Genomic DNA, 54103 nt, shown 5'->3' with positions numbered 1-54103 from the left:
CTGCGTCTTCCGGCGGCGGCACCGCCGATGCCTGCGGGTACCGCCAAGATCACGTTTACGTCAGGCACCACCGGCACGCCCAAGGGCGTGTGCCTGGACGCCGACGTCATGCGCAAGGTGGCCCAGGGGCTGGTGCAGGCGATGGAGCCCCTGGACATTCGCCGCCATCTGTGTGCGCTGCCTTTCGCGGTGCTGCTCGAGAACATCGCGGGCTTGATGGCGCCGCTGCTGCGGGGAGCGACCTGCGTGACGCTGCCGCTTCAGCAGTTGGGCCTGGGTGGCTCGTCGAGCTTCGATGCGGCCCGCTTCCATGCGGTGGTCGTGGCGCAGCGGCCGCACAGCGTCATTCTGCTGCCGCAGATGCTGCGGGTCTGGGCCGGCTACCTGATGCAGAGCGGCCAGCGTGCGCCCGATTCTCTGAAGCTGGTGGCCGTGGGGGGCGCGGCGGTCGGCGTCAAGCTGATCCAGGCTGCGCGGGCGCTTGGCATCCCGGCATACGAAGGCTATGGCCTGTCCGAAGGGGCCTCGGTGCAGACCCTCAACCTGCCGGGCGCCGACCGCCCGGGCAGCGCCGGACGGCGCCCTCCCGCATGCCGAGCTGCGGGTTGCCGCCGACGGCGAGATCGAGGTCCGGGGGAGCCTGTTCGGCGGCTATCTCGGCGACCGCACCGCACCGCCCGCATGGTGGCCCACGGGCGACCTCGGCGAGTTGGATGCCGAGGGCTTCCTGCACATCGGCGGCCGCAAGAAGAACCTGCTGATCACGGCCTTCGGCCGCAATGTCTCGCCCGAGTGGGTCGAGACCGCGCTGCGCAGCGAGAGCGCCGTGGCGCAGGCGGTTGTCTTCGGCGACGCGCAGCCGGCGCTGGGTGCGGTGCTCTGGCCGGTGCGGAGCGACGCCCCCGACGCGGACTTGCAGGCCGCGGTGGATGCGGCCAACGCCACGCTGCCCGACTACGCCCGCGTGCTGTGCTGGGTGCGTGCGCGGGCTGACTTCAACGCCGAGGCCGGCATGGCAACGGCCAACGGCCGGCCGCAGCGCGCAGCCATCCTGCAACGTCACCCCGACGCCCTGGGCGCGACCGCAGCCTGACCCCACAGACACCCGGAGCCCCCATGAGTTTCCATGCCCGACTGATCGAACAGACCGCCGATGCCCGCATGGGCTTGCTCGGCACTCCCATCATCCAGGGCTGCCTGCGCGGAGAAGTGTCGCTGCCGAGCTACCTGGCCTTCCTGCGCGAGGCCTACCATCATGTGCGCCACACGGTGCCTCTGCTGCGTGCCTGCAAGGCGGCGCTGCCGCCGCGCAATGACTGGCTGCGTGGCCCGCTCGACGAGTACATCGAAGAAGAGCAGGGCCACGACGAGTGGATCCTCGACGACATCCGGGCCTGCGGCGGCGATGCCGAGGCGGTGCGTCAAGGCACCCCGGGCCATGCCACGGAGGTCATGGTGGCCTATGCCTATGACACCATCGCGCGCCGCAACCCGCTCGGCTTTTTCGGCATGGTCCATGTGCTCGAAGGCACCAGCGTATCGCTGGCCCTGCTGGCCGCCGACCAGATCCAGAAGCCCTTGCAGCTGCCCGACGCGGCCTTCAGCTATCTGCGCTCGCATGGCACGCTCGACCAGGAGCACACGGCGCATTTCGCGCTGTTGATGGATCAGGTCGAGAACCCTGACGATCAGGCCGACATCGTGCACGCGGCGCGCGCCTTCTTCCGGCTCTACGGCGATGTGTTTCGAAGCCTGCCGTTGCCGCAGTCGAACCTCGGCCCGGTGACTTCCGCCGCGGCGGCCAAGGGAGTCAACGCGTGAAGCACAGCGAAGCGCGTGTCCTGCTGACGGGTGCCAGCGGCGGGATCGGCCAGGCCGCCGCGATGCGGTTGATGACGAACGGCGCGTCGGTGATGCTGGTCGGCCGTTCGCCTGCGCGGCTCGCAGCGCAGGCCCGGACGCTGGTTCGCGAGTGCAACGTGCCGCGGCTGCAGGTCGAGTGGTATGCGGCCGACCTGACACGCACCGCGAGCCTCGCCGGCATTGCCGAAGTGGCGGCCAGCTGGGGTTGCAACGTGGTCGTGCACGGCGCCGGTGTGCCGGCGTTCGGGCGACTCGAGTCGATCGGCGCGACCGACATGGCGCAGGTCCTGCATCTCAACCTGCTGGTGCCCATGCTGCTGACCCAGGCCTTGCTGCCGCATCTTCGAAGCCTTCCCCAGGCACAGGTCATCTGTCTCGGCTCGGTGCTCGGGCGGCTCGGCCTTCCGGGCTTCAGCGTGTACAGCGCGAGCAAGTTCGGCTTGCGTGGCTTCGCCGAATCGCTGCGCCGGGAACTGGGCGACACCCGCGTCCGCGTGCAGTACCTGGGGGCGCGCAGCACGCGCACGGCGTTCAACAGCGGTGCGGTCGAAGCCTACAACGAAGCCACCGGCACGGTGATGGACCGGCCGGATGTCGTCGCCGAAGCGCTGCTGGAACTGCTCGTGAGCGGCGCTCCGGAGCGCTTCCTGGGTTTCCCCGAGAAGTTCGCGGTGGGGCTCAACGGCTTGGCGCCGGGCCTGCTGGATGGCGCATTCGCCAAGCACCGCCGCAGCTTGCCGCCGCCCGCTCTGCCGGCGCCGCCAAGCCTCGAATGCCCTGAAGTCGTGGGGCCGACCGCCATCAACGACTCCCATTCGCTGCAACACAGCACCCTCTAGAAAACCAAGGACGACAGATGACCCGTACTGCATTTGCTTGCGCTGCCCACTCGTCGAGCACGCCGATGCCGCGGCGCCAATGGCTGACAGGCCTGGCTGTCGCCGCTTCGCTCGTTGTGCTGATGCCGAAGGCGGCGCATGCCGCCGGCGTCGATGAGTCCGTCGCCGAACTCCAGCACGAGTGGGAGGTGATCCGCTACCAGACGCCGCAGGCCGAGCGGGAGAAGCGTTTCGAGACCTTGGCCGCCAAGGCCCGCAAGGTCAGCGAGACCTATCCCGATCGCGCCGAGCCGCTGGTCTGGGAAGGCATCATCGTGAGCTCCTGGGCTGGCGAGAAGGGCGGGCTCGGCGCGCTCGGGCTCGTGAAACAGGCCAAGGGACTCTATGAACAGGCGATCGCAATCAACGGCAAGGTGCTCGACGGCTCGGCCTACAACAGCCTGGGCGTCCTCTACTACAAGGTGCCGGGATGGCCGGTGGGCTTCGGCGACAAGGCCAAGGCGAAAGAGCTGCTGCAGACCGCGCTGGCGCTCAATCCCAAGGGCATCGATCCGAACTTCTTCTACGCCGACTACCTGTTCGAGACCAAGCAGCCCGAGCAGCCCTTGCCCTATCTCGAACGTGCACTGCAGGCGCCACCCCGGCCTGGCCGCCAGGTGGCGGACGCCGGACGGCGCGAGGAGATCCGCGCGCTGATGGAGAAGGTCAAGGCCAGGTAGCCGCGCAAGGGCGATCCGGACTCAGCGGTGGGCGGCGTCGAACTGCAGCGTCACCCTGACGCCCTGGCCGTTCGAGCCGGTGCCGAAGATCAGTTCGAGCCCATGCAGTTCTGCGATGCGTCGGACGATCGACACGCCAAGCCCGCTGCCGCCTTCTTTCTGTCCAGCAGGCCGATAGAAGCGCTCGCCCAGGCGTGCCAGCTGCTCGGGCGAGAGCGGCGGCCCATCGTTGTCGAGTTCGAGGTGCTCGCCGCCGAAGCGCAGCAGCACGGTCGTGCCCGTGGGCGCATAGCGAACCGCGTTGTCCAGCAGGTTGCGCAACATCACCGTGAGCAGGTGCTCGTCGCCGAGCAGCGGCAGGGGGTGGGTCTCGCGCGGGGGCCATTCGCAGGCCAGTTCGATGCGGCGGCGCTCGGCCAGCGAGAGGCAGTCGCTCATGGCCTGCTCGACGATCTGCGGCCACCGGACTTCGGTCGCGAGCGCAGGCTGCACGCCCGATTCGACGCGCGACAGCGAGAGCATCTGCGTCACCAACCGGCCCATTCGATCGAGACCGTCGCCCAGCTTGGCCTCGGCCTCCGCGCGCTCGGCCGCGCTGCCGGAGCGGCGCACCACATCCCACTGGGCGCGCAGCACCGCCAGCGGGGTGCGCATCTCGTGTGCGGCATCGGCCGTGAAGCGTCGTTCGCGCACCAGCAGCTGTTCGATGCGCGCGAAGAGCCCGTTCATGGCCCCCAGCAGCGGCTTCAGCTCGGCAGGCGCCCGGTCGCCAGGCACCGGTCGCAGGTCTTCGGCGCTGCGGCCCGCGAGCTCGGTCGTGAGCTGGTGCATCGGCGACAGCGCGCGTCGAACCGCCCAGGCCGTCACGGCCAGCAGGATCGGCAGCAGCAGCAGCCACGGCACCACCTGGGTGAGCGTGAGGCCGTACACCAGCTCATCGCGCTCGTAGGTGCCCTGGCCGGCCGCCACCAGCCATTTGCCGTCGAAGGACTGCAGGTAGTACACGCGCCAGGTCCGGCCGTTGATCTCCTGGTCGATGAAGCCGCTGGCGTCGGCGCGGTGCGGCAGTTCGGCGCCTTCGCGGTCGGCGATCATCAGGCGGCCCTGCGTATCCCAGACCGCCACCGCAAGGTCGCGCACATCGGATTCGCCGGCGTCCTTGCTGCCCTCTGCGGGGGCCGGCGGCAGCGGCGACACGGTGCCAGGATAGGTCGGGCCCAGTGTCGACTGCACCTGCCTCGCGAGCCGGATCAGTTCGGTGTCGAAGAGCTCGTTGACTTCATGCCGTGCGCGGCTGATGGAGAAGTAAAGCCCCACGAACCACACCAGCGGCGCACAGACCAGCAGATAGACGAGAAGGCGGCGTTGCAGGCTCACGGCGCTTCGCCCGAGCCGAGGGCATAGCCGACGCCTCGAACGGTCCGAATGATGCCCGGATCGATCTTGCGGCGCAGGTGATGGATGTGCACCTCGAGCGAATTGCTCTCCGGTTCGGCCCCGCTCCAGTCGTAGAGCTTCTCGCGCAGGTACGCCTTCGAAAGCACGCGCTGGGACTGGTTGAGGAACGCTTCCAGCACCGCGAGCTCGCGTCCGGTGAGTTCGACCGCTTCTCCTTTCCAACGCACGACCTTGGTGGCCGGGTCGTATTCGAGCGCCCCCTGATGCCACACGGCCTGGGCCTGCCCGGCAGCACGCCGAACCAGTGCGCGCAGGCGTGCGGCGAGTTCGTCGATGGTGATCGGCTTCACGAGGTAGTCGTCCGCGCCGGCATCGAGTCCGGCGATGCGCTGCTCGATCGCATCGCGGGCCGTGAGGATCAGGATCGGCAGCTTGACGCCGCGCTCGCGCCAGCGGCCCAGCCAATGCATGCCATCGCCGCCCGGCAGGCCGAGGTCCAGCACCACGGCATCGAAGGCTGCGTCGGCGAGTGCCACGTCCGCCTCGCTGCCGTTGCCGAACCAGTCGACCGCGTGGCCGAGCTGGCGCATGCCGGTGGCCAGCGCATCACCGAGCAGGGTGTCGTCTTCGACGATCAACAGGCGCATGTGCAGCAACTCCGGGCCGCGGAAGACGGCCTGGCGCTGATCATTATGCGAGGGTGCGGCATCAGGCCACTGCGCCGAACAGATGCCCCGATGACCGGCCATTGAATGCGGTCAAGGCGACAGCAGGGCGCCTGTTCGAACGAGTGGACGCTGAGGGCAGGTCCTGTCTACCCGGCCCGGGAATCGGTCTTTGCCTTCGATTCGGCCGCGCGCACCAGCAGCACCGGCACGGTGGCGTAGCGCAGGATGTTCTCGGCGCTGCTGCCCATCACCACTCGGCCGACCCCGCGCCGCCCATGGGTGCCGAGCACGATCAGGTCGGCGGGCCAGGTGCCGGCTTCGGCCGTGACCTGTTCGTGCACCGATCCCGCAAAGGTGTCGCGCAAGACGACCTCGGCCTCGACACCAGCGGCCTGCGCAGTGGCCTTGCAACCTTCGAGGAGTGTCCGGCCCTGATCGCGCAGGGTGTCGAGCCAGCCGCCGGCGTAGCCCGCATAGGCATCCATGGAAAGGGCGAAGGACAGTTCGTCGATCACGTGGAGCAGCCGCAACTGCCCGTGAGTGAGCTTGGCGATGCGGATGGCCTCGTCCAGCCCGCGCGCCGATGTCGGACTGCCATCCACGGGCACAAGAATTCGTTGGTACATGTCAGGCCCTTCCGAAAGCGTTGCTGAGGCCATTCAGTATCCGCACGCCGCGGCACGGAACCTTGATCTGGCGCAAACAAGCCTGCGCGCGGGCGACGACCATTGTCGAATCCAGACTTCCCCCGGAGGGCACCATGAAGATTCTTCTTGCCGTCGACGGCAGCGACTACACGAAGCGGATGATTTCGTACCTCGGAGCGCACAGGGACTTGTGGGTGAAGGGGCATGCGTTCACGGTGCTGCACGTCGTCCTTCCCGTTCCGCACCGGGCGGCGGCGTTCGCCGGGCTGGAGATCGTGCGTGCGTACTACGAGGACGATGCCGGTGTGGTTCTGGACCCGGTCACGGCGCAACTGGCCGAGCAGGGCATCAAGGCGGAGTTCGTCCACAAGGTGGGCCATCCAGCGGACGAGATCGCGTCCTGTGCGGAATCAGGCAGGTTCGACCTGCTGGTCATGGGATCGCACGGAGTGGGCGCGCTGAAGAACCTGGTGCTGGGCTCGGTCGCTACCAAGGTGTTGGCGAAATGCGCGGTTCCGGTGCTGCTGGTGCGTTGAAATGAAAGGGCTTTGATCTGTCAAGCGATCCATGTCACGGCCGGTCGGGCGAGCTTCACCCCCGACGACGCGCCGCTCCCAGCCGCACCTATACTGCGCCGGTTCCAATCCCCCGATGGGCCGCCACCATGCAGATCCGGATCCTCGCGTCGCTTCGGAACTATCGGGTCGAGTGGCTGTCGCGCGACTTGGTTGCCGGCCTGATGCTGGCGGCGATCGCCATTCCGGGGCAGTTGGCCACTGCTCGCCTGGCAGGCATGCCGCCCGAGACCGGCATCTATGCCTTCGCGGCCGGATCGATCGCCTTCGCCGTCTTCGGCGCCAACCGCTTCATGTCGGTCGGAGCGGACTCGACCATCGCCCCGATCTTTGCGGGCGGCCTGGCATCGATCGCCGTCGCCGGCGGCCATGCGCACGCCCAGTTGGCGCCCTTGTTCGCGCTGCTGGTCGGCGCCTTGCTCATCGTGATCGGGCTGCTGCGCGCCGGCTGGCTGTCGACGCTGCTGTCGGTCCCGGTCACCACCGGCTTCCTGGCCGGCATCGCGGTCCATATCGCGGTCGGCGAACTTCCCACGCTGCTGGGGGTTCCCGACGAGAAAGGGCACCTGCTCCCCAGGCTCGTGCATGTCATCGGGCAGCTGCCGCAGGCCAACCCCTTGGCGCTTGCGCTGGGCGTCGGCGTCCTCGGCGTCACGCTGGCCGCGTCGCGCCTCGGTCCGCGGATTCCCGGCGCGCTGATCGGGCTGGTCGGGGCAGGCGTGGTCACGGCATCCTTCCATCTCGAGACCCGCGGCGTCAGCGTGCTGGGCCCGCTCGCCGTGACGCTGCCGCAGCTCGCGTTGCCGGCGCTTCCCGGCATCGAGGAGTTCGGCCGCATGGTGCAGCTGGCGCTGGTGGTCGCCATGGTCTGCGTCATGCAGACCGCGGCGGTGGCCAACACCTTCCCGGCCGACGACGGCAAGACCGAGGATGTGAGCCGTGATTTCGGTGCCGTCGGCGCAGGCAGCGTCATGGCCGCGCTGGTCGGCGCCTTCCCTGTCAATGCCAGTCCGCCCCGGACGGCCATCGTGCGCGAATCCGGAGGGCAGAGCCAGCTGGCGGCACTGGCGGCGGTGGCGCTGGTGGTCGGGCTGGCGATCGTGGCCTCGGGACTGACCGCCTACGTGCCCCATGCCGCGCTGTCCGGCATCCTGCTGTACGTCGCCTGGCGCATCTTCCGCATCGGCGAGATGCGCGAGATCTACCGCCGCGGCGGACCCGAGATCCTGCTGGTGGCGGCCAGCGCCGCGCTCGTGGTGGCGTTGCCGATCGAGACCGGCATGCTGCTGGCCATCCTGATGTCCTTCGTTCACAGCCTGTACACGGTGGCGAGGCCGTACTGCGTCGAACTGGCGCGCGTGTCCGGCAGCACCGTGTGGTGGCCGCCGGCGCCGGATGCGCCCTTCGAGCACGTGCCCGGCGTGCTCGTCTTCGCGCCGAGCGCACCGATCAACTTCACCAACTGCGAGCGCATCTGCGCCGAGATGCGGTCGGCCATCGCGAGGCAGCCTGTGGCCGTGAAGGTGCTGGTCGTCGAGGCCAACGGCATCATCGGCATCGACTACACGGGCTCGCAGATCCTGCGCCGCGCCATCACCGACCTCCAAGGTGCCGGCATCGCCGTGGCGCTGGCCAGGCTGGCGGCCGGGGGTGCGCAGGAGCAGGCCCGGCGCACCGGCCTGATCGACACGATCGGCCGGGAGCGGGTGTTCATGTCGGTCGAGGAGGCGGTACGAGAGCTTTCGCCGCGCGTTGCTTGATCTGACTCAACACGGCCGCGGCCAAACGGAGCGATGCTGGTCGCTCTGCGAAAGGGCCCTGCCATGAAGAAGATGAAAGCCGCGATCTTTGTCGAGAAGGGCCGCATCGTTCTCGACGAGAAGCCGATCCCCGATGTCGGGCCGCTCGATGCGCTGCTGCGCGTGACGACCACCACGATCTGCGGCACCGATGTCCATATCCTGAAGGGCGAGTATCCGGTCGAACGCGGCCTGACCATCGGCCACGAGCCGGTGGGCGTGATCGAGAAGCTGGGCTCCGCGGTCGACGGCTTCCACGAGGGCCAGCGCGTGATCGCCGGGGCCATCACCCCCAGCGGCCACAGCTACGCCTGCCTCTGCGGCTGCGGTTCGCAGGACGGTCCCGGCACCAGGCACGGCTTCAAGGCCATGGGCGGCTGGAAGTTCGGCAACACCATCGACGGCTGCCAGGCCGAGTACGTGCTGGTCAGGGACGCGATGGCCAACCTCAGCCCGATCCCCGATGGCCTCACGGACGAGCAGGTGCTGATGTGCCCGGACATCATGTCCACCGGCTTCTCGGGTGCCGAGAGCGGCCAGGTCAGGATCGGCGACACCGTGGTGGTCTTCGCGCTGGGGCCGATCGGCCTGTGCGCGGTCGCCGGCGCGAAGCTGATGGGTGCGACCACGATCATCGGCGTCGACACGGTGCGCGAGCGGCTCGACGTCGCGCGTGCGCTCGGCGCCGACCACGTGGTCGACTTCAAGCTCGGCGACCCGGTCGAGCAGATCCTGGCGTTGACCGAGGGGCGCGGCGCCGATGTCGCGATCGAGGCGCTCGGCACGCAGGGCACCTTCGAGTCGTCGCTGCGGGTGCTTCGGCCGGGCGGAACGCTGTCCAGCCTGGGCGTCTATTCGAGCGACCTGCGGATTCCGCTCGGCGCCTTCGCCGCCGGCCTCGGCGACCTGAAGATCGTGAGCACGCTGTGCCCGGGCGGCAAGGAGCGCATGCGCCGGCTCATGAACGTGGTCGGCTCGGGGCGGGTCGACCTCAAGCCGCTGGTGACGCATCGCTTCGCCCTCGACGACATCGAGGCGGCCTACGAACTGTTCGCCAACCAGCGCGACGGGGTGCTCAAGGTGGCGATCACCCCCTGAGCCGGCGTTCACCCGGCGCGCGCCTTCTCATGGTGCGCCGCCAGGTGGGCGCGGTCGTCGAGCGTCGAGAAGAGCAGCGCGAAGGCGATGCCCACCAGCGCGCCGAGCACGGTGTCCAGGACCCGCGCCATCGGCATGCCGGCGGTTGCGTGCGGCGCCGCGAGCGAGGTCATGAGCAGCGCCATCGGCGTGACGCAGATCAGGCCGAAGACATAGTTGAAGCCGATCACCAGTTCGGTCGCGAACTGCAGCAGCACCACGGCCAGCAACACCCACCAGAAGGTCGGATGGTGGGCGAGGAACAGCCAGGCCAGCCCGGCGCCGAGGACGGTGCCGACGGTGCGCTGGACCGCGCGGTGCATGGTGATGTGCAGCTGCGTGCCTTGCATCACGGCCGTCGCGCCGATCGCTGCCCACGCCGGGTGGGCCCAGCCGGCGGCCAGCGCCAGCAGCGCTGCGGTGGCCGCACAGAGCGCGATGCGCGCGGCTGCGATCCCTGCGTGCAGCGCGGGTCGGGCGCCGTCGGCGGCGGTGGCGACGGGCAACGCCGGGTCGGCGCGCAGGCTGTCGCTGGCGCGGCAGATCCACCACGCGACGGCAGCCCCGGCCGCCGTGAAGGCGGTGCGTTCGACCACGGTGCGCCAAGAGTCCACGGGGCCGACCCCGGCGCAGGCCGCGAAGACGAAGATCACCACGCCCGGCGCACCGATGCGCCAGCGGTTCACGAGCACGCTCAGCACGCCGGCGAGCAGCGCCAGGCACAGCAGCATCGTCGCCGGCGCGGCGCCTGCCATCGAGACCGCGGACAGCAGGCCGAGGGGCGCCGTCAGCAGCAGGCCTGCCAGCGCGACGATCGGCATGCGTCGCTCGGCCGGGGCGAAGCGGCCGAACAAGGCGGCCAGCGCGCCCAGGGCGGGGTAGCCCTCGAGGTGCGCCCAGGGCGACAGATGGGTGGCCGCGACCACGATCAGCACCGCGAGCGATGTCTGCAGGCCGGCCACCGCGGCGTTGCGCAGCGAGGGCGGGGCGGCGACCGCGAAGCTCTCGCGGATGCGCGCCGGTGCCAGCAAGGGGCGGATCGCGGCCCGGCGGCTCATTGGGCAACCTCCGTGCTTTGCACTGCGGTGCGAGCGCCTTCGGGCGGCCGTGCGGCGCTCATGCCGTGCCCCCGGTCATGGCGGCGATCCGGGCCTCGATGCATTCGAAGGCCTGCAGCATGGCGGCTGCGGCCTTGTCGTCGATGTCGGCCAGCAGCTCGGATTCGACGACCTGCAGCCGCTTGCGGATCGACGCCACGGTGCGGCGGCCGGCCGGGGTCAGGTGCACCTGCTTCACGCGACGGTCGGCCGGATGGGGGCGGCGTTCGATCAGATCCTGTTCGACCAGGATGTCGAGCAGCCGGACCAGGCTGGAGCCGTCGAGGCCGACCGAGGCGGCGAGTTCGCTCTGCGAGACGCCGCTGCCCAGTTCGTGCAGGTGCATCAGGGGCGCCCAGGTGGCATCGCTCAGGCCGGCCGAGGAAAGGCGGGCATCGAGCGCCTGGCGCCAGCGGCGGGCCAGGCCGACCAGCCGGATGCCGATGCGCTGCTGGAGTTCTGAGTTTTCGTTTGTCACACAAAGGATTCTATAACAATCATTTGAATTCAAACTAATTGACATAGAACGCCCGGGGTTGATGCGCGACGCGGCGCGACGAGCGGACGGACATGAAAAAGCCCGCGCGAGGCGGGCTTCGGGAATATGGCCGTGGGCACTTACGCGGCCCACGTTACGGCAAATGTTCACTTGCGGAAGTCACCTGTAGTTTTTCTCGTCGTGGTGGCTTCGACGCGCCGGCGTGAGATGCGGCTTGCCTGCGCAGGCAACCGAAAGAGGCCAGGGCATTTCGGGGAGGACGGATTATATCAGAGTCCTTCGGGTTACCCTCGGTGCTCGATCATGTCGGAGGACACGCGTGCAAGATGGCAGAAAGGCGAGCAGGGACCGGCATCCGGATCGCCCTCGAGAAGAATCCGGGCGGCTGCTCAAGGCGCTGTGGCTGGCCGCCGGCGCGCTGAGCCTGCTGCTTGGGCTGATCGGTGTCTTCCTGCCGCTGCTGCCGACCGTGCCTTTCGTGCTGCTGGCGGCCTTCTGCTTCTCGCGCGGCAGCGCGCGCTGGGAGCGCTGGCTGGTCGAGCACCCGCGCTTCGGGCCGTGGATCCTGGACTGGCGCCAGCACCGCGCCGTGCCGCTGCGCGCCAAGCAGCTGGCCACCGTGATGATGGCCCTGAGCTCGGCCGTGGCCGCGTTCCACCTGCCCCTGGCCTGGTGCTGGGTTCCGGCCGCCGCCTGCACGGCGGCCGCGGTCTGGCTTTGGCGACTGCCGACCAAGCGCGCCTAGGGTCCGTCCGGCGGCATGGTCCGCGCGACCTGCTTGAGCGCATCCGAGAACGCCCTGGCCGCCGGCGTCAGCGAAGCGCGGTCCTGCATCAGCAGCGAGACATGCACCTGCGGCAGCCGGTCCGCGAGGCGCAGCCCGACCAGGCCCCTGGAAGCGGCCGAGCGGGCGAGGGACGTGGCGGCCAGCGTCAGCGCGTCCGCCTTGTGCACCAGCGTCACGCCCAGCTGCCACGAATGGCAGATCACCATGTCGCGCGGTGCCGCCATGCCGAAGCCCTCGAAGCTGCGCCGCAGCAGTTCGGCGCCATAGGAGGGAACCACCCACAGGGCCTCCTGCAGCCGGGCCATCGAGCGCATCCGTGACAGCGGGTGTCCCGTCCTTGCGAAGACGCCGAGCGGGAAGGCCAGCAGTCCCTCCCGGTCGAGGCCGTCGTCCACGGCCGGGTCGAGTTCGCCGAGGATCGCGAAGTCGAAGTCGCCGCCGTCCCAGAGCCCCTTGACGTCGATGCCGCTGAACTCCTGCAGTTCGAGCGCCACGCCGGGCCAGTGGCGCCGGAAATCGAGCAGTGCATCCGGCAGCAGCTGTCCCACCGCGAACGAGCTGAAGGCCACGCGCAGCAGCCCGCCGGCGCCGTCGCGCAGCTGCGCGATCTCTTCCTCGGCCCGCCGGACCTCGTTCGACAGGCGTCGGGCGCGTCGCAGCAGGGCTTCGCCGATTGCGGTCAGCACCACGCCCTTGGCGCTGCGCACCAGCAAGGGCGCGCCGACGCTTTGCTCCAGTTCGCGGATGGCATAGCTCATGGCGGGCTGGGTCAGGGCCGCATTGCGCGCCGCGCCGCGGATGCTGCCGGCCTGTGCCACCGCTTCGAAGATCTTCAGGTGCCGGAGATTCATGGGTCGGTTCGTGTGAACAGCTATTTTTATCGCGTTGGAATTCTCGTGGTCTTTTTCTTTCGCCGCTGCTTGGCTAACCTCCGCCGTTCGAACGCCGCGCGCACGCGTGGACGCCCCTGCGACCTGAACTTCCATCCCCATGAACCTTCGTTCCCCACTCGCCGCGCTGCTGCTTTGCGCCGGCTTCCTGAATGCCACCGCTTCGGCCCAGGCGCCGGCCGAGGGCCAATCGGCGCTGGCTTCGCGGGCGCTGGCTCTCGCGGACGCCGCCGAGCCGCAGGTGATCGCCTGGCGCCGCCATATCCATCAGAACCCCGAGCTGTCCTACCAGGAGCAGCAGACCGCGGCCTATGTCGCCGCCGCGCTGGCCAGGATGCCGGGCATCGAGGTGCAGACGGGCATCGCCAGGACCGGCATCAAGGCGGTGCTGCGCGGCGGCAAGCCCGGGCCCGTGGTGGCGCTGCGCGCGGACATGGACGCACTGCCGGTCGCCGAGCGCAACGACCTGCCGTTCAGGTCGCAGGCCAAGGGCGAGTGGCTCGGCAAGGAGGTCCCGGTCTCGCATGCCTGCGGCCATGACACGCACGTCGCGATGCTGCTGGGCGCCGCGCAGGCGCTGTCGCAGGTGCGGGCCGACCTGCCGGGCACGGTGGTGTTCCTGTTCCAGCCGGCCGAGGAGCAGGGGCCGGGTCCGGTGGCCAGCGGCGCGCCCGCCATGGTCGCGGCAGGCGTCCTCGAGAACCCGAAGGTCGACGTCGTCATGGGGCAGCACATCAACGCGCGGGGTCCCAGCGGCACCATCAGCTACCGCCGGGGCGGCTTCATGGCCAGCGGCGATGCCTTCAAGATCGTCCTGAAGGGCAAGGGCGGACATGGCTCCTCGCCCTGGACCGCCAAGGATCCGACACTCGCGGCGGCCGAGATCACGCTGGCGTTGCAGAACATCGTGAGCCACCAGGTCGATCCGCTCGACGGCACCACGGTGGTCACGGTCGGCCTGCTGCAGAGCGGCAACCGGGTCAACATCCTTCCCGACACGGCGGAGATCGGCGGCACGGTGCGCTCGCTGTCGAAGAAGAACCAGAAGGTCGCGCACGACAGCATCCGGCTCAAGGCGCAGAAGATCGCCGAGAGCCACGGACTGATCGCCGAAGTCACGATCGATACCGGCTACGAGGTGCTGGTGAGCGACCCGGTGGCCACCCAGGCCGTGGCCCGCGCGCTGGTGGCCGCTGCCGGCCCCGGGAAGGCGGCCGAGGCGCCGCCGAGCATGGGGTCCGAGGATTTCGGCTCCTTCGGCAAGAACATCCCCGTGGTCTTCTGGCATCTCAATGCCTCGCCCTTCGGGGATCGCCATGGTGCGCCCAACCATTCGGCGGAGTTCGCGATCGACGAGTCCAGCCTGCGGGTGGGCGTGCGGGCGCTGGTGGGCAGCACGCTGTCCTACATGGACCGCCCTGCGGACGCGGCGAAAATGCCCTGAACGCGACAAAAACACGGGTAAACGCGACTAGTCCATTTGGAGGGGTTGTAACCAAAAGTGTTATTAGTCATAATGCCTTACATGCAACCTACACGCTCCCCTCAACTGCAATGGTCCACCAAGGGACTGCTGGGCATTCTCCGGGCGGCTCGCGCCACCGAGGCGACACGCCCGGTCCGCACGGCGAATGATCCGCCGGCACCCCTGAGCGTCGAGGAACTGAGCGAGGTCGCCAAGAACTGGCGCAGCCGCGCGGGCGAGGACGAGGGCCGTGCCGACACCGTGGCCCAGGCGCTCGAATCGGTGGTGGAGCATCGCCGGGCCGCGGCCTCGCGCAGCCGGGCCCGCATCGTCGGCGACCGGATCTCGCAGTTCATGCGCATCTAGATCGCAGCGACGGCGGCGCGTCGGCGCCCCGCACTCATTGACGCAAGCCGCTGCCGGTCGTGGACCCGCAGCGGCTTTCTCATTGCGGGCCGAAGTCGACGGGTGTCGGGTCGTCAGCCAGAAAGCCCTGATTCGCATTGCTGATCGGGACCCTTCCCGCAGACGGACGTGCCCGGTCTTCCTAGACTGCCCGGCGCATGAAAAAGACGACTCAGGGATTCACGGGAAGAAGTTTGGCCGGATGTCTGCTGCTTGCCGCCGCCATGGCGGCGAGTGGCTGCAGTTCGCTGCTCGCCGAGAGCGCCTCGGCCGGCGCCGGCATGGCGGGCGCGGCGTTGGCGAATGCGGTCACCGACAACGCCGGCGTCGCCACCGGCATCGGCATCGGGCTGCAGTCGGCGGCGCGTGCGGGCGTGCAGTACTACGAGCGCAAGATCCACGGCGAGGCGCAACAGCAGATCGCGCAGGTCGCCGGGCCGCTCAAGGTCGGGCAGGTCAGGCCTTGGAAGACCGTGCTCTCGCTGCCGCTGGAGCGTGAGGAAGCCGGCAGGGTGGCGGTCAGCCGGTTGATCAGCACCGGTGAACTCGACTGCAAGGAGATCATCGTTCGGTCGAACAGGTCGCCAGCGACCCCTTGCCGGCGAGCGAGTTCTACGTCGCTGCAATCTGCCGCAACGGCAGCCGGTGGGCCTGGGCCCAGGCCGAGCCGGCGACCGAACGCTGGGGATCATTGCAATGAGAATTTGCGGCCTGGCTGCCGCCGTTCGCGCGGGCGCTGCGCTCGGGTCCGCGCTGCTGCTCTCGGCCTGCGCCTCGGTCGGCGGCATCACGGGCGCAGTCGCCGGCATCGCGTCGGGCTCTGCCTCCGGCAACCCGGCCGTGGGCGTGGCGGTCGGCATCGGTGTTCAGGCCGGCATCGATGCCACGATCAAGACCGTGCTGCGGCGCTGGAGCCAGGAAGAGCAGGCGCGCATCGCGGCCTTGGTCGGCAGCTTGGAGACCGGTCAGCAAGGGCCATGGGAAGTCCGCCACGCCGTGCCTTATGCCGACGAGCAGGGCGAAGTCAGGGTGGTCCGGGCGTTCACGACGCCGCTGGCCGATTGCAAGGAGGCCCTGTTCTCGGTCGACGACGTCGCCGTCAGGCTCGCCGGCCAGCCACGGCCCTACTACGTCACCACGGTGTGCCGAGGCACGCAGGGATGGAAGTGGGCAGTGGCAGAGCCGGCGGTGGCGCGTTGGGGCGTGCTGCACTGAGCGTGCGCCCCCAGGGCGAAGCCAGAGCTTCGCCGCACTGCAGATTTCCCTGCATCTGCCGATATCCACTTGCAGCCCGCTTCATCGAGCGCCGACCCGTCGTGCGCTCCCCGGGCTGTGCGAAGTGGCAGCTTTCCACCTCGCCGAACCGTGCTACGAGGAAGAGAAAGATGCGCTGCAGATCACGAGTGGAATGGCCTTGGGGCGTTTCGGCCATGTTGGCGGTCGCCCTGTCCCTGTCGGCCTGTGGCGGTGGTGGCGGCGGCGGCGGCGGGGGCATGGCCGTGCCCGCGGCGGCACCGCCCGCCGAAGTGAAGCCGGCGGGCGCGGCGGCCACGACCTCCTGCAGCGCCTGCGGCGGGCTCGAGGTCAGCAGCTACTCGGGCTCGGGCACCGCCGTCTGGCAAGGCATCAACAAGTCGCAGATTTCCGCCGATGTCCCGCTGACGGTGACCGGCCTCGACGGCCAGACCGTGACGCTGGTGCTCACGAACGAGAGCGCGCAGGACCAGGCGATGGCCGGCATCGTGCTGCGTTCGAATGTCGAGCGCAGCGCGACGGCCAGCAAGGCGATGCTGCAGAGCGCCGAGGGGGTCGTCGACAGTGTCGAGGCGCAGCGGCGCGCGATCGGCGAATTCAATCGCGCCGGCTTCGGCCTGTTGATCGATCCGCTGTCGAAGGCCCAGCCGGCGGTGTCCAAATCGATGGCGCCCTCGGCGGCGCAGGTCGTCAACGACCAGCGCCAGATCTACCTGTACGACCACTCCCAGCGGACCGTGAAGCTGGCGGCGCAGCGGGCCGCCAGCGACGGCACCGTGGTCAACGTGTGGGTCGAGACCAGCGAGCTGGCGCCGACGCGGATCAGCACCGAACTCGCCGCCCGCATGCGGGACAAGTTCGCCGCACCCGGCGGCATCTACGACATGCTGGTGCGCACCGGCGGCCCGCTGTGGGGCGAACACGCCTTCAGCAGCCAGATGGTTCCGGGCAGCGGCCAGCCGGTGGACATCTTCTTCGTCAACTTCGAGGCCAACAGCAAGCCCTACGGGCTGATCGGCTACTTCTGGGGACTGAACAACTTCAAGACCGGCAGCGGCGAACTGGCCTACAGCAACGAATCGCTGAGCCTCTACCTCGATTCGGAGTCGCTCTACCTCGACGGCGAGACCGGCGTGAAGCAGATCGCGACCGCCATGGCGCACGAAGGCCTGCACATGCAGAACTTCTATCGCCGCGGCGTGAAGATGGGCTCGCAATACACCTACGACACCTGGCTGGAGGAAATGTCGGCGCTGATGATGGAGGACTGGGCCAGCTTCAACATCGATCCGAGCCACAACGCGATCCGCGACACGCGCTTCCCCTACTACCTGGCCTACAACGGCTCGGGCAGCTACAACTGCACGCTGTCCGAGTGGACGCCGATGGGCGCGAGCTGCGAAAGCTATGCGCTGACCGGTTCGTTCGGCGGCTTCCTGAACCGGCAGTTCGGCCTCGAGTTCTACAAGGCGCTGTTGAACAGCACCGGCATCCAGGACTCGACCGCGATCCTCGACGGCGCCATCAAGGCGAGCCGGCCGGGCTCCAGCCTGGGACAGGAGCTGCGCCGCTTCTCGGCCACCGCCGCCGGCGTGATCCCGCTGGGGGCCGGCATCGCCGAGTACAGCATGCCGGCGCGCGACGAAGGCGGCTTCAGCCTGCCCGCGATCGACCCGTCGAGCCTGGGCCGCAGCCAGCGTGCGCTGCCGCAGGCGGTGCCGGAACTGCTGCACAAGCTGGGCAGCTTTCCGGTGGTGCGTCCCGGCCTGAAGGGCAGCTACACGGAAACCGTCCGCGTGCCGGCCGGCACCACCCTGTCGGTGATCGTCAACTGACCGGCGCGCGCCGGGCGGCCCCAGCCCGGCGGCAGCGCATGCAGCACCGCCTGGGCATCCAGCGAGCGGATCGCCACCTGCGTGTCGGCCGGGATCCGGCCCTGGGCCAGCAGCGCCTCGTAGCGCAGCGCGCACACGCGCAGGAAAGACGCGAAGTTGCCGACCTCGCCGCGCGCCGCGACCAGTTCGTCGTAGAGCTTCTCGATCAGCTGCACCACGCTCATGTCGTCGCGCCGGGCAATCTCCTCGAGCACCTGCCAGAACAGGTTCTCGAGCCGGATGCTGGTGACCACGCCATGCAGGCGGATCGAGCGGGTCCGGCTGTCGTAGCTCTGCGGGTCGGCGCTGATGAAGACTTCACACATGTGGATCTCCTTGAGGGGGCGGGGCGGATGGCGCGACTGTAGCGCCCGCGGCCCGCGGCCCGCGTTCAGCTCTCGATGCGGGTGCCGAGCACCTTCAGGAACTGGGAGATCCAGGCCGGGTGCGCGGGCCAGGCCGGCGCGCTGACCAGGTTGCGATCGGTCACGGCCTGGTCGACCGGGATGTTCATGTACTCGGCGCCGGCCAGCTCGACCTCCGGCTGGCAGGCCGGATAGGCCGACACCTTGCGGCCCTTCAGCAGGCCGGTGACCGCCAGCAGCTGTGCGCCGTGGCACACCGAGGCGACCGGCTTGTCGGTGGCCAGGAAGTGGCGCGCGATCTCGACCACCCGGCTGTTCAGGCGCAGGTACTCGGGCGCGCGCCCGCCCGGAATCACCAGCGCGTCGTAGGCCTCGGGACGGACGTCGGAGAAGTTCGCGTTCAGCGTGAAGCGATGGCCCGGCTTCTCGCTGTAGGTCTGGGCGCCCTCGAAATCGTGGATGGCCGTGTGGACCCAGTCGCCGGCGCTCTTGTCGGGTGCCACGGCGTGAACCGTGTGGCCCACCGCCTGCAGCGCCTGGAAGGGCACCATGGTTTCGTAGTCCTCGGCGTAGTCGCCGCAGAGCATCAGGATCTTGCGCGTCATCGTTGTCTCCATGAGAAGTTCTGGAGACGCCATTGTTGGGAAGGCGCGGCCGGCGGTGGTAGCAGGCGGCTGTGATCCTGCGCCGGCCGGCCGCCTGCCTTTTCTCGCTCAACGCCGGGTGACGACGATCTCCAGATAGTCGCTTGGCACCACCAGCGAATCCGGGCCGGCGCGGTTGAGGTGGTTCAGCAGCTCCGTGAGGTCGCGCTCCAGCGCGGCCGCGCCTTCGGGCGGCAGGCTCGCGAAGGCCTTGTGCACCGGTCCGTACCAGGTGCGGAAGACCTCGATGAAATGGGCCGCCGAGCGATAGCGGAAGTTGAACTGCCTGGGCGTCGCCTCGATGGCGGCCGCGCGGTCGCCGAACAGCGTCTTCAGGTGCGATTCGACCCCCCAGAGCGACGGCGGCTGCACGCCGGCGGGCGGCGGCACGTGCTTGCCGAGGGTCTTGAACAGCTGGCCGATGAAGCCCTCGGGCGTCCAGTTGGCGAGGCCGATGCGGCCTCCCGGGCGGCACACCCGCGCCATCTCGGCCGCGGACTTGGCGTGGTCGGGCGCGAACATCACGCCGAAGGTCGACAGCACGGCATCGAAGCTGGCGTCCGCAAAGGGCAGGGCCTCGACGTCGGCGGGCAGGAAGCTCACCTGCAGGCGCTCGGCATGGGCGCGCTCGGCCCCGCGCTCGAGCAGCGCGGCGACGTAGTCGGTCGAGGTCACGGCGCAGCCGCGGCGCGCGGCCGCCAGCGTGGCGTTGCCGTTGCCGGCGGCGACGTCGAGCACGCGCTCGTCGCAGCGCAGGTCGCAGGCCTCGGCCAACTGCTCGCCGACCAGTTGCAGGGTGGTGCCGATCACGGCGTAGTCGCCGCTGGCCCAGGCGGTCATCTGGCGGGCCTTGATGGCGCTGAAATCGACGGGTGCATTCATGGGGCTTGGCTCCTTGGGACGGTGGTTGAAAGGCGGTTGCCGAACTGTCGCGCCGGCGCCCGGGCGCCGTCCTGCCCGACCATCCGGGATCGCTGACCATTCATCCGCGGGCCATCCGCCATGAGGCATAGCCCATCCCGCCCATGGCCGCGACCGGTCGCGGCGGTCAGAATGCGCTTCCCTGCATCCGACAAGGAGGATCGACCATGGCGGCTGAGGAGATCGCTGCGGCCTGGCGGCGTGCCGAATCGGTGTTGCAGCGCCGGCCCGAGAGCGGATTGCACGACGACTCCACCGCCACCGCGCGCTGGGACGGCGGACTCCGGATCGCGGCCAGCCACGCCAATGGCGCCCAGATGCTGACCGACATGCCGGTCGAACTGGGCGGCACCGGCGACCGGGTCACGCCCGGCTGGCTGCTGCGCGCCGGCGTGGCCTCCTGCACCGCCACCCGCATCGCGATGTCGGCCGCGGCGCAGGGGATCGCGCTGCGCTCGCTCGAGGTCAGCACCAGCAGCCGCTCCGACCTGCGGGGTCTTCTGGGCATGGCGGACGCCGATGGCGCGCCGGTCGGCGCGGGTCCGCGCGATGTCGAGATGCGGGTGCGGATCGCCGCCCCGGGGGTGTCCGACGAGCGCCTGCGCGCACTGGTCGAAGAGAGCTGCCGCTGCTCGCCGATGGCCTGCGCGCTGCAGGACGCGGTGCCGCTGGCGCTGCACATCGAGTTGGAACCCTGAAGGAGGTGCGCCGATGGATGCCTTGTCGGAAACCCTGCGCGTGGTGCGCCTGGTCGGCGCCATCTTCATCAACGCCCGCTTCACCGCGCCCTGGTGCTACCAGTCGCCGCGCGCCGACACGGTGGCGCCGCTGCTGGAGCCCGGCGCCGAGCGGGTCGTGATCTTCCACCTCATCACCGAGGGCGAATGCCATGTCGAGCTGGCGGGCCAGCCGCCGGTGCGGCTGGTCGCGGGCGACGCGGTGATCTTTCCCCAAGGCGATGCCCACCGCATGTGCTCCGAGCCCGGGCTGCCCCCGGCCACCGGCGGGCGCCTCGACGCCGTGCTGGCGCGGCGGCCGCGCCAGTTGTCCTACGGCGGCGGCGGCGCCGTGACCAGGCTGGTCTGCGGCTACCTCGCCTGCGATGCGCGGCTGGCCGGCATCCTGCTGGCGGGCCTGCCGGCGCTGGTGCGCGTGAACGTGCGGGGATCGAACGCCGGCGAGTGGCTGGAGGCCTCGGTGCGCTATGCGCTGGCGGAGGCGCGATCGCCGCGCCCGGGCGGCGCCGGCGTGCTCTCCAAGCTGTCCGAGGTGCTGTTCATCGAGGTGCTGCGGCTCTACATGAACGAGCAGGGCGAGGGCAGCACCGGCTGGCTCGCGGGGGTCGGCGACCGCGTCGTGGGCGCCGCGCTGAAGGCGCTGCACAAGAACCCGGCGCATGCCTGGACGCTGGACGAGCTGGCGCGCACCGCGGGCAGTTCGCGCTCGGTGCTGGCCGAGCGCTTCCAGCAGCTGGTGGGCAGCTCGCCGATGCAATACCTGACGCAGTGGCGCATGCTGCTGGCCGCCAACCTGCTGGCGCGCAGCAATGCGCCGCTGGCGAGCATCGCGGAGGACGTCGGCTACCAGACCGATACGGCCTTCAGCCGCGCTTTCCGGCGCGAATACGGGGCGCCGCCGGCGGCCTGGCGGCGCAGCCGGCTGGCGCGCGCCGAGGCGGTGGCCGTCGCGTAGCCGCAGCGCGGCGGCCGGACCGGCCTCAGCGGCTTCCCGCCTGGACGACCTCTAGCGCCATCACGGCGGTGGCCGTGTTGGAGATCGGCAGGTGGTAGTTGCGGTGCAGCTTGCGCACCCGGGGCCCGGCGCCGGCGAGCGCGCCGCGCATGGCCAGCCACATCAGAAGCTCCACGCCCTGCGTCCCGGCCTTCTCGACCAGTTCGTGGATGCTGAACTGCGTGGCCCACTCGGGGTTCGATTCCATGCTGTCGAGGAACTGCAGGTCGAAGGCCTTGTTGATGAAGCCGGCACGCTCGCCGTCGAGCTGGTGCGACAGGCCGCCGGAGGCGACCACCGCCACCTTCTTGCTGCTGTCCCATGTGCGGATCGCCTCGCCCACCGCCTTGCCCAGCGCATGCACCCGGCGCGCCTTGGGCAGCGGGAACTGCACGGTGTTGATGCACACCGGCACCACGGCCACCGGGCAGTCGCCTTCGGGGTAGAGCAGTTTCAGCGGCAGGGAGCAGGCGTGATCGACCTGCATCTCCTGGCAGCTCACGATGTCGAACTCCTGCTCCACCAGCGCGTTGACGAGGTGCCACGACAGCTCGGGCTCGCCCCGCAGCGGCGCCAGGGTCGGGATGCCCCAGCCTTCGTCGGCGTTGCGGTACTCGGGGGCCGCGCCGATGGCGAAGGTCGGCATCTTGTCGAGGAAGAAGTTCAGGCCGTGGTCGTTGTAGAAGACGACCATGACGTCGGGCCGCGTGGTCGCGAGCCAGTCGCGGATCGGCGGGAAGCCGTCGAAGAAGGGTTTCCAGTAGGGCTCCTGCTGCTGGCCCCTGGCGATCGCGCCGCCAATGGCCGGGATGTGGGAAGTGCCGATGCCGCCGATGAGTGTGGCCATGATGTTCCTTGTCCTTTCGGGTCGAGTCAGACGTGGTCGGCGGCCCGCAGCCTGGCCTGGAATTGATCCTTGGTCAGTCCGGTCTGCTGGGCGCCGATGTCCTGCATGTCGAGCTTGAAGATGCCGGCGAACTTGGCCAGGTAATAGACATTGCCGCCGGCGGCCATCAGCTGCAGCACGTCGCGGGCACGGATCGCGTCCGCCTGTTCCTCGTTCAGGCCGTACCGGCGCATGTAGCCTTCCTCGTCGGCGACGAAGGCCTGGCGGTTGGCTTCCTCGTTGAACGAAAAGCACATCCTGTTGAGGGCGTAGCCCTTCCTGGCCTGTTCGCCGTCGAAGAGGGTGGTGCCGGGAATCCCGGTGTGGGGTCTGCTGTCCATGGACTGTCTCCTGGGGGGTGAGGCGTCCAGTATTCCGGCTTCGTTGCCAAAGATAAATCGATGCTTCATCATGCAATGCATGAGTGATTTCGATTGGTTGGACCTGGACGCCCGGCTGCTGCGGCTGCTGGTGACGGTGGTCGAGGCGGGTTCCATCACGGGGGCCGCGCAGCGCCTGGGCGTGACGCAGTCCGCCGTGAGCCATCTGCTAGACAAGCTGCGCGCCATCACGGGCGAGGCCCTGTTCGTGAAGTCGGGCCGCGGCATCGTCGCCACCGCGCGGGCCGGCGAGCTGGCCCTGCGGGCGCGCGAACTGCTCGGCGACCTGGAGCGTTTCGCGCGCCCCGATGTGTTCGAGCCCGGGCGATGGCAGACCACCTTCACCATCGCGGCCAATGATTTCCAGCGCGACCTGCTGTTGCCGGCGCTGGCGAAGCGGCTGCGTGCCGAGGCCCCGGGCGTGGCCTTGCGCGTGATTCCCTCCGACGTGCCGGGCCTTGAGATGCTGCGCGGCGAGCACTGCCAGCTGATCGTCAGTCCGCGTCCGCCCGAGGGCGGCGACATCGTTCAGAAGCGCCTGTTCGAAGACCGCTACCGCGTGTTCTACGACCCGGCCGTGCGCGCCGCCCCGCGCACGCGGCGCGACTACCTGGCGGCCGACCACGTGACGGTGGTCTATGCGCCGCGACGCTCGCTCGAGCTCGACCAGCACTTCGAGCGCCAGGGCCTGCACCGGCGCTTCGCGGTCATGGTGCCGGGCTTCGCCGCGCTGCCGTCCTTCATTCGAGGCAGCAACCTGCTGGCCACGGTGCCGGGGCTGCTGCGGGTCCATGCCCTGCACGGGCTGGCGAATGCACCGGTGCCGGTCGCCTGTCCGGCCATGCCGATGTACATGGTCTGGCACCTGCGCCACCAGAATGACGCAGCGCATCGCTGGCTGCGGCGCATGCTGGAGGATGTGACCCGGGCCGCGATCGCCTCGGCCCCGAAATCAGCGGCCGGATAGGCGCCAGACGGTCCAGCCGGCGGCGACTCCGGCCGCCAGGCTTGCCACCAGCTTCATGCGATCTCGCACGGCGTGGTCGCGGCCGTCAGGTTCGACAGCGCGATCAGCGCCTCCTCGCGCCACCAGGCGACGGCTTCGAAGTAGCCCTCCCAGACGCAGCCGTTGCAGCCCCGGCCGCAGCAGGTGGCGGGTTCGGGCGGCGGATCGCGAAAGCGCTCGAGGCCCGCGGCGCCAAGGCGCGACGCGAGCTGATGGATCGCGGCACGCGCGGAGGAGGCATCGATGACGGCAGGAAGGTCCACCGCGCGATGTTAGCCCGGCGCCCCCGCGCCCCGGTCCGCTGCCCGATGGGGTGCCGGCTGCTGCCCTTTGGTGCATTGACAGTTCTGAATGAACCGTCAAGAATCGTTTCGACCTTGTTGCTTCCGGCCCGGCTCCCCTGCCGAGGCCCGCCATGAAGGAGAGCTGTGGAACGTCCTGGCGAAGTCTTCACGAAGGCACAGGAGCTGCGCAGCTTCCTGTTTCTTTCCGTGGTCACGGCACCGGTGCTGGCGGTCGGCATCGTCGCGGGCTATGGCTTCCTGGTCTGGATCTACCAGATGTTCGCCGGGCCTCCAGGCAGCTGAGGCTGCCCGCCACGCGCAGCGCTGAGCCACCTGTCACAAGGAAGCCAAAGTGCCCGACGAAGTGCATATCAGCAGCCTGGTGGTCCATGCCACGCCCAAGCGCCTGGAGCGCATCGAGGCTGTCATTGCCCTGATGCCCGGTGCGCGGGTGTACGGCAGCTCTCCCAACGGCAAGCTGGTCGTCACGCTCGACGCCGACAGCGCCGACCAGATGCTGGCCCGGGTGAGCGCGATCCAGCGCACCGACGGCGTCCTTTCCGCCGCGCTGGTCTACCAGTACGCGGACACCGTGGAAGCGATGAACGAGGAGATTCCCGATGCCGATTGACAGACGGGACTTCATCCGCCAAACCGCCGCCGCGACCGCGGGCGCGGTGGCCGGCATTCCGCTGACCGGCGTCGCGCAGGCGGTGGCGCCGGACGCCGCCGGCCTGAAATGGTCCAAAGCGCCGTGCCGCTTCTGCGGCACCGGCTGCGGCGTCACGGTGGCGGTCAAGGACAACCGCGTGGTCGCCACGCACGGAGACCCGGAGGCGGAGGTCAATCGCGGCCTCAATTGCGTCAAGGGCTACTTCCTGTCGAAGATCATGTATGGCGAGGACCGGCTGCTGACGCCCTTGCTGCGCAAGAAGAACGGCCAGTACGCCAAGGACGGCGAGTTCACGCGGGTCTCGTGGGACGAGGCCTTCGACGTCATGGCCGCGCAGTTCAAGCGCGTGCTCAAGGACAAGGGCCCGACCGCGGTGGGCATGTTCGGCTCGGGCCAGTGGACCGTCTGGGAGGGCTATGCCGCGCTCAAGCTCATGAAGGGAGGCTTCCGTTCGAACAACCTGGACCCCAATGCGCGCCACTGCATGGCGTCGGCGGCCGTGGGCTTCATGCGGACCTTCGGCGCCGACGAGCCCATGGGCGTCTACGACGACATCGAGGCCGCGGACGCGTTCGTGCTGTGGGGTTCCAACATGGCCGAGATGCACCCGATCCTGTGGACCCGGGTGACCGACCGGCGCCTGAGCGGGCGCAACGTGAAGGTGGCGGTGCTGTCGACCTTCGAGCACCGCTCGTACGAGCTGGCCGACATCGAACTCACCTTCACGCCGCAGACCGACCTGGCGATCCTCAACTACATCGCCAACCACATCATCACGACCAACCGCGTGAACCGCGAGTTCGTCGACCGCCACACCTCGTTCCGGCTCGGCAACGCCGACATCGGCTACGGACTGCGGCCGGAGCATCCGCTGCAGAAGGCGGCCAAGAACGCGGCCGATGCCGGCGGCTCCAAGCCGATGACCTTCGACGAGTTCGCCAAGTTCGTCGCCACCTACGACCTCGACTACACCGCCAGGCTCAGCGGCGTGCCGCGCAACCGCCTGCTGGCGCTGGCCGAGATGTACGCCGATCCGAAGGTCAAGGTGATGTCGTTCTGGACCATGGGTTTCAACCAGCACACGCGCGGTGTGTGGTGCAACAACATGGTCTACAACATCCACCTGCTGACCGGCAAGATCTCGACGCCGGGCAACAGCCCGTTCTCGCTGACCGGCCAGCCCTCGGCCTGCGGCACCGCGCGCGAGGTCGGCACCTTCTCGCACCGGCTGCCGGCCGACATGGTGGTGACCAACCCCAAGCACCGGGCCCACACGGAGGAGACCTGGAAGCTGCCCGAGGGCACGATCCCCGGCATCCCCGGCTATCACGCGGTGCTGCAGAACCGCATGCTCAAGGACGGCAAGCTGAACGCCTACTGGGTGATGGTCAACAACAACATGCAGGCCGCCGCCAACCTGGTGCAGGAAGGCTACCCGGGCTACCGCAATCCCGACAACTTCGTCGTCGTCTCGGATGTCTACCCGACGGTGACGGCCTTGAGCGCCGACCTGATCCTGCCGGCGGCGATGTGGGTCGAGAAGGAAGGTGCCTATGGCAATGCCGAGCGCCGCACGCAGTTCTGGCACCAGCTGGTCGGCGCACCCGCCGAGGCCCGCTCCGACCTCTGGCAATTGATGGAGTTCTCCAAGCGCTTCAAGGTCGAGGAAGTGTGGCCCGAGGAGCTGATTGCCAAGAAGCCCGAGTTGCGCGGCAAGAGCCTGTTCGAAGTTCTGTTCCGCAACGGGCAGGTCGACAAGTTCCCGAATTCGGACATCGAGGCCGGCTACGCCAACGACGAGGCCAAGGCCTTCGGCTTCTACGTGCAGAAGGGGCTGTTCGAGGAGTATGCCAGCTTCGGCCGCGGCCACGGCCATGACCTGGCGCCGTTCGCCACCTACCACCAGGTGCGCGGCTTGCGCTGGCCGGTCGTGAACGGCAAGGAGACCCTGTGGCGCTACCGCGAGGGCTCCGACCCCTACGTCAAGGCCGGCAGCGGCTTCCAGTTCTATGGCTATCCGGACGGCAAGGCGCTGATCTTCGCGCTGCCCTACGAGCCGCCGCCGGAGGTACCCGACAAGGAATACCCGTTCTGGCTGTCCACCGGCCGCGTGCTCGAGCATTGGCATTCGGGCTCGATGACGCGCCGCGTGCCCGAGCTGCACAAGGCGGTGCCCAATGCCGTGTGCTTCATGCATCCCGAGGACGCCCGGGCCATGGGCGTGCGGCGCGGCACCGAGGTCGAGGTCAGCTCGCGGCGCGGCAGCATGCGCACGCGGGTCGAGACGCGCGGGCGCAACAGGCCGCCGCGCGGGCTGGTGTTCGTGCCGTGGTTCGACGCCAGCCAGCTGATCAACAAGGTCACGCTCGATGCGACCGATCCGATCTCCTACCAGACCGACTTCAAGAAGTGCGCGGTGAAGGTCGTCAAGGTCTGAGCCCTCCCCAGAGACACCGGCATGACCCCCCGCACCCTTCTTCCGCTGCTCGGCCTGCTGGCCGCCTTCGCATGGGCCCAGCCATCCGGCGGGCTGGTGGACGCGGCGCGCGGGCCGGTGCCGATTCTCCAGCCGACGGATCCGCCGCGGCTGGGCAATGCGATCAACGACGACGTGCGGCGCCCGCGCAACTACGACATGCAGCCGCCCACCATCCCGCATCGCGTGGACGGCTACCAAATCGACCGGAACTTCAACAAGTGCCTCGATTGCCACGCGCGCACGCGCACGGATTTCTCGCAGGCGATTCCGGTCAGTCCCACGCACTACATCGACCGTAGCGGCAAGGTGCTGCCGCAGATCTCGACGCGGCGCTATTTCTGCATGCAGTGCCACGTGGCGCAGGACGCGGTGCAGCCGCTGGTGGGCAACGGCTTCGAGAACGCCGATCAGATCGCCAGGCGGGCCGCCGAGGCCGCCCAGGCCGGCAAGAAGTAGCTGCGGGGACGCCACACCATGATGAACCTCCTCAAGCGCTACTGGGCCATCATCCGCCGGCCGAGCGTGCATTTCAGCCTGGGCTTCCTGACCCTGGGCGGCTTCATCGGCGGCATCATCTTCTGGGGCGCCTTCAACACGGCGATGGAGCTGACCAACACCGAGAAGTTCTGCACCGGCTGCCACGAGATGCGCGACAACGTGTACGCCGAACTGCAGTCGACCATCCACTACACCAACCGCTCGGGGGTGCGCGCGATCTGCTCCGACTGCCACGTGCCGCACAACTGGACTGACAAGATCGCGCGCAAGATGCAGGCTTCGAAGGAGGTGTGGGGCAAGATCTTCGGCACCATCTCGACGCAGGAGAAGTTCCGCGACAAGCGCCTCGAGCTGGCCCAGCACGAGTGGGCGCGCTTCAAGGCCAACGATTCGCTCGAATGCCGCAACTGCCACAACTACGAGTTCATGGACTTCACGCGGCAGAGCGTGCGGGCGCAGAACATGCACTCGACCTTCCTGGTGAGCAGGGAGAAGACCTGCATCGACTGCCACAAGGGCATCGCCCACCGGCTGCCCCACATCCCGCCCGGGCAGGCACCGACCGACACGCCGGGCCAGGTGGTTCCCAAGGAAGGCGACGAGGCGCTGGCGCCGGCCGGCGGGGCCAAAGCGGGTGGTTGAGGCCTTGCACGACGGCCTGTGCGTTCGGGACCTGGCATGCACGCGGGGAGGGCGCAGGGTGTTCGACGGCCTCAGCTTCGATGTCGCACCGGGCAGCGTGGTGCAGGTGCGGGGCGCCAACGGCAGCGGCAAGAGCAGCCTGCTGCGCCTGCTCTGCGGACTGCTGCCGCCGGCCGCCGGCGAACTGCAGTGGCGGCGTCTGCGCGTCGGGGCCCGCGGCGCCGGGCTGGCCGCGGAGATCGCCTACATGGGGCATGCGGGCGGCATGAGCGGCGATCTCACGGTGCTCGAGAACCTGCGCTTCTCGCTGCAAGTCGCGGGCAGCGCGAGCGCCGATGCCGACTGCCGCGAAGTGCTTCAGCGGCTGCAGCTGGCGGGCCGCGAGGACGAGCCGCTGCGCCATCTCTCGCAGGGCCAGCAGCGGCGACTGAGCCTGGCCCGCGTGCTGCTGAGCGGGCGCGCGCTGTGGCTGCTCGACGAGCCCTGCGCCGGACTCGACGCTGAAGGCGAGGCCAGCTTCGACGCCTGCCTGGCCGAGCATGTGCACCGCGGCGGCATGGCCGTGGTGACGACCCATCGCGACATCGGCCGCGATGGCCCTTGCGCGCACACCCTCGACATGAACGGACTGGGCCATGCTGGCGACCGCGATCCCGATCATCGGCCGTGAGGTGCGCACCGCCTCGCGGCGGCCGATGGACGCGCTCAGCGCGCTGCTTTTCTTCGTCGTCGTCGGCAGCGTGTTCCCGCTGGCCGTCGGGCCCGATGCGGCGCTGCTGGCGGCGATCGGTCCCGGCGTGGTGTGGGTGGCGGCGCTGCTGGCGGTGATGATCTCGCTGCACCGCCTGTTCCTGCCCGACCTCGAGGACGGCGTGCTCGAGCAGCTGCTGCTGTCGCCGCGCTCGCTCGCCGGCATCGTCGGCGCCAGGGTCGCGGCGCACTGGCTCGTCAGCTGCCTGCCGCTGGTGGCGGTGGCGCCGCTGATGGGCTTGCAGTTCGGGCTCGCGGCACCGGCGATCGGGGTGCTGCTGCTGTCGTTGCTGCTCGGCACGCCGACGCTGGTGCTGCTCGGCGCGCTGGGTGCCGCGCTCACGCTCGGCCTGCGCGGCAACGTGCTGCTGGCGCTGATCGTGCTGCCGATGTGCGTGCCGGTGCTGATCTTCGGCAGCGGCGCGGTCGCGGCCAGCCAGCAGGGGTTGCCGGCGGACCCGCACCTCTCGCTGCTCGGCGCCTGCCTGCTGGTGGCCGCCTGCCTGTGTCCCTGGGCGGTGGGCGCGGCCCTGCGCCTGGCGGTGGAGTGAAAGGCCGCATGGATTCGCTTCGACGCATCGACCCCCAGGCCCTCGCGCCCGCGGCGGCCCGCCGGCGCGAGGGCTGGCGGCGCCTGGCCTCGCCCGCGGTGTTCCATGGCTGGGCCGGCCGGGCGATGCCGTGGTTTGCCGCGCTGGCCCTGGTGCTGGCGGCGGTCGGGCTCTGGGTCGGCTTCGCGGTGGCGCCCACGGACCACCAGCAGGGCGAGGTCTACCGGATCATCTTCATCCATGTGCCGGCGGCATGGATGTCGATGTTCATCTACCTGGTGGCGGCCTTCCATGCCGCGCTGGGGCTGGTGTTCAACACCCGGCTGTCGGCGCTGATGGCGCGGGCGCTGGCGCCCACGGGCGCGCTCTTCACCGTCGTCGCGCTGTGGACCGGCGCGGCGTGGGGCAAGCCGACCTGGGGCACCTGGTGGGTGTGGGATGCGCGGCTGACCTCGGAGCTGATCCTGCTGTTCCTCTATCTGGGCTACCTGGGGCTCGTCTCGGCCATCGACGACCCGCGGCGCGCGGACCGCGGCGGCGCCATCCTGCTGCTGGCCGGGGTGGTCAACGTGCCCGTCATCTATTTCTCGGTGCAGTGGTGGAACACGCTGCACCAGGGCGCTTCGGTCAGCCTCACGGCCGCACCGGCGATGGCGCACACGATGCTCGCCGGCATGCTGCTGATGGTGGGCGCCTGCTGGGCCTATTCGGTGGCAGTGGCGCTGGCGCGGGTGCGCTGCCTGATCGTGGAGCGCGACAGCCTGGCGAGGCGGCGATGAACGGCAGCAGCCACGGCCTCTACATCCTCGCGGCCTACGGCGTCGCGCTGGTGCTGATCGTCGCCGAGGTCTGGAGCCTCGTGCGGCGCAGCCGGGCGCAGGCCCGGGCGCTGCCGCCGGAGGCGCGCGATGAAGCCTAGGACGCGGCGTCTCGCGATCGTCGGCTCGGGGCTGCTCGCATTCGCGGTCGCCGCGCTGCTGGTGGTCAATGCCTTGCGATCGAACCTGGTCTTCTTCTTCAGCCCGAGCCAGGTCGCGGCCAGTGCCGCGCCGCGCAACGGCGCCTTCCGCATCGGCGGGCTGGTGGAAGCAGGCTCGGTGCAGCGCGGCGGCGACGGCCTGACGGTGCGCTTCGTGGTGACCGACCTGGCGCAGCGCGTGCCGGTGAGCTACCGGGGCCTCTTGCCCGACCTGTTCCGCGAGGGCAAGGGCGTGGTGGTGGCGGGCCGGCTGCAGGCCGACGGTTCGTTCGAGGCCACCCAGGTGCTGGCCAAGCACGACGAGAACTACATGCCGCCGGAAGCGGCGGCCGCCCTCGAACAGGCGCGGCAGGCCCACACGGCGCCGACGCTGGAGGCGTCGCAATGATTCCCGAGATCGGCGTCTTCAGCCTGGTGCTGGCCCTGCTGGTCGCGCTGGTGCAGGGCAGCCTGCCACTGGCGGGCGCGCACTGGGGCGTGGCCGGCTGGATCCGGCTCGCACGCCCGGCGGCGCTCGGCCAGTTCGTGTTCGCGGCGATCGCCTTCGCATGCCTCGCGTGGTGCTTCCTCGACAACGATTTCTCGGTGGTCTACGTGGCCTCGAACTCGCACGCCGACCTGCCGGTCGCCTACCGCTTCGCGGCGGTCTGGGGCGGACATGAAGGCTCGATGCTGCTGTGGTTCTGCATGCTCGCGGGATGGAGCGTCGCGGTCGCGCTGTTCAGCCGGCAGCTGCCCGCGGCCTATGTCGCGCGGGTGCTCGCGGTGATGGCGTGGCTCAGCGTGGGCTTCCTGCTGTTCCTGCTGTTCCTGTCGAATCCGTTCGCGCGCCTGATGCCGCCGGCGCTGGAGGGGCGGGACCTGAACCCGCTGCTGCAGGACCCGGGCATGGTGTTCCACCCGCCGCTTCTCTACATGGGCTACGTGGGCTTCTCGGTGGCCTTCTCCTTCGCCATCGCAGCGCTGCTGTCGGGCGAACTCGACGCCGCCTGGGCGCGCTGGTCGCGACCCTGGACCGTGGCGGCATGGATGTTCCTGACGCTGGGCATCCTGCTCGGCAGCGCCTGGGCCTACTACGTGCTCGGCTGGGGCGGCTGGTGGTTCTGGGACCCGGTCGAGAACGCCTCCTTCATGCCCTGGCTCGTGGGCACGGCGCTGATCCATTCGCTGGCGGTAACCGAACAGCGCGGCGCCTTCCGCAGCTGGACCGTGCTGCTCGCGATCTGCACCTTCTCGCTCAGCCTGCTCGGGACCTTCCTGGTGCGCTCGGGCGTGCTGACCTCGGTGCACGCCTTCGCGGTCGATCCGGGGCGCGGCCTGTTCATCCTCGCCTTCATGAGCGCGGTGGTCGGCGGCTCGCTGCTGCTGTTCGGGTGGCGCGCGCCCCGCATCGGGCTGGGCGGGCGCTTCGGCCTGCTGTCGCGCGAGTCGCTGCTGCTGGCCAACAACGTGACGCTGACCGTCGCCGCGGCCGCGGTGCTGATCGGCACGCTGTACCCGCTGGCGCTCGACGTGCTGGCGGGCCAGAAGATCTCGGTCGGGCCGCCGTACTTCGAGGCGGTGTTCGTGCCGCTCATGGTGCCGGCGATCTTCCTCATGGGCGTCGGTCCGGTGGCGCGCTGGAAGCAGGCGCCGCTGCCCGAACTGTCGCGGCGCCTTCGCTGGGCGCTGGCTGCCAGCGCCGCGGCCGCGCTGCTGCTGCCCTTGACGCTGCCCGCCGGCGAGCGCGGCTGGTCGGCGCTGTCGACCTTCGCGCTGCTGCTGGCGGCCTGGGCCGTGGCCAGCGCCGCGGCCCATGGCTGGCAGCGGCTGCACGGCGCTTCGGGAGGCTGGCTCGAACGCGCCCGGCGCCAGCCGCTCGGCTGGTACGGCATGCTGGCCGCGCATGCCGGCATCGGCGTCTTCATCTTCGGCGCGACCATGGCCAACGGCTTCGAGAGCCGGCAGGAGCTCAAGCTGCATCCGGGGGAGGCGACCACGCTGGCCGGCTTCGAGTTCCGCTTCGAGGGCATCGCGCCGGCCAGCGGGCCGAACTACGACGCGCTGCGCGCCACGGTGCAGGTCAGGCGCGAAGGCCGCGCGGTGGCGACGCTGCATCCGGAAAAGCGCATCTACCGCGCCCAGCAGATGGCGCTGAGCCAGGCGGCCATCGACGTCGGCCCGACGCGCGACCTGTTCGTCGCGCTGGGCGATGCCGCCGGCGACTCGGCCTGGACCATGCGGCTGCACGTCAAGCCCTTCATGGCCTGGATCTGGGCCGGCTGCCTGCTGATGGCCCTGGGAGGCTTGCTGGCAGCTGCCGATCGCCGCTACCGGCTCGGGCCGGCCCGCCGACGGGCGGCAGCCGGACCGCGTGCCGCGGTCGCGCCGAGGCTGCAGGAGGGCGCCTGATGCGATTCAAGTTGCCGTTCGCGATCTTCATCGTGCTGGCGGTCCTGCTGGCCCTGGGCCTGCGCCGCGATCCGAAGCTGCTGCCCTCGGCCCTGATCGACAAGCCGGCGCCGGCGATCGACCTCCCGCTGCTGCACGATCCGCAGCAGACGCTGAAGACCGACGCCATGTGCGGGCAGGTGTGGCTGCTGAATGTGTGGGCGTCCTGGTGCGCACCCTGCCGCGAAGAACTGCCGGTGCTGATGGAGCTGGCCGGCAAGGACGGCGTGCCGCTCTACGGCCTCAACTACAAGGACAAGAGTGATGCGGCGCGCACCTGGCTGCAGCGCTGGGGCAATCCCTACAGGGGGTCGGCGGTCGACCTCGACGGCCGCATCGGCATCGACTTCGGGGTCTATGGCGTGCCCGAGACCTTCGTGATCGACCGCGCGGGCCGCATCCGCTACAAGCACTCGGGCCCGATCACGGCCGAGCTGTGGCGCGAACGCCTGCTGCCCGTGGTGCGGAGCCTGCAATGAGCGCCGGCCGAAGGCGTCGCCTCGTGCGCGGATCGGCGCCGGTGCGGACCGGGGCTTGGGCCATCGTGCTGTGCGCCGCGATGCAGGGCGCGGCGGCGGCGGCCAGCATCGAGGAGCGCGAGGCGCAGCTCGCGGCCAGCCTGCGCTGCATGGTGTGCCAGAACCAGACCCTGGCCGAGTCGAACGCGCCGCTGGCGGTGGACATGCGCCGGCAGATCCGCGAGCAGCTCGGCCAGGGCCGCAGCGAGCGGCAGATCCGGGACTACTTCGAGCAGCGCTATGGCGCCTTCGTGCGCTACGACCCGCCGTTCATGCCGTCGACCTGGCTGCTCTGGCTTGGACCTTTCGTGCTGCTCGCAGCGGGTTTCGCGGCGCTGTGGCGGGCCGTGTCGCGGCACGGCCGTGCGCAGCCCGTGCCGCTGACGCCGGCCGAGCGCGAGCAGGCCGCTGCGCTGCTGAAGGAGGACCCGCGATGACCACCCTGTGGCTGGCCGCGGTGGCGCTGCTGGTGCTGGCGCTGCTGTTCGTCGTGCCGCCCCTGCTCAGGTCGCCGGGCGCGCGGAGTTCGCCGCGGGCCGAGCTCCTGCGCCGGCTCCACGCCGATCGGCTGGCGGGCATCGAGAAGGACATCCGGTCCGGCGCGCTCGGCACGCAGGACCGGGCCCAGGCCATCGACGAACTGCAGCGCCAGGTGCTCGAGGAGACCTCGCAGGCGACCCCGCGCGCCGGGCTCCCGGCGCGACCCTGGATGGCCTGGGGCGTCGCCGGCGTGCTGAGCATCGGCCTGCCGGCGGCGGCGCTGCTGCTGTACCTGCAGGTTGGCAATCCGATGGCGGCGGCGACCCAGATGCTCGCCGCCGAGCGCTCGGGCTCGCACGAGGGCGACGGCGCCGATGTCGAGCGCATGGTCGGCGGCCTGGCGGCGCGGCTGCGTTCGCAGCCCGACGACCTCGAAGGCTGGATCGTGCTGGCCCGCTCCTACGAGTACCTGAAGCGCTACGACGATGCGGTCGTCGCCTACCAGAAGGCGATGGCGCTGGCGCCCGACCAGCCCCTGCTGCTGGCCGACTACGCGGACGCCCTGGCCTCGGCGCGCGACGGCGACCTGGAGGGCCCGGCCCGGGCCGCGCTCGATGCCGCGCTGGCCATCGACCCCGACCATCCGAAGTCGCTCGCGCTGTCCGGCATGGCCGCCTTCAAGCGCGGCGATCTGCCGCTGGCCCGCCAGCGCTGGGAGCGGGTGCTGGCCCTGCTGCCGCCGGACTCCGAGGCGGCGCAGAGGATCGGCGCCGACCTGGCCCGGCTCGACACGGCGCAGCCGCCCGCCGCGCCGCCCGCCGCACCGCGTGTCGCCGCCGCGCGCCGGCATGTCGCCGGCACGGTGTCGATCGCTGCGGCGCTGCGCGACGCCGTGGCGCCGCAGGACACCGTGTTCGTGCTGGCCAGGGCGGCAGCGACCGGGCGCATGCCGGTCGCGGTGCTGCGCCTGCAGGCCAGGGACCTGCCGGCCGCCTTCGTGCTCGACGACAGCCTGGCGATGTCGCCCGACGCCACGATCTCGCGCTTCGAGGTCCTGACGATCGAGGTGCGCGTGTCGCGCTCGGGCCAGGCGGCGCCGCAGCCGGGTGACCTGAGCGGCTCGGTGGCGGACGTGGCGCTGGGGCAGGAGGGCGTCGCGCTGCAGGCGGACAAGGTCAGCCGCTGACGGCGGCCCGCTGTTGCCCGCGCCTCACTTGGCCTGCGCGGCCGCCAGCGTCGCGCAGGTGTTCCCCGGTTCCACCGAGCGGAATTTCTCGACCACCATCTGCTCGCGCGCCGGGCCCTCCATCGCCTCGCGCACTTCGAGCCGGCCGTCGAAGTTGACCAGCAGCGCCGCCGCGGGCTCCTTGCGCCATTCGAGGTAGCTGCGCTGCAGGGCGACCGCGTCGGCGGTCATCGCCACCGGCCAGCGCTTGCCGCTGGCGCAGTCGGTGAACAGCGCGGCATCCGCGAAGTAGACGAAGTCGCCGCGCCAGCTGGCCGGCTGGGCGTGCAGGCCGGTGGCGCAGGCGGCGAGCAGCAGGGCGAGGCAGGGCCTGCCGATCGGGAACGCTGGGGTCATGGGAGGCCTTTCACTTTCGAGGTGCTTCAGCCCGAAGCCTACTACGCCAGCCGGTCCGCGCGGCCGGGTCCGCCGCGCCCCGGTGGGTCGCTGGAACCGGGTCGGCGTTGACCCGGCGCAGGCCTGCGCGCGGCGGCTGCTTCCAATCAAATCAAGCACTTGGCGCGCAGGCGCCGACTGGCACGCGATTCGCAATGAGAAGGCATGACCTTGCCTGGAGACTGCATTGCTCGATGGGTCGGCGGAAAGCAGAACGCGGCGCGCTGCGGAGGCCATCGAAGCCTACCTCGCGCGCTGGCCGCAGGCTGCCGACACGGAAGAGGGCATCGCGCAATGGTGGCTGCCGCGCATGGGCGTGGACCTGCCGTTGCCCGATGTGCGATCGGCGCTCGAGCGGCTGGTGCGGCAGCGCGTGATCGTGCGCACCAGCCTGCCGGAGGGCAGCGTGATCTACCGGGCCGCGCCGCCGTGATGCCGCGCGGCTGGCATCGCGGCGGGCGCTGAAGACCATGGCGAACATCCAGGCGATCCATTCGGTCGGCGCGTCGATCGCGACCTTCCTGCGCAACACCTACCCGGCCAGCGTGGGGCCGCAGGCAATGCCGTCCTGCGACTTCGCACTGCTGTCCTCGGGCGAACTCGCGGGCACCATCGACGAGAGCACGCGCATCACGCTCTACCTCTACCGCGTGACGGTCAACGAGCACAACCGCCAGCAGCGGCCCGGCCTGATGTCGCCGCAGCAGCAGGCGCCGCTCGGGCTCGACCTGCACTTCCTGCTGACCGCCTGGGCCGGCACCGCGCAGGACGAACTGCTGCCCTTCGCCTGGGCGCTGCGCCAGCTGTACCTGCATCCGATCCTCGATGCGTCATCGCTGTCGCCCGAGGCGGCCTGGAGTCCCGAGGAGGTGATCCAGATCATCCCGTCGGAGCTGCCGGTGGAGGACATGATGCGGATCTGGGATGCGCTCGCGCCGCCGTACCGGCTGTCGGTGTCGTACGTGGCGCGGCTGGTGCGGATCGACCCCGACCGGATGCTCGAGGCCGGTCCGGTGGTCGCCACGCGCTTCGGCTACGGCACGGCGCGGCCGGCGGGGGAGGCGCCATGACCCTCGTGATCCGCGAACTCGAACACATCGACACGCGCGTGCTCGGCGCGCTGCGCTGCGTCGATGCCGGCACCCGTGCCGCGGTCGACCTGCCGCTGCAGGTGCGCATCGACGGCGCCCGCGTGCGCCGCAATCGCAGCGGCCTCTACGTGATCACGCAGGCCGATCTGCTGGCCGCCCACGAAGGGGCCTTCGAAGCTCCGCCGGCCGCGCCCGCGATCGGCTCGGTGGCCCTGAGCGCGACCTTGGCCGACCCCAGCGGCGGCTACCTGCCGCGCATCGCCACGCTGGCCTTGCCGCGCGAGCCAGCGGCCGACCGTGCGTCAGAGGCCGACTCGCTGTTCCGGCCGATCGAAGTCGCGATGTACCCGGCGAGCACCGCGCCGCTCGGCGCCAACTGGGCCGTGCTGCGCATCTCGCTGCGCGAATCGGCCAGCGGCGATGCGCTCGGCGGTGCGCTGTTCATCGTGCGCAGCGGCCTGCGCGTGCTGGCCCGCGGCCTCAGCGACTGGCGCGGCGAAGCGCTGGTGCCGGTGCCCGGCGTGCCGGTCACGACCTGGTCGGACGAGGACGATGCGGTGGTCGCGAGCGAGACCGCCGCACAGCTGCAGATCGTTTTCGACCCGGCCGCGGGCCTGCGGCTGCCGGCGGCCGCGGTGCGCGCCGGCCGGGCGCCGGCCGCGCTGCCGCAGGTCGATCCCGAGCGGCTCGAGGCCGAGCGCGACGACCTGCCCAACGCCACGCTCGACCTGCAGCTCGCTGCCGGGCGATCGCAGTCCCTTTCCCTCGCGCTCGCATTGCCATGAAGGCCCAGCGAGTCATCCGTCGTCCAGCACCCGCAACCTTCATGCAAAGGAGATAGGCCATGCCCGAATACCTGGCACCCGGCGTCTACGTCGAAGAAACCAGCTTCCGCGCCAAGTCGATCGAAGGGGTCGGCACCAGCACCACCGCCTTCGTCGGGCCGACGCGGCGCGGACCGCTTGGCGGTGTGCCGGAGCTGGTCACGAGCCTGCCCGATTTCGAGCGCATCTACGGCAGCCTCGAGAACCTCGCGCTGGGCGACGTGAGCGATGCCGCGCGGCGGCTCAACTTCGTCGCCCATGCGGCGCGGGCCTATTTCGACAACGGCGGTTCGCGGCTCTACGTGGTGCGCACGCTCAACACGGCGGCCCTGGCCAGCGGGGCGCTGCTGAGCGGCGGCGCCGATGCGGAGAACGCCGCGATTCGCGCGCGTTTCGCGGGCGCGGCCTACAACGGCCGTGTGCTGTTCCGGGAAGCGGCGCGTCCCGCCACGGTGCGCACGCTGGGCACCGCGCCCGCGGGCAGCCTGCTGAGCATCCGGGTCGACGACACCGAGACGCTCTACACCGGCAGCGGCGCGACCTGGCTCGACAACGGCAACACGGCGCTGTCGCTGGCCGGCCTGGCCGCCGAAGACACGCCCGGCGGTGCCGATGCGGTCGCCAACCTGGTGACGCTGGCGGTCGACGTGATCGATGCCGATGGCTACGCGCAGTCGTGGGACGAACTCGGATACGCACCCGCGCATCCGCGCTGGCTCGGCACCGTGCTGGCGCAGAACCCGGCCAACCGGGCCGACGCGCTCGCCAACCTGGTGGCGGCGCAGATCGGCAGCGGCGTCAGCGCCTTCGAACTGGCGGCCGCGGTGCGGGCGCTGCCCGCGGTGGTCGGCGACACCGACGGCCGCCGGCTGCTGGTGCTGGCCGGCGGCACCGACGGCAATGCGCCGATCACGGGCGCCGAAGGCACGGCCGGCAGCTACGCCGATGCGCTGGCGACCCTGTCGGGGCTCGAGGACGTGTCGATCGTGGCGGCGCCCGGCAGCAGCGCATACGCCGACGCGCAGGCGATCCAGGGCGCGCTGATCGGTCATGCGGAGCGGCGCCGCGCCTACCGCATCGCGGTGCTCGACTGCGAGCCGAACCAGACGCCCGGCGGCATGCGCATCGCGCGCGGCCGCATCGACTCGCGCTATGCCGCGCTTTACTACCCGTGGGTGATCGTCTCGAACCCGCTGGCGCGGCCGGGCCGCGACGACATCCCGCGCGAGATCGCGCTGCCGCCCTCGGGCTTCGTGGCCGGCATCTACGCGCGCAACGACACCCAGCGCGGCGTCTACAAGGCGCCGGCCAACGAGGTCGTGACCGGCGCGCTGCGCTTCGAGAGCGACATCAACTTCGCCCAGCAGGAGCTGCTGAACCCGATCGGCGTCAACTGCCTGCGCTACCTGTCGGGCCGCGGCTACCGTGTGTGGGGCGCGCGGCTGGCGTCGAGCGACCCGGAATGGAAGTACGTCTCCGACCGGCGCTACTTCAACTACCTCGAAGCCTCGATCGACCGCGGCACGCAGTGGGCGGTGTTCGAGCCCAACGGCGAGCGCCTGTGGGCCAACGTGCGGCAGACCATCTCGGACTATCTCTACAACGAATGGCGCGGCGGGGCGCTGCTCGGCACCACCACCGAGGAAGCCTACTTCGTGCGCTGCGACCGCACCACCATGACGCAGAACGATCTCGACAACGGGCGGCTGATCTGCCTCATCGGCGTGGCGATCATCAAGCCGGCCGAGTTCGTCATCTTCCGCATCGGCCAGAAGACGGCTGACGCCCGCGCCTGAGTCGAGAAGCATCAAGGGGAACCAACATGGCCAATCGCACCACGCCCTACGGCGCCTTCAACTTCGTCGTCAACTTCGATGGCGGCGAGACTTTCGGCGGCTTCTCGGATGTCTCGGGCATCGGCACCGAGCTCACGATCGCCGAGTACCGCAACGGCAACGACAAGGAGAACCACGTGCGCAAGGTCGGCGGCGTGCACAAGGTCTCGGACGTCACGCTGAAGCGCGGCATCGTCAACTCGATCTCGCTGTTCCAGTGGATCAAGGACTCGCGCACCAAGGGCCCCGACGCCAAGAAGAGCATCACGATCCTGCTGCTCGACGAGTCGCAGAAGCCGGTGCAGTCGTGGGTGCTGCGCGGCGTGCTGCCGATGAAGTACACCGGCCCGACCCTGGCGGCCAAGGGCGGCGGCGATGTCGCGATGGAAGAGCTGGTGCTGTCGTCCGAAGCGCTCGAGATGGAAGCCTGAACATTCGCCCGAGCGACACCGCGCCATGAGCCTGCTGTTCGAAACCGCCGCCCCGCCGGTCGCACCCGACCTGCGCCGTGCCGACGTCGCCTGCTTCGTCGGCCATGTGGCGCGCCGGGCCGGCACGCCGCTGCCGGACGCGGTGCGCGACCAGCTGCGCGAGGGCGGCTGGATCGACGGGCTCTGGGCCCGGCCGCCCGAGCAGGTCGAGGCGCTGCTGAACCTGCCGGTGGTGATCGACAGCTGGGCCCGCTTCGACGCGCTGTTCGCGTGGGAGACGCGGCCCCTGCGTGCGGACCCGGCCGACACCGACACCGGCATCGCGGTCTGCGCGACCTACCTGGGCGCCGCGGTGCGCAGCTTCTTCGCCCGCGGCGGCCGCCGCGCGATCGTGGTCCGGGTCGGCGACCCCTGGCCCTTCGTCGAGACGCTGGCCGATCCCGCGGCGACCCGGCGCGAGCGGCTGCGCCGCATGATCCCCGACTTCGCCGACCGCACGAATCCGGCGCGCCTGTTCGTGCCTTCGGAGCCTTCGACCTGGCAGGGCATCCACCATGCGTACGGCCTGCGCGAGCTGAGCCTGCTGCTGCTGCCCGACCTGGCCGACGCCTGCTGCACCAGCGATCCGCCGCCGCGCACCGAGCTGCCGCCGCCCGCGGTGCCGACCGGCTTCGTCGAGTGCAGCGACAACGATGCGCCGCCCGACGACACCACGCTGCGCCGGCTGCCGGCGCCGCGGCTCGACAGCGAGGGCTACCTGGCCTGGCAGCTGGCGCTGGTCGCGGTGCGCGCGTTCCTGGCCCGGCACCAGCGCGAGCTGATGCTGATCGCCGCGCTGCCGCTGCCGCAGGCCGAGACCCGGCGCGTCAGCGGCGACGGCCAGGTGCATGCGCAGGCCGAGATGGGCGCCTATCTGCGGCGCATCGGCGTGCTCTCCGAAGCCGCGATTCCGTCCGACCAGGACCCGGGCGCGGCGAGCGCCTTCGTGCAACTGGCCTGGCCCTGGCTGCGCACGCAGGCGGCGGTCGACCTGCCCGAGTGGCTGGAATCGCCCGACGGCGTGCTGGCCGGCCTGATCGCCGCCAGCGCTAGCCTGCGCGGCAGCTTCCGCTCGGTGGCCGGCGATTTCTCGGTGGCGCGGCTGCGCGACGTGGTGGATGCCGAGCCGCAGCCCTCGTGGGGCCTCGGCGACGACAGCCCCGACGCGCGGCTGGCGCGCCACGTCTGCCTGTTCGCGCAGCAGCCCGAGGGCTGGGCGCTGCAGTCGGACGTCACGCTGTCGTCGCAGGAGGCCTGGCGCTTCGGTGGCACCTCGCGCCTGATGGGCACCATCCTGCGCGCCGCGCGCGCGGCCGGCGACTGCCTGGCCTTCGATCTCAACGGCCCGGCCACCTGGGCCCGGCTGCGGCGCAGCATCGACAACCTGCTGGCCGGCTTCTGGGCCGAAGGCGCCTTTGCCGGCGCCACCATCGGCGATGCCTTCGCGGTGCGCTGCGACCGCACCACCATGACCCAGGCCGACCTCGATGCCGGCCGCATGATCGTCGAGATCACGCTGCGGCCGGCGGCATCGATCGAGCGCATCACGGTGGTGCTCGACCTCAACAACGCGAGCAGCGCCGCGGCGCTGCGGGAGGCTGCCTGATGCCCGCCCAGGACCTGCCCGAGAACCTGCTGCAGCCGCTGCATGCGTTCCGCTTCCATGTGAGCTTCTCGAACGCGCAGGGCGGCGACAGCGTGGACGTCTGCAGCGGCGCCTTCGCCGAATGCACCGGCCTGGAGGCGACCATGGAGCCGAAGGTGATCAAGGCCGGCGGCGTCAACTACGGCGCAGCCCAGCGGCCCGGGCCGGTGAGCTTCGCCACCGTGGTGCTCAAGCGCGGCATGACGACCACGCGCGATGCCTTCAAGTGGTTCCAGCTGGTGGCCGGCGGTGCCTATGCCTACCGGCTCTCGGCCGAGATCCAGATGCAGGACGCAGCCGGCGAGACGGTCGTGACCTGGGGCCTGGACAAGTGCATGCCGGTCAAGTTCAAGGCCTCGGACCTGAACGCCAAGGGAGGCGACATCGGCGTCGAGGAACTGCACCTCGCGCACGAGGGTCTGCGCCTGATCGTCGACTAGGAAAGCAACCCGCCATGGCCAGCCTGCCCGACGCCCCCACGGTCGAATCCGCCACCTTCGACGTGCTCGAGGGGCCGGGCGCGGGTGGCGGCGCGATCGCGGTGCAGTTCAATCCGGTCTCGCTCGAATACACGATCAGCAACGAGTTCGACGACCGCAACGGCAACAACGGCGCCCGCCAGTTCGTCAAGAAGAGCACCGCCAAGCTGTCGATGACCTTGGTCTACGACAGCAGCGACGACGGCAGCGACGTGCGGATCCAGACCGAGACCATCTCGCGCCTGATGGAGCCGGCCAAGGACGGCAAGAAGAAGTTCGCGCCCAAGGTCGCGTTCGGCTGGGGCAGCTACACCTTCAAGGGCGTGATCGAGCAGTACAAGGAAACGATCGATTTCTTCGCCGCCAGCGGCGTGCCGCTGCGCGCCAGCATCGCGCTGACGCTGGCCGCGCAGGAGGTCGAGTTCCAGAGCAGCAAGAACCCCGACGCCAGCGTCGACGGCAACCTGACGCCCGATCCGGTCGATGTGCCGCCGGGCGCGGCGCCGGCCTCGGTCGCCAATGCGCTCGGCGACCCGCGGGCCGCGCGCGCGATCGCCTCGGCCAATGGCGCGGCCAGCCTGCGCTTCGGCGCCAGCGCCTCGCTGTCGGTCGGCGGCTCGGTCAGCATCGGCGCGCCGGTGGCCTTCTCGGCCGGCGCGGGGCTGTCGGTCGGGGGTGGTGTCGGTGGCGGTGTCTCCGTCGGCGGCGGTGCATCGATAGGCGGCGGTCTGTCGCTCGGCGGCGGCGCCGGGCTCGGCATCGGCGCCACCGCCGGGGCCGCATTCGCGGGGCTGCGCGTCGGCACCGCGGGCGCCAGCGCCTCGGTCGATACGGCCTCGGCCCGCGCCGCGCTGCTGCCGGCGGCCGGCGTCAGCGGGCCGGTGTCCTTCGGGCTCGGCGGCCGCGCGCGGGCCAGCGGCGGCGCCAGCCTGTCGGCCGACGTCGGTGCCAGCGCCGACCTGCATGCACGAATCGGATTCGGAGGTTGACGATGCCCATTTCATTCGACGAAGTCTCGGCCGAGATCGAACGCGAGCCGGCCCGCGGCAGCGCCGGCGACGCGCCTGCGACCGCGGCGTCGCCGCCGCCCGATCCGCGCGAGCAGTTCGAGCGCGAGCTGCGGATCTTCTGCGAGCGGCAGGCGCGCCTGTCGGCCGATTGAGCGCGGCGCGCGAAGGAGCCAACACATGTCCGAGACCAGCCTCAGCGAATCGGCGATCTTCAGTGCCCGGCCGGTGGTGCGCGTCGGCGGCCAGGCGGTCGAGCGGGTCACCACCTTGCTGAGCGCGATGCGCATGGAGGAGAGCGAGGGCGGCATGAGCACGCTCGAACTGCGGCTCGCGAACTGGGTCGCCACCGGCAGCGGCGGCGCCGAGCTGGCCTTCGACGCCCAGTCGCCGCTGAAGCTGGGCGCCGAGCTGCTGGTCGGCACCGGCGACGAGGCGGCGCCGAACGAGATCTTCCGCGGCAAGGTCAGCGCGCTCGAGATGGTCTGCAACTACGGCCAGCCGCCCGAGCTCGTGGTGCTGGCCGAGGACGGGCTCGGTGCCGCGCGGCGGGCCCGCCGCACCAAGGTCTATGCCGACATGACGCCGGCCGACGTGATCCAGGCCGTGGCCGGGGATCTCGGCCTGTCGCCGACGGTGACCGGCCTGGCGTCGCCCAGCGGCACCTGGATGCAGCTCAACGAGACCGATCTCGGCTTCCTGCGGCGACTGGCCGCGCGCTTCGAGGCCGACCTGCAGGTCACGGGCACGGCGCTCACCGTGGCGCCGCGGCAGGAGGTGCAGCGCGGCACGATCGAGCTCACGCTCAACAGCCAGCTGGCGCGGGTGCGCATCACGGCCGATCTCGCGGACCAGGTCACGGCCGTGACCACCGCGGGCTGGAACGCGCAGGACGGCAGCCCGGTGAGCGGCTCGGCCACCGGCATCACGCATGGCGGGCCGGGCAGCGGCAAAAGCGGCGTGGCCTGGGCGCAGGAGGCCTTCGGCACCCGCAGCGAGCATGTCGGCACTTTCGCGGTGTCGACCGACGGCGAGGCGCAGGCGCTGGCCGAGGCCGCGATGGACCAGCGCGCGCGCCGCTTCCTGCGCGCCGAGGGCACGGCCGAGGGCAATGCGCGCATGCGGGTCGGCGCCCAGGTGCGGCTGGCCGGCATCTCGCCGCAGTTCGACAACAGCTACTACGTGACCGAGGCGCGGCACCTGTTCGACATGCGGCAGGGCTACCGCACCGAGTTCCGCGCCGAGTGCGCCTACATGAATCAATGACATGAAGCGCGACGCCGTATTCAACAACCCCGCCGGCTGGATGCAATCCGGCTTCCTTGCCCGCGTGGTCTCGCTCGACGACCCCGACAACCGCGCCCGTGTGCGGGTCAAGCTGCTGTCCTTCGCCGATGTCGACGAACAGGATTCGACGATGTGGGCGCGCGTGGTCTCCTCGTTCGCGGGCAGCGACCGCGGCGTGTTCTTCCTGCCCGAGGTCGACGATGAGGTGCTGGTGGTCTTCGTGCAGGGCGATGCGCGCCATCCGCTCGTGATCGGCGGCCTGTGGAACGGCGCGGCAACGCCGCCGGCCGCGATCGAGTCGGGCGGCCGCAACCGCTTCAAGCGCATCAAGTCGAAGAACGGCATCGTGGTCACGCTCGACGACCAGGACGGCCAGGAGACGCTGCAGCTCGAGACCCCCGGCGGCCAGAAGCTCACGCTCAAGGACGGCCCGGGCAGCGTCAAGATCGAGGACAGCAACGGCAACTCGATCACGCTCGAATCGGCCGGCATCACGGTGCAGGCCGCGGCCAAGGTCAAGGTGCAGGCCTCGACCGTCGAAGTCACGGCCGGCATGGTGACGGTCGATGCCGCGATGTCGAAGTTCTCGGGCATGGTCAAGTGCGACGTGCTGCAGACCAACGCCGTGATCTCGACCAGCTACACGCCCGGCGCGGGCAACGTCTGGTAGCGCCAGGAGGACGACGCCATGCACGACATCCTCATCGGCGCCCCGCGCGACATCCTCGCCAGCGCAAGGCCCGTGCTGCTGCAGCGTAGCGACGAGGACTTCATCCAGTCCACGCTCGACGAGCTGCGCAGCCCGCAGGGCCGGCAGGCGCTGGCCGGCCGGCGCGCGAAAGCCGTGAATGCCCAGGGCACGCTGAAGCTGTTCCAGCCGATCCAGCGCCAGTTCCACCTGGCGCTGGTCGAGGCCTGGTGCGACACGCCCGGCGCGCCGCGCATCGATCCGCAGCGGGTCGATTCGGCGGGCCTGGTGGTGCGCCGGCTCGATGCCGGCGGCCAGCCGCAGGGCTGGATGCGATCGAACGGCAGGGTGCGCGGCTGGGTGCCCATTTCGAGAGTCGGCGGCAGCGCCAGCGATCCGGCGGCGCGGCACCGGCTGCAGCGCCGGCTGACCGGCGTGGCCGACATCGACCGGCAGCTCTCGGGCTTCGCGCTGCGGCAGCCCGACAACCTGTTCGAGGAAGACGTGGTGCCGCTGTTCATCGCGCCGCCCGACGTCTGCGCCGAGGCCGGCAAGACCGTGTTCTACGGCATGGTGCCGACCGTGAGCAGCGAGATCAGCGAGGCCGCGCCGGCGGCGAGCGCGGCCGGGTCGGTCGATTTCGGGCCCAACTCGAGCGCCTTCCGCACCCACCTGGCGGCGCCGCTGCGCGGTCTGGCGACGCCGTTCCCGTTCGCCGGCGCGCAGGTGGTGCCGGGCTGGTTCGATGCCAGCGAGGCGCCCGGCGAAGTCAGGCCCGCCGACGTCAGCGCGGCTCAGTTCGCGGCCTTGAAGGCGCCGATCGAGAACAGCGAGCAGCCGAGCCAGCCGGCCGGCCGGATGCGCGTCTTCCTGCTGCTGCTGCGCCAGCTCGCGAGCGAGTTCAATGCCTTCGACGGCGGCGCCGAGGCGAACGCGCTGCGCACCGCGCTCGCGGCCATCCGCCTGCCATTGGTCCTGAAGCAGGGCCAGTCCGAACCGGACACCGTGCGCGCCGACCTCTTCCTCGCCGACGCCTGCAAGCTGCTGCTCAAGAAGGAGAGCATCGCGGCGCCGCTCGAGATGCCCGAGCGCTGGCCGGCGCTGAGCCCCGAGCTGACCCAGGGGCTGGCCAACGCGATGCACTCGGCGATGCAGGCGCGCGCCGCGGCGCTGCTGCCGCAGAGTTGCCGCTACGACGAACCCGGCGCGCGCTACCAGGTGCGCGCCTTCGTGCGCATCAAGCCCGAGGGCGCCTGCCCGACACGCATCGTCTGGAGCCAGGAGAGCGAGCCCTTCGTGATCGCGCCCTGGTACGAGAGCGCCGATGCGCGGCCGCCGGTGATGATCCCGCTGCCCGACGCCAGCGACCGCGGCATGCTCAAGCAGTTGAAGCCCAACGTCGCCTTCGTGGTGCCGCCGTCGATGCAGAACCTCTTGTCGGGCAAGGCCAAGGACCTGCTCGAAGGCAAGGCCGACATGGGCACGCTCGGCATCACCTGGATCTGCGGCTTCAACATCCCGATCATCACGATCTGTGCCTTCATCGTGCTGAACATCTTCCTCACGCTGTTCAACCTGATCTTCGGCTGGCTCTTCTTCATCAAGATCTGCGTGCCGTTTCCGAAGATGGGCAACAAGGCGCCGGCGAAGCCGCCGTATCCGTCATGAGCGGATTCCCACTCTTGCCTTTGCCCGACGCGAACGGCGCGCTCGCGTGGCCCGATCTCGCGCAGTCGGTGCGCGACGGGATCCGGCTGATTCTCTCGACCCGGCCGGGCGAGCAGCTGATGCGGCCCGACTTCGGCGGTGGCCTCGACCGCTTGCTGCATGCGCCCAACACGGTGGCCACCCGGCGCCAGATACGCGACCTGGTGCGCGACGCGCTGACGCGCTGGGAGCGCCGCATCCTGCTCGACGCGGTCGAGGTCTGGGAGGTCGACAACGAACCGAGCGCGCTGCGGGTCGAGATCGTCTTCCGGCTCGCGCGCACCGGAGCGCCGGGCGCCATGAACGTGACCGTGCAACTGGAAGGCTGAACCATGCCCATCCTGCCGCCTTCACTCGACGACAGACGCTTCGACGACCTGGTCGAGGATCTGATCGCGCGCATCCCGGCCCACACGCCGGAGTGGACCAACCCGCGCCTCGGCGACCCGGGCCGCACGCTGATCGAGCTCTTCGCCTGGCTCGGCGATGCGCTCCTGTACCGCGCCAACCTGATCCCGGAGCGGCAGCGGCTGGTGTTCCTCAAGCTGCTCGGCATGGGCCTCAAGCCGGCCCAGCCGGCGCGCACGGTCGTCAGCCTGGGCTTCACGCAGCCGACCGAGCTCGGCGCCCACACGCTGGCGCCCCACGGCAGCGTGAAGGCCGCGCTGCCTTTCGAGACGCTGGCCGAGATCACCGTGCTGCCGCTCAGCGGCGAGGCCTACATCAAGCGCCGGCTGAGCCCGCAGGAGCGCGCCGACCGGGCCGATGTGCTGCAGGGCCTGGCTCGCATCCATGGCATCGCGGGCACGCCGCAGGGCTACGAGACGACGCCGGTGTTCGCCGAGGGCAGGGCGGTGCCCGGCGGGCTCGATGTCTTCGGCCAGAGCGCCGATCGCGCGCTGTGGGTCGCGCTGCTGGCGCCGGTGGCGCCGCGGACGGTCGACCAGCCGGACGTGAACGGCGCGGTCAAGCTGGCGATGGGCAGCGGCGGCGCCAGCGGCCTGCCGGCGCTGCTGTCGGTCGGCGTGGTGCCGGCGCTCACGATGCCGGCGCCCTTCGAGGATGTGGCGACGCCCGCGCCGGTGCCGGTGCTGTGGGAACTCACGACGCAGGGCGCGAGCGGTTTCGCGACCGACTACCTGACGCTCGGCGTGCAGCCCGGCACCGACAGCAGCGGCGGGCTGGCGCGTGCCGGCAGCTTGCGGCTGCAGCTGCCGGGCCAGCGCGACATCTGGGCGCCACCCAACGACGTCGGCATCAACCCGCTGGCCGGTGTGGGCGATGCGCCGCCGCGGCTCGACGACCCGGACCGCGCGGCGCGCGTGGTCGCCTGGCTGCGCCTGCGGCCGAAGCCGGGCGAGAGCGTCGATTCGCTCAAGCTGGCCTGGCTCGGCATCAACGCGGCCGAGGTCGACCAGCGCACCACGGTGGCGGCGCGCGTGCTCGGCGTGTCGACCGGCGCCGGTTCGCAGAGCTTCTCGCTGCCCTTCGGTTCGGTCGATCCGTCATCGCTGGGGGTGCAGGTCGAGGAGCCGGGGCAGGGCTATCGCGACTGGACCGCGGTCGACGACCTGGCGGCGGTCAGCGCCGATGCCGGCGTGGCGCGCGAGGCCCGCGTGTTCCAGCTCGATGCCGAGGCCGGCACGCTGCTGTTCGGCGACGGCGTACGCGGTCGCGTGCCCGAACGCGAGATGCGCGTGCGGCTGGCGAGCGGGCGCTTCGGTGGCGGCCGTGCCGGCAACCTGCCGCCGGGCAGCATGGGCGAACTGCGGGCAACACGCATCGACGGCCGCGCCGCGCCCGCGATCACGGTGCAGCAGCCGCTGGCGGCCGAGGGCGGCGAGGATGCCGAGACGCTGGCCCTGGCCGAGCGCCGCATCCCCGCGATGCTGCGGCACCGCGACCGCGCTGTGACCGAGGAGGACTACCGCCGCTTGTCGGAAGAAGCACCGGGCATCGACGTCGGTCGCATCGAGGTGCTGCCGCGCTTCAAGCCGGCCGACCGGCGCTTCAACGTGCCCGGCGTGGTCAGCGTGATGGGGCTGCCGGCCGCGCCGCTGCAGCCGGCGCCGAACCCGCGGCCCGACCGGCCCTTCATCGAGCGCCTGCATGCGCACCTGGCGGCGCGGGTGCCGCTGGCCACCGAGCTGTACGTGATCGGCTGCGACTACGTGCCGCTCGGCATCGCGGTCGCGGTGCGGCTGCGCGACGGCTTCGCGCGCGACAAGGTGCTGCTCGAGGTGCGCGAAGCGCTGCGGCGCCTGCTGTGGCCCCTGGCGCCGGGCGGGCTCGACCGCAAGGGCTGGCCGCTGGGCCGCGCGGTGCGCAGCCGCGAGCTCGAGGTCGAGGTGTCGCGGGTCGACGGCGTCGACGAGCTGCGCGGCATCACGCTGTTCCAGCGCAACGGCGACGCCTGGCAGGCGCTGCCCTCGATCGCCTCCGACGGCGCGCAGATCCTCGCGCTGCTGGCCTGGCAGCTGCCCGAGCTGCTGGCGGTGGTCGCGTTGGAGGGCGATGCACCGCCGAAGGATCTGTCGGCGCTGCCGAATCCGTTCGCGGAAGACAATGCGGTGGCGGTGCCGGTTGTGCCGGAGGTCTGCTAGATGAAGCCGAGCTCTTGCACTCTTTGCGGCGTCGAGGCGCCGGAGCGGGCTCACGCCGACGGCGTACTCTGCTCGGCACGCGCCCCGAACCCTCGAGGGTTTCATCGACCGCATGCCTCGCGAGGCGGGCACTGACATGGACTCCAACGGCCTCCGCTTCTGGCAGCTCGCCGACCGGGCCGCATGGCCCGACCTGCGGCATGCCGGCGTCGCCGGGTCGTGCGCCGCGCTGCGGCTGGCTTCCGAACGCACGCTCGTGCCGGCGCTGGCACCGGCGGCCGCCTTCGTCGCCGCCCAGGCCGCGCTGGAAGAGGTGCCGCGCGCGGTCGATGCGCTCGAATGCGTCGCCAGCTGGGACGGCGGCCTGCGCGGCGTGGTGGTGCACGGGCCGCTGCCCGACGACGTGCTGCTGCTGGAGCTCGAGGAGACGCCGAGCGATCTCTGCGTCGCGCACGACGGCGTGCTGCTCGTCGCGCTCGCCGGCCGCGTGCTGATGCACGACCTGCGCGACCGCTGGAGCGATGTGCCGGTGGCGCTCGAGGGCTTCGTGGCCTGGCGCATCGCCCCGATCGCGGCCGGCGGTGCCTGGGCCCTCGAACGCACCAGCGGCCGCGTCGCGCGGCTGCATGGCAAGCCCTTGCGCGCGCAGACGCCGACCACCGACATGTACGGCCCGCAAGTGTTCCGCCCGCAACCGGAGAACGGCTGCCCGCCGACGCTCGAGCTGTTCGCGGCGCTGTCGCTGGGTGCCAGCGAGCGCGTGCTCGCGATCGCCGACGACAGGACCGGCGGGCCGATGCTGCTGTGCTGGCTCGATGGCCTGGGCAGCGCGGCGGTGCGGCGCTGGAACGCGGCCGAGGCCCGCTTCGATGCGCCGCTCCGGCTCGAGGGCGCCGCCTATGCCTATGCCCTCGCGACGCTCGACGGCGACCGGATCGTGCTGCGCGTGCCGGGCCGGCGCGATGCACCGGCCTTCGACCTCGGGGCCGCCGATGCGCAGCGCCGCGTGCTGCCGCTCGGCGAGGTGTTCCCGCTGAATACCGCGGCGCGCGAGGCAGCGTTCTGCGGCGGCGTGCGCGAGAACGGCCAGCCGCCCCATTACCCGGTGGCGGTGCGCCGGGCCGAGCCGCTCCATGCCTTGTCCTACCAGACTGCCGCGCGGCGCGGCGAGGCGCGCAATTTTCTCGCCGCGGCGGAGGACGATTTCCGCGCCTCGATGATCGACAGCGGCGACACCACCACGGTCTGGCACCGGCTCAACGCCGAGGCCGCGATTCCGCCGCACTGCGGCTTCGTGGTGTGGCTGGCCGCGACCAACGACGCCCGGCCGCCGGCCGACGACGACGGCACGCAATGGCATCCGCATGCCTTCGGCCGCGAGGCCGCCGCCATCGACGAGGCCGCGCGCGGCCCGCAGGTGCCGTGCGCCGCGTGGGACCGGGCGCCGAGCGAGCTGGCCGGCCATCCGGGCCTGCTCGCGGGTGAGCGGGTGCCGGGCCAGCGCGGCCTCTTCGGTGTCCTGGTGCAGGCCAGCCGGCGCCGCGTGCGCGCGCTGCAGGGGCGCTACCTGTGGCTGCGCGTGGTGCTCACGGGCGATGGCCGCGCGAGCCCGGAGATCGTCGCGCTGCGCGCCTGGGCCAGCCGCTTCTCCTACGTCGACCGCTACCTGCCGCGGGTCTATCGCGAGAGCCTGTTCGGTGATGCGGCACTGGCGCCGGGTGTCGGCGCCGGCCGCATCGAGATCGCGCACGCGGCGGCGCTCGATGCCGGCGGTGCGCTCGACGACACGCTGCGCGCCCGCCTGATGCTGGCCGGTGTGCGGCCCGGCGCGGCGGCCTCGGTGACGGTCGAACGCACGGGCCAGGCCTGGCTGCTGCGCGATGGCGCGAGCGCCTGGCGGCTGCGGCGCGAGACCGACACGCAGGGCGCAGTGCCGCTGGATTTCATCGCTCTCTACCAGCCGCAGGCCACGCCGGCGGATTTCAATGCGCGGCTGGTCGCGAATTTCGAGGGCGTTCTCACGCAGCTGGAAGACCGCGTCGCGGCGGCCCATCTGCTGAGCGATCCGCAGGGCGTGCCGGAATCCAATCTCGAATGGCTGGGCGCCTGGATCGGTGTGGCTTTCGATCCCGCATTGCCGGCGGCGCGGCGGCGCGAATGGCTGCGCGCGGCGCCCGACCTGGCGCGGCGCCACGGCACGCGCGACGGCCTGCGGCTGGCGCTCGACGTCGCCAGCGGCGGCGCGGTGCGCGGCGGCGAGATCGTGGTGGTCGAGGACTTCAGGCTGCGCCGCATCCTGGCGACGCTGCTAGGCGTCGACATGAGCGATGCGCACGATCCGCTGCTGCCCGGCCTGCATCAGAGCGGCAACTCGATCGTCGGCGACACGCTGTTCGTCGGCAGCAGCGAGGGTGCGGAGCTCGCGGCGCTGTACGCCGATGTCGCGACCAGCGACAGCGAGGATGCGGCCGCGCTCGACTTCCTCGGCCGCCTGGCCCATCGCGCCACGGTGCTGGTGCACCAGGAGCTCGAACCGCAGGACTTTGCGCTGATCCGCCGCATCGCGCAGCTGGAAGCGCCGGCGCACGTGCTGGTGCGCGTGGTGGGCGCGACCTGGCCTTTGCTGGTTGGCATCGCCAGCCTGGTCGGGGTCGACACCTACCTCGGTCCGCCGCGCGCGCCGCGGCCGGTGCGCGTGGGGGTCTCGTCGATCGGGCTTGGCGATCGGCTCATCGGGCCGGGTGTGCTCGACCCGCGTCTTGCGGGCAACACGGGGGTGCTGGTCGGGCCGCCTGTGGCCGATGCGGGAGGCGACCGCGCTGTGACTATCGGTACCAGCTTCGTGCTGGATGGCAGCGGGTCGCGGGCGCCGGAAGGGCGACGCATCACCGAATACCGGTGGCGGTTGCTGCCGCCGCGGGACTGAAACTTGTGAGGTGTGCATGACGCTTCTTTGGAATCGGATGGCTTGCTACGGTGCGTGGGCTGCGGCGGCGGGCGGCATGCCCCGGGCCGGCCGACGTCACCGGCCGCTTCGCGGCTGCCCTGCGCTGCTCACGGTACGCGGGGTCCGCGCAAACTCGCTCCGCTGCGCTCCACTCAAACACGCGCGGCCCTTTTTCCGCGCACCGCTGCGCTGCTCGGCGGTGCCTCAACGGCCAGCCCAGGGCATACCGCCCGCCACCGCTGAGACGCCGGGGTTGCATTTGCGTTGGAGACGTTCGGCCCGTACCGCGTGCCGGGCGCCCGCCCCTGCGACCACATCCGAAACTTTCATAACCCAGGAGAAATCCCCATGGCTGAATTCGTGATCGGCACAGACATCAGCACCGCCGAGGCGGTGATCGAAGTCACGGTGAACCCCGACAAGCCGTTGCCCGTGGGCCGGCAGATCTTCCGCCTCATCGTGGTCGACGACTCGGGCAACGAGTCCAAGCCCGACCAGATCGTGGTGATCGTCGCCGACCAGGGCGCACCGACCGCGGTGCTCGCCGGGCCGCAGACCGTGGCCTCGGGCGCCAGCTTCAAGCTCAGCGGCGAGCGGTCCTTCGACGTCGGCGGCGGCAAGGTCGTGAAGTACCTCTGGACCTACGTCGGCCCCGCCACCTGAGGAACGGGAGGACGCACCATGGTCGCCTTCACGATCGGCAGGCCCGTCACCACCGATGTCCCCGGCATCGAGGTGGACGGCCTGCCCGCGGGCAGCCATCGCTTCCAGCTGGTCGTCGTGGACGACGACGGCATGCGCTCGCAGCCCGACCAGATCGTGGTGCTGGTGCGCGATCGCGTGGTGACGCCGATCGATCCACCGATCGTGCGGCCGCCGATCGGCGGGCCGGCGGTGGACCCGGTCCGGCCGCCCGTGACCGGGCCCGTGATCGGTCCGGTGCGCCCGCCCGTGGTCGGGCCGGCCGTCGATCCGGTGCGTCCGCCGGTCACCGGCCCCGTGATCGCCGGACCGGTGATCGCCGGCCCGGTCGTGAGCCCCGTGCGCCCGGTGGTCACAGGCCCGGTGGTCAGCCCGGTGCGCCCGGTGGTCGCCGGCCCGCTGGTGTCGCCGCTGGTCGTGCGCGCTGCCGGCCCGGTGCCGCCACCGCCCAAGCCGGCGGCTACAGATGAGCCGACGCCACCGAAACCGGCACGCAAAAGCAAGAGGAGTAAGCCATGACCATCCTGGCCACCAGTGCCGATCCGCTGTTCGCACAGCCGCGCGCCGAGCGGCCGGCCTATGCCACCGGCATGCTGCTCGATGCGCAGGACTTCAGCGACGAGCAGACCTACCATCGCGGCCGGCTCGCGCTCGCCTTGTCGCTGCTGGCCGGCGGCGGCACGTTGGCCGGGTTGCTGGTCGAGCATCAGCCGCAGAGCCCGACCCAGGCCGAGGAGGTGCGCGTGCGGCCCGGCGTCGCGGTCGACCGGCTCGGCCGCCTGGTCGAACTGCCGCGCGCCGCCTGCCGCGGGCTGGCCGACTGGTTCGCCGATGTGGCGGCGGCCGATGGCGGCGACACCTTGCGCACCAGCGCCTACGGCAACCTGCAGCGCTTCGTCTCGGCGCGCTTCCTGGCGGCCAATCCGGCCTTGCCCGCGCGCGCCGTGGTGGCCGATGTCTACCTGCGCTTCGCACAGTGCGCGGTGGGCCTCACGCCGAGCTTCGCGGCCGGCCCCTTCGATGCGCTCAATGCGGTGTCGACATCGCGCATCCGCGATGCCTAC

Annotated in this window: 60 protein-coding genes and 2 pseudogenes (2 of these 62 only partly in view); 49 read left to right on the top strand and 13 right to left on the bottom strand. The window is 70.7% G+C overall.

All coding sequences use genetic code 11. From position 1 onward, the window contains the following. The 5 genes and pseudogenes from QTI45_RS11200 to QTI45_RS11185 form a co-directional block, all read left to right on the top strand. Positions 1-537 (top strand): annotated as a pseudogene (locus tag QTI45_RS11200) (AMP-binding protein); its annotated part reaches 354 nt to the left of the window's first position; the annotation flags it as partial. Then, the gene (locus QTI45_RS35525) at positions 506-1093 is read left to right on the top strand and encodes an acyl-CoA synthetase family protein (protein WP_444813270.1); all 588 of its coding nucleotides are present in this window, start codon (positions 506-508) and stop codon (positions 1091-1093) included. The pseudogene QTI45_RS11200 and the gene QTI45_RS35525, both read left to right, overlap by 32 nt. A gap of 23 nt (positions 1094-1116) precedes the next feature. Then, positions 1117-1821, top strand: coding sequence for an iron-containing redox enzyme family protein (locus QTI45_RS11195; RefSeq protein ID WP_286373858.1), 705 nt, complete (start codon positions 1117-1119; stop codon positions 1819-1821). Continuing rightward, on the top strand, positions 1818-2702 hold the full coding sequence (locus tag QTI45_RS11190; protein WP_286654389.1) for an SDR family oxidoreductase: 885 nt from the start codon (positions 1818-1820) through the stop codon (positions 2700-2702). Before QTI45_RS11195 ends, QTI45_RS11190 begins: the two co-directional genes overlap by 4 nt. Before the next feature lie 65 nt (positions 2703-2767). Further along, entirely contained in the window at positions 2768-3421 is a 654-nt protein-coding gene (locus QTI45_RS11185) for a tetratricopeptide repeat protein (RefSeq protein WP_444813277.1), read from the top strand. A 21-nt stretch (positions 3422-3442) separates the two neighbouring features. On the opposite strand, the gene QTI45_RS11180 is transcribed toward QTI45_RS11185, so the two are convergent. The 3 genes from QTI45_RS11180 to QTI45_RS11170 all read right to left on the bottom strand — a co-directional run bounded on the left by QTI45_RS11180 (position 3443) and on the right by QTI45_RS11170 (position 6113). Further along, entirely contained in the window at positions 3443-4798 is a 1356-nt protein-coding gene (locus QTI45_RS11180) for an ATP-binding protein (protein WP_286654388.1), read from the bottom strand. Next, entirely contained in the window at positions 4795-5466 is a 672-nt protein-coding gene (locus QTI45_RS11175; RefSeq protein WP_286373861.1) for a response regulator, read from the bottom strand. Before QTI45_RS11175 ends, QTI45_RS11180 begins: the two co-directional genes overlap by 4 nt. A 167-nt stretch (positions 5467-5633) precedes the next feature. Continuing rightward, entirely contained in the window at positions 5634-6113 is a 480-nt protein-coding gene (locus QTI45_RS11170) for a universal stress protein (protein ID WP_286654387.1), read from the bottom strand. 134 nt (positions 6114-6247) lie between these two features. Between QTI45_RS11170 and QTI45_RS11165 the strand changes: the two genes are divergently transcribed. The 3 genes from QTI45_RS11165 to QTI45_RS11155 all read left to right on the top strand — a co-directional run bounded on the left by QTI45_RS11165 (position 6248) and on the right by QTI45_RS11155 (position 9606). Continuing rightward, positions 6248-6670, top strand: a complete 423-nt coding sequence (locus tag QTI45_RS11165; protein ID WP_286654386.1) for a universal stress protein — start codon at positions 6248-6250, stop codon at positions 6668-6670. A gap of 128 nt (positions 6671-6798) precedes the next feature. Continuing rightward, positions 6799-8469, top strand: a complete 1671-nt coding sequence (locus QTI45_RS11160; protein WP_286654385.1) for a SulP family inorganic anion transporter — start codon at positions 6799-6801, stop codon at positions 8467-8469. A gap of 63 nt (positions 8470-8532) precedes the next feature. Continuing rightward, positions 8533-9606 (top strand): NAD(P)-dependent alcohol dehydrogenase, encoded by a 1074-nt coding sequence (locus tag QTI45_RS11155; RefSeq protein ID WP_286373865.1) that lies wholly within the window; start codon positions 8533-8535, stop codon positions 9604-9606. Between the two features lie 8 nt (positions 9607-9614). Here QTI45_RS11155 and QTI45_RS11150 read toward each other — a convergent pair whose 3' ends face one another. Both QTI45_RS11150 and QTI45_RS11145 read right to left on the bottom strand, forming a co-directional pair. Further along, on the bottom strand, positions 9615-10703 hold the full coding sequence (locus QTI45_RS11150; protein ID WP_286654384.1) for an FUSC family protein: 1089 nt from the start codon (positions 10701-10703) through the stop codon (positions 9615-9617). 58 nt (positions 10704-10761) lie between these two features. Continuing rightward, positions 10762-11220 (bottom strand): MarR family winged helix-turn-helix transcriptional regulator, encoded by a 459-nt coding sequence (locus tag QTI45_RS11145; protein WP_286654383.1) that lies wholly within the window; start codon positions 11218-11220, stop codon positions 10762-10764. Between the two features lie 340 nt (positions 11221-11560). On the opposite strand from QTI45_RS11145, the gene QTI45_RS11140 reads away from it, so the two are divergent. Continuing rightward, on the top strand, positions 11561-11986 hold the full coding sequence (locus QTI45_RS11140) for a YbaN family protein (protein WP_444813269.1): 426 nt from the start codon (positions 11561-11563) through the stop codon (positions 11984-11986). Here the strand turns inward: QTI45_RS11140 and QTI45_RS11135 are convergent. Then, the gene (locus QTI45_RS11135) at positions 11983-12879 is read right to left on the bottom strand and encodes a LysR family transcriptional regulator (RefSeq protein WP_286373868.1); all 897 of its coding nucleotides are present in this window, start codon (positions 12877-12879) and stop codon (positions 11983-11985) included. The genes QTI45_RS11140 and QTI45_RS11135 overlap by 4 nt on opposite strands. 139 nt (positions 12880-13018) lie before the next feature. On the opposite strand from QTI45_RS11135, the gene QTI45_RS11130 reads away from it, so the two are divergent. From QTI45_RS11130 to QTI45_RS11110, 5 genes and pseudogenes are all read left to right on the top strand, one after another. Then, on the top strand, positions 13019-14362 hold the full coding sequence (locus tag QTI45_RS11130) for a M20 metallopeptidase family protein (RefSeq protein ID WP_286654382.1): 1344 nt from the start codon (positions 13019-13021) through the stop codon (positions 14360-14362). 81 nt (positions 14363-14443) lie between these two features. After that, the gene (locus tag QTI45_RS11125) at positions 14444-14749 is read left to right on the top strand and encodes a hypothetical protein (RefSeq protein WP_286654381.1); all 306 of its coding nucleotides are present in this window, start codon (positions 14444-14446) and stop codon (positions 14747-14749) included. A gap of 197 nt (positions 14750-14946) precedes the next feature. Next, positions 14947-15488 (top strand): annotated as a pseudogene (locus QTI45_RS11120) (hypothetical protein). Beyond that, complete coding sequence (locus tag QTI45_RS11115; RefSeq protein WP_286654380.1) at positions 15485-16003, top strand: hypothetical protein; 519 nt, start codon at positions 15485-15487, stop codon at positions 16001-16003. The pseudogene QTI45_RS11120 and the gene QTI45_RS11115 overlap by 4 nt, the downstream one beginning before the upstream one ends. 215 nt (positions 16004-16218) lie before the next feature. Continuing rightward, a complete protein-coding gene (locus tag QTI45_RS11110) occupies positions 16219-17877 on the top strand; it encodes a M30 family zinc metallopeptidase (protein ID WP_286654379.1) in 1659 nt (552 codons plus the stop codon). Here QTI45_RS11110 and QTI45_RS11105 read toward each other — a convergent pair. From QTI45_RS11105 to QTI45_RS11095, 3 genes are all read right to left on the bottom strand, one after another. Beyond that, positions 17820-18242, bottom strand: coding sequence for a ribbon-helix-helix domain-containing protein (locus QTI45_RS11105; protein WP_286654378.1), 423 nt, complete (start codon positions 18240-18242; stop codon positions 17820-17822). The two genes, QTI45_RS11110 and QTI45_RS11105, sit on opposite strands and share 58 nt — an antisense overlap. A gap of 65 nt (positions 18243-18307) precedes the next feature. Continuing rightward, positions 18308-18886 carry a DJ-1/PfpI family protein gene (locus QTI45_RS11100; RefSeq protein WP_286373875.1) on the bottom strand — a complete coding sequence of 193 codons (579 nt, stop codon included), beginning with the start codon at positions 18884-18886 and terminating at the stop codon, positions 18308-18310. Positions 18887-18994: 108 nt separating this feature from the next. Then, the gene (locus tag QTI45_RS11095; protein ID WP_286654377.1) at positions 18995-19807 is read right to left on the bottom strand and encodes a class I SAM-dependent methyltransferase; all 813 of its coding nucleotides are present in this window, start codon (positions 19805-19807) and stop codon (positions 18995-18997) included. Positions 19808-20013: 206 nt separating this feature from the next. Between QTI45_RS11095 and QTI45_RS11090 the strand changes: the two genes are divergently transcribed. Then, positions 20014-20544, top strand: a complete 531-nt coding sequence (locus QTI45_RS11090) for an OsmC family protein (protein WP_286654376.1) — start codon at positions 20014-20016, stop codon at positions 20542-20544. 13 nt (positions 20545-20557) lie between these two features. Further along, positions 20558-21538: an AraC family transcriptional regulator gene (locus QTI45_RS11085; RefSeq protein ID WP_286373878.1), complete on the top strand. Its 981-nt coding sequence runs from the start codon at positions 20558-20560 to the stop codon at positions 21536-21538. Between the two features lie 25 nt (positions 21539-21563). Here the strand turns inward: QTI45_RS11085 and QTI45_RS11080 are convergent, their stop codons facing one another. After that, the gene (locus tag QTI45_RS11080; protein WP_286654375.1) at positions 21564-22424 is read right to left on the bottom strand and encodes a class III extradiol dioxygenase family protein; all 861 of its coding nucleotides are present in this window, start codon (positions 22422-22424) and stop codon (positions 21564-21566) included. A 26-nt stretch (positions 22425-22450) separates the two neighbouring features. Next, a complete protein-coding gene (locus QTI45_RS11075) occupies positions 22451-22804 on the bottom strand; it encodes a protocatechuate 4,5-dioxygenase subunit alpha (RefSeq protein WP_286654374.1) in 354 nt (117 codons plus the stop codon). Between the two features lie 79 nt (positions 22805-22883). Between QTI45_RS11075 and QTI45_RS11070 the strand changes: the two genes are divergently transcribed. Next, entirely contained in the window at positions 22884-23810 is a 927-nt protein-coding gene (locus QTI45_RS11070; protein ID WP_286654373.1) for a LysR family transcriptional regulator, read from the top strand. 53 nt (positions 23811-23863) lie between these two features. Here QTI45_RS11070 and QTI45_RS11065 read toward each other — a convergent pair whose 3' ends face one another. Beyond that, positions 23864-24112 carry an oxidoreductase-like domain-containing protein gene (locus tag QTI45_RS11065; protein ID WP_444813268.1) on the bottom strand — a complete coding sequence of 83 codons (249 nt, stop codon included), beginning with the start codon at positions 24110-24112 and terminating at the stop codon, positions 23864-23866. Positions 24113-24277: 165 nt separating this feature from the next. On the opposite strand from QTI45_RS11065, the gene napE reads away from it, so the two are divergent. The 14 genes from napE to ccmI are packed head-to-tail and all read left to right on the top strand — an operon-like array spanning position 24278 to position 35319. Further along, on the top strand, positions 24278-24436 hold the full coding sequence (gene napE / locus QTI45_RS11060) for a periplasmic nitrate reductase, NapE protein (protein WP_286373883.1): 159 nt from the start codon (positions 24278-24280) through the stop codon (positions 24434-24436). Between the two features lie 49 nt (positions 24437-24485). After that, positions 24486-24764, top strand: coding sequence for a chaperone NapD (locus QTI45_RS11055; protein ID WP_286654372.1), 279 nt, complete (start codon positions 24486-24488; stop codon positions 24762-24764). Beyond that, positions 24754-27243 (top strand): periplasmic nitrate reductase subunit alpha, encoded by a 2490-nt coding sequence (gene napA / locus QTI45_RS11050; RefSeq protein ID WP_286654371.1) that lies wholly within the window; start codon positions 24754-24756, stop codon positions 27241-27243. Before QTI45_RS11055 ends, napA begins: the two co-directional genes overlap by 11 nt. Positions 27244-27264: 21 nt before the next feature. Then, the gene (locus tag QTI45_RS11045) at positions 27265-27741 is read left to right on the top strand and encodes a nitrate reductase cytochrome c-type subunit (protein ID WP_286373886.1); all 477 of its coding nucleotides are present in this window, start codon (positions 27265-27267) and stop codon (positions 27739-27741) included. Positions 27742-27759: 18 nt separating this feature from the next. After that, a complete protein-coding gene (locus QTI45_RS11040) occupies positions 27760-28425 on the top strand; it encodes a cytochrome c3 family protein (protein ID WP_286373887.1) in 666 nt (221 codons plus the stop codon). Then, complete coding sequence (ccmA, locus tag QTI45_RS11035) at positions 28418-29095, top strand: cytochrome c biogenesis heme-transporting ATPase CcmA (protein ID WP_286654370.1); 678 nt, start codon at positions 28418-28420, stop codon at positions 29093-29095. Before QTI45_RS11040 ends, ccmA begins: the two co-directional genes overlap by 8 nt. After that, the gene (gene ccmB, locus QTI45_RS11030) at positions 29061-29726 is read left to right on the top strand and encodes a heme exporter protein CcmB (RefSeq protein WP_286654369.1); all 666 of its coding nucleotides are present in this window, start codon (positions 29061-29063) and stop codon (positions 29724-29726) included. Before ccmA ends, ccmB begins: the two co-directional genes overlap by 35 nt. 8 nt (positions 29727-29734) lie before the next feature. Further along, positions 29735-30505 carry a heme ABC transporter permease CcmC gene (ccmC, locus tag QTI45_RS11025; RefSeq protein WP_353621293.1) on the top strand — a complete coding sequence of 257 codons (771 nt, stop codon included), beginning with the start codon at positions 29735-29737 and terminating at the stop codon, positions 30503-30505. Then, positions 30502-30645 (top strand): heme exporter protein CcmD, encoded by a 144-nt coding sequence (gene ccmD, locus QTI45_RS11020; RefSeq protein WP_286654368.1) that lies wholly within the window; start codon positions 30502-30504, stop codon positions 30643-30645. Before ccmC ends, ccmD begins: the two co-directional genes overlap by 4 nt. Then, the gene (ccmE, locus tag QTI45_RS11015) at positions 30635-31093 is read left to right on the top strand and encodes a cytochrome c maturation protein CcmE (RefSeq protein WP_286654367.1); all 459 of its coding nucleotides are present in this window, start codon (positions 30635-30637) and stop codon (positions 31091-31093) included. The genes ccmD and ccmE overlap by 11 nt, the downstream gene beginning before the upstream one ends. Next, positions 31090-33096, top strand: a complete 2007-nt coding sequence (locus QTI45_RS11010) for a heme lyase CcmF/NrfE family subunit (protein ID WP_286654366.1) — start codon at positions 31090-31092, stop codon at positions 33094-33096. Before ccmE ends, QTI45_RS11010 begins: the two co-directional genes overlap by 4 nt. Continuing rightward, a complete protein-coding gene (locus tag QTI45_RS11005; RefSeq protein ID WP_286654713.1) occupies positions 33093-33614 on the top strand; it encodes a DsbE family thiol:disulfide interchange protein in 522 nt (173 codons plus the stop codon). The genes QTI45_RS11010 and QTI45_RS11005 overlap by 4 nt, the downstream gene beginning before the upstream one ends. Then, positions 33611-34090, top strand: a complete 480-nt coding sequence (locus tag QTI45_RS11000) for a cytochrome c-type biogenesis protein (RefSeq protein WP_444813267.1) — start codon at positions 33611-33613, stop codon at positions 34088-34090. The genes QTI45_RS11005 and QTI45_RS11000 overlap by 4 nt, the downstream gene beginning before the upstream one ends. Further along, the gene (gene ccmI / locus QTI45_RS10995) at positions 34087-35319 is read left to right on the top strand and encodes a c-type cytochrome biogenesis protein CcmI (protein ID WP_286654365.1); all 1233 of its coding nucleotides are present in this window, start codon (positions 34087-34089) and stop codon (positions 35317-35319) included. Before QTI45_RS11000 ends, ccmI begins: the two co-directional genes overlap by 4 nt. A gap of 24 nt (positions 35320-35343) precedes the next feature. Here ccmI and QTI45_RS10990 read toward each other — a convergent pair whose 3' ends face one another. Continuing rightward, positions 35344-35715: a hypothetical protein gene (locus tag QTI45_RS10990; protein ID WP_286654364.1), complete on the bottom strand. Its 372-nt coding sequence runs from the start codon at positions 35713-35715 to the stop codon at positions 35344-35346. Between the two features lie 226 nt (positions 35716-35941). On the opposite strand from QTI45_RS10990, the gene QTI45_RS10985 reads away from it, so the two are divergent. The 18 genes from QTI45_RS10985 to QTI45_RS10900 form a co-directional block, all read left to right on the top strand. Further along, positions 35942-36187, top strand: a complete 246-nt coding sequence (locus QTI45_RS10985; protein WP_286373900.1) for a hypothetical protein — start codon at positions 35942-35944, stop codon at positions 36185-36187. A gap of 37 nt (positions 36188-36224) precedes the next feature. Beyond that, entirely contained in the window at positions 36225-36824 is a 600-nt protein-coding gene (locus tag QTI45_RS10980; protein WP_286373901.1) for a Pvc16 family protein, read from the top strand. Next, entirely contained in the window at positions 36821-37630 is an 810-nt protein-coding gene (locus tag QTI45_RS10975) for a hypothetical protein (RefSeq protein ID WP_286654363.1), read from the top strand. The genes QTI45_RS10980 and QTI45_RS10975 overlap by 4 nt, the downstream gene beginning before the upstream one ends. Positions 37631-37689: 59 nt before the next feature. Next, positions 37690-39465, top strand: a complete 1776-nt coding sequence (locus QTI45_RS10970; protein ID WP_286654362.1) for a phage tail sheath family protein — start codon at positions 37690-37692, stop codon at positions 39463-39465. Between the two features lie 26 nt (positions 39466-39491). After that, positions 39492-39935 (top strand): phage tail protein, encoded by a 444-nt coding sequence (locus QTI45_RS10965; RefSeq protein WP_286373904.1) that lies wholly within the window; start codon positions 39492-39494, stop codon positions 39933-39935. Positions 39936-39960: 25 nt separating this feature from the next. Then, positions 39961-41580, top strand: a complete 1620-nt coding sequence (locus QTI45_RS10960; RefSeq protein WP_286654361.1) for a phage tail protein — start codon at positions 39961-39963, stop codon at positions 41578-41580. Further along, a complete protein-coding gene (locus QTI45_RS10955; RefSeq protein ID WP_286373906.1) occupies positions 41580-42059 on the top strand; it encodes a phage tail protein in 480 nt (159 codons plus the stop codon). The genes QTI45_RS10960 and QTI45_RS10955 overlap by 1 nt, the downstream gene beginning before the upstream one ends. A 14-nt stretch (positions 42060-42073) precedes the next feature. Continuing rightward, positions 42074-43087 (top strand): CIS tube protein, encoded by a 1014-nt coding sequence (locus QTI45_RS10950; RefSeq protein WP_286654360.1) that lies wholly within the window; start codon positions 42074-42076, stop codon positions 43085-43087. 2 nt (positions 43088-43089) lie between these two features. Next, positions 43090-43260 carry a hypothetical protein gene (locus tag QTI45_RS10945; protein WP_286373908.1) on the top strand — a complete coding sequence of 57 codons (171 nt, stop codon included), beginning with the start codon at positions 43090-43092 and terminating at the stop codon, positions 43258-43260. A gap of 25 nt (positions 43261-43285) precedes the next feature. Further along, positions 43286-44371 (top strand): phage late control D family protein, encoded by a 1086-nt coding sequence (locus QTI45_RS10940; RefSeq protein WP_286654359.1) that lies wholly within the window; start codon positions 43286-43288, stop codon positions 44369-44371. 1 nt (position 44372) lies between these two features. Next, positions 44373-45062 carry a phage baseplate assembly protein V gene (locus tag QTI45_RS10935; protein WP_286654358.1) on the top strand — a complete coding sequence of 230 codons (690 nt, stop codon included), beginning with the start codon at positions 44373-44375 and terminating at the stop codon, positions 45060-45062. Between the two features lie 18 nt (positions 45063-45080). Further along, positions 45081-46748, top strand: coding sequence for a hypothetical protein (locus QTI45_RS10930; RefSeq protein ID WP_286654357.1), 1668 nt, complete (start codon positions 45081-45083; stop codon positions 46746-46748). A 14-nt stretch (positions 46749-46762) separates the two neighbouring features. Beyond that, positions 46763-47116 (top strand): GPW/gp25 family protein, encoded by a 354-nt coding sequence (locus tag QTI45_RS10925; RefSeq protein ID WP_286373912.1) that lies wholly within the window; start codon positions 46763-46765, stop codon positions 47114-47116. A 3-nt stretch (positions 47117-47119) separates the two neighbouring features. Further along, positions 47120-49390, top strand: a complete 2271-nt coding sequence (locus QTI45_RS10920; RefSeq protein WP_286654356.1) for a putative baseplate assembly protein — start codon at positions 47120-47122, stop codon at positions 49388-49390. A 136-nt stretch (positions 49391-49526) separates the two neighbouring features. Continuing rightward, on the top strand, positions 49527-52316 hold the full coding sequence (locus tag QTI45_RS10915; RefSeq protein WP_286654355.1) for a phage tail protein: 2790 nt from the start codon (positions 49527-49529) through the stop codon (positions 52314-52316). A gap of 369 nt (positions 52317-52685) precedes the next feature. Continuing rightward, positions 52686-53000 (top strand): hypothetical protein, encoded by a 315-nt coding sequence (locus tag QTI45_RS10910; RefSeq protein ID WP_286372765.1) that lies wholly within the window; start codon positions 52686-52688, stop codon positions 52998-53000. An 18-nt stretch (positions 53001-53018) separates the two neighbouring features. Then, positions 53019-53558 (top strand): hypothetical protein, encoded by a 540-nt coding sequence (locus QTI45_RS10905; RefSeq protein WP_286654354.1) that lies wholly within the window; start codon positions 53019-53021, stop codon positions 53556-53558. Further along, a protein-coding gene (locus tag QTI45_RS10900; protein ID WP_286654353.1) for a hypothetical protein crosses the window boundary here: on the top strand, positions 53555-54103 show its 5' portion. It continues 357 nt past the right edge of the window; 549 of the gene's 906 nt are visible here — the first part of the coding sequence; its start codon is at positions 53555-53557; its stop codon lies off the right edge, out of view. The genes QTI45_RS10905 and QTI45_RS10900 overlap by 4 nt, the downstream gene beginning before the upstream one ends.

This window comes from Variovorax saccharolyticus (assembly GCF_030316765.1).
In the GTDB taxonomy this organism is placed as follows: domain Bacteria; phylum Pseudomonadota; class Gammaproteobacteria; order Burkholderiales; family Burkholderiaceae_C; genus Variovorax; species Variovorax saccharolyticus.
This window is presented reverse-complemented; position numbering and strand designations above follow the sequence as displayed.

Excerpts from the sequence above, each read along its gene's own strand:
- QTI45_RS35525 (WP_444813270.1), top strand. The coding sequence starts at position 506 with ATGGCCTGTCCGAAGGGGCCTCGGTGCAGACCCTCAACCTGCCGGGCG.
- QTI45_RS11195 (WP_286373858.1), top strand. The coding sequence starts at position 1,117 with ATGAGTTTCCATGCCCGACTGATCGAACAGACCGCCGATGCCCGCATG.
- QTI45_RS11185 (WP_444813277.1), top strand. The coding sequence starts at position 2,768 with ATGCCGCGGCGCCAATGGCTGACAGGCCTGGCTGTCGCCGCTTCGCTC.
- QTI45_RS11175 (WP_286373861.1), bottom strand. The coding sequence starts at position 5,466 with ATGCGCCTGTTGATCGTCGAAGACGACACCCTGCTCGGTGATGCGCTG.
- QTI45_RS11170 (WP_286654387.1), bottom strand. The coding sequence starts at position 6,113 with ATGTACCAACGAATTCTTGTGCCCGTGGATGGCAGTCCGACATCGGCG.
- QTI45_RS11165 (WP_286654386.1), top strand. The coding sequence starts at position 6,248 with ATGAAGATTCTTCTTGCCGTCGACGGCAGCGACTACACGAAGCGGATG.
- QTI45_RS11160 (WP_286654385.1), top strand. The coding sequence starts at position 6,799 with ATGCAGATCCGGATCCTCGCGTCGCTTCGGAACTATCGGGTCGAGTGG.
- QTI45_RS11155 (WP_286373865.1), top strand. The coding sequence starts at position 8,533 with ATGAAGAAGATGAAAGCCGCGATCTTTGTCGAGAAGGGCCGCATCGTT.
- QTI45_RS11150 (WP_286654384.1), bottom strand. The coding sequence starts at position 10,703 with ATGAGCCGCCGGGCCGCGATCCGCCCCTTGCTGGCACCGGCGCGCATC.
- QTI45_RS11135 (WP_286373868.1), bottom strand. The coding sequence starts at position 12,879 with ATGAATCTCCGGCACCTGAAGATCTTCGAAGCGGTGGCACAGGCCGGC.
- QTI45_RS11130 (WP_286654382.1), top strand. The coding sequence starts at position 13,019 with ATGAACCTTCGTTCCCCACTCGCCGCGCTGCTGCTTTGCGCCGGCTTC.
- QTI45_RS11125 (WP_286654381.1), top strand. The coding sequence starts at position 14,444 with ATGCAACCTACACGCTCCCCTCAACTGCAATGGTCCACCAAGGGACTG.
- QTI45_RS11115 (WP_286654380.1), top strand. The coding sequence starts at position 15,485 with ATGAGAATTTGCGGCCTGGCTGCCGCCGTTCGCGCGGGCGCTGCGCTC.
- QTI45_RS11110 (WP_286654379.1), top strand. The coding sequence starts at position 16,219 with ATGTTGGCGGTCGCCCTGTCCCTGTCGGCCTGTGGCGGTGGTGGCGGC.
- QTI45_RS11105 (WP_286654378.1), bottom strand. The coding sequence starts at position 18,242 with ATGTGTGAAGTCTTCATCAGCGCCGACCCGCAGAGCTACGACAGCCGG.
- QTI45_RS11100 (WP_286373875.1), bottom strand. The coding sequence starts at position 18,886 with ATGACGCGCAAGATCCTGATGCTCTGCGGCGACTACGCCGAGGACTAC.
- QTI45_RS11095 (WP_286654377.1), bottom strand. The coding sequence starts at position 19,807 with ATGAATGCACCCGTCGATTTCAGCGCCATCAAGGCCCGCCAGATGACC.
- QTI45_RS11090 (WP_286654376.1), top strand. The coding sequence starts at position 20,014 with ATGGCGGCTGAGGAGATCGCTGCGGCCTGGCGGCGTGCCGAATCGGTG.
- QTI45_RS11085 (WP_286373878.1), top strand. The coding sequence starts at position 20,558 with ATGGATGCCTTGTCGGAAACCCTGCGCGTGGTGCGCCTGGTCGGCGCC.
- QTI45_RS11080 (WP_286654375.1), bottom strand. The coding sequence starts at position 22,424 with ATGGCCACACTCATCGGCGGCATCGGCACTTCCCACATCCCGGCCATT.
- QTI45_RS11075 (WP_286654374.1), bottom strand. The coding sequence starts at position 22,804 with ATGGACAGCAGACCCCACACCGGGATTCCCGGCACCACCCTCTTCGAC.
- QTI45_RS11070 (WP_286654373.1), top strand. The coding sequence starts at position 22,884 with ATGAGTGATTTCGATTGGTTGGACCTGGACGCCCGGCTGCTGCGGCTG.
- napA (WP_286654371.1), top strand. The coding sequence starts at position 24,754 with ATGCCGATTGACAGACGGGACTTCATCCGCCAAACCGCCGCCGCGACC.
- QTI45_RS11045 (WP_286373886.1), top strand. The coding sequence starts at position 27,265 with ATGACCCCCCGCACCCTTCTTCCGCTGCTCGGCCTGCTGGCCGCCTTC.
- QTI45_RS11040 (WP_286373887.1), top strand. The coding sequence starts at position 27,760 with ATGATGAACCTCCTCAAGCGCTACTGGGCCATCATCCGCCGGCCGAGC.
- ccmB (WP_286654369.1), top strand. The coding sequence starts at position 29,061 with ATGCTGGCGACCGCGATCCCGATCATCGGCCGTGAGGTGCGCACCGCC.
- ccmC (WP_353621293.1), top strand. The coding sequence starts at position 29,735 with ATGGATTCGCTTCGACGCATCGACCCCCAGGCCCTCGCGCCCGCGGCG.
- ccmD (WP_286654368.1), top strand. The coding sequence starts at position 30,502 with ATGAACGGCAGCAGCCACGGCCTCTACATCCTCGCGGCCTACGGCGTC.
- ccmE (WP_286654367.1), top strand. The coding sequence starts at position 30,635 with ATGAAGCCTAGGACGCGGCGTCTCGCGATCGTCGGCTCGGGGCTGCTC.
- QTI45_RS11010 (WP_286654366.1), top strand. The coding sequence starts at position 31,090 with ATGATTCCCGAGATCGGCGTCTTCAGCCTGGTGCTGGCCCTGCTGGTC.
- QTI45_RS11000 (WP_444813267.1), top strand. The coding sequence starts at position 33,611 with ATGAGCGCCGGCCGAAGGCGTCGCCTCGTGCGCGGATCGGCGCCGGTG.
- ccmI (WP_286654365.1), top strand. The coding sequence starts at position 34,087 with ATGACCACCCTGTGGCTGGCCGCGGTGGCGCTGCTGGTGCTGGCGCTG.
- QTI45_RS10990 (WP_286654364.1), bottom strand. The coding sequence starts at position 35,715 with ATGACCCCAGCGTTCCCGATCGGCAGGCCCTGCCTCGCCCTGCTGCTC.
- QTI45_RS10980 (WP_286373901.1), top strand. The coding sequence starts at position 36,225 with ATGGCGAACATCCAGGCGATCCATTCGGTCGGCGCGTCGATCGCGACC.
- QTI45_RS10975 (WP_286654363.1), top strand. The coding sequence starts at position 36,821 with ATGACCCTCGTGATCCGCGAACTCGAACACATCGACACGCGCGTGCTC.
- QTI45_RS10970 (WP_286654362.1), top strand. The coding sequence starts at position 37,690 with ATGCCCGAATACCTGGCACCCGGCGTCTACGTCGAAGAAACCAGCTTC.
- QTI45_RS10965 (WP_286373904.1), top strand. The coding sequence starts at position 39,492 with ATGGCCAATCGCACCACGCCCTACGGCGCCTTCAACTTCGTCGTCAAC.
- QTI45_RS10960 (WP_286654361.1), top strand. The coding sequence starts at position 39,961 with ATGAGCCTGCTGTTCGAAACCGCCGCCCCGCCGGTCGCACCCGACCTG.
- QTI45_RS10955 (WP_286373906.1), top strand. The coding sequence starts at position 41,580 with ATGCCCGCCCAGGACCTGCCCGAGAACCTGCTGCAGCCGCTGCATGCG.
- QTI45_RS10950 (WP_286654360.1), top strand. The coding sequence starts at position 42,074 with ATGGCCAGCCTGCCCGACGCCCCCACGGTCGAATCCGCCACCTTCGAC.
- QTI45_RS10945 (WP_286373908.1), top strand. The coding sequence starts at position 43,090 with ATGCCCATTTCATTCGACGAAGTCTCGGCCGAGATCGAACGCGAGCCG.
- QTI45_RS10940 (WP_286654359.1), top strand. The coding sequence starts at position 43,286 with ATGTCCGAGACCAGCCTCAGCGAATCGGCGATCTTCAGTGCCCGGCCG.
- QTI45_RS10935 (WP_286654358.1), top strand. The coding sequence starts at position 44,373 with ATGAAGCGCGACGCCGTATTCAACAACCCCGCCGGCTGGATGCAATCC.
- QTI45_RS10930 (WP_286654357.1), top strand. The coding sequence starts at position 45,081 with ATGCACGACATCCTCATCGGCGCCCCGCGCGACATCCTCGCCAGCGCA.
- QTI45_RS10920 (WP_286654356.1), top strand. The coding sequence starts at position 47,120 with ATGCCCATCCTGCCGCCTTCACTCGACGACAGACGCTTCGACGACCTG.
- QTI45_RS10915 (WP_286654355.1), top strand. The coding sequence starts at position 49,527 with ATGGACTCCAACGGCCTCCGCTTCTGGCAGCTCGCCGACCGGGCCGCA.
- QTI45_RS10910 (WP_286372765.1), top strand. The coding sequence starts at position 52,686 with ATGGCTGAATTCGTGATCGGCACAGACATCAGCACCGCCGAGGCGGTG.
- QTI45_RS10905 (WP_286654354.1), top strand. The coding sequence starts at position 53,019 with ATGGTCGCCTTCACGATCGGCAGGCCCGTCACCACCGATGTCCCCGGC.